Source organism: Flavobacterium glycogeni (genome assembly GCF_048286775.1).
Taxonomy (GTDB): domain Bacteria; phylum Bacteroidota; class Bacteroidia; order Flavobacteriales; family Flavobacteriaceae; genus Flavobacterium.
Window position 1 is genome coordinate 1 of the sequence record NZ_JBLVPV010000020.1, and the last position, 57671, is coordinate 57671.

Genomic DNA, 57671 nt, shown 5'->3' on the forward strand with positions numbered 1-57671 from the left:
ATGTAGATTTTCTTTTGTATTTTTGAATGAATTTAATTCAAAATTCTCAATCAAAAATTCTGGCAGTATTAATTTTAATAATTCTATATACGATTCCAACTTTATTCTGTTTTTTTTACAAATATCTGATTTTATAATTATTTCTCCCCAGGTTTTGTTCTTGATCCCTTGTTTTCTATCTGTTCTTTTTTTGTTTTCAAATCATTTGAACTAAAATTTCCCCATCGCTTCAAAATCTGTCGAAATGGTCGTAATGCCGTTTTTGCTGCTTTTTTAATGGTGTTTCATATCCAAATTAACCTCCTCCTTCACCATTGCTCATTCGCTAATATAATGGCAACGAAACAGCAGATTGTACATTCATTTTTGGGTAAAAAGTGTTTGTTGTAAAAAAAACAATTAGGATAATTTTTACTTTCATGATAGTGTTGATTACAGTTTAGTGGATTAAAAATAGTGTGAAAATTTGCGATGTTATTCTTAAAAAAAAGTACCATCAGAAATAAATCCGATGGTACTTAAAAAAACTAATCAAAATTCATTAGCCTTATAATCAGTTGTATTACAATAGTAATGCTTCTGATTTAATATCCTTTTGCAGCTTGTGCGTCTTTTAAATTTGGATTGTGGTCGATTGCACTTTGAGGATAAGGCATTTTAACAAATCTAGATTCCCATTTGCGTTCCTGTGCTAGGCTATTGGTAATGTCACGGGTGTCTTTCATTACATTACTGGCAATATTCCAACGGCGAATATCCTGAAAACGCTGTCCTTCACCCGCTAATTCAATACGTCTTTCATTATGTATCAATTGACGTAGTTTGTCTTTGGTGTTGTATACAGTCTGATCAATTGCAGGCATTCCTGCACGGTCTCTAATGTCGTTTAATGCATTATAAATAGATGCGTCAGGACCAGAAGCTTCATTTTTAGCTTCAGCATAGGAAAGTAAAATTTCGGCGTAACGTATAATTTGAAAATCCTGTGCGCCATCCCATTCAGCCGATGCATAAGCAGGGTCAATCAATTTTCTGAAGTTGTAACCTGTTTTGCTGTTATTATTACCTCCTTTACCCCATTCGAATACATACCCTGCATTAAAGCGATCCCAAGGGTTTGATGGGAATAAAATGCTGGCGTATAAACGGGTATCTCTGTTTTTAAACTCATCATAATAAGCTGCGTTAGGTGTGCCGTTATTATAATTTGTAGCTCGTTGTGCAGGGGTAGGCGGAGTGAAACTATTTCCGTTTTTATCCCAGTATGCATTTACTAAGTCAACAGTTGGGGTAATGGAACTCCAACCACCCAAATCTGATGGGGGGAGCAAGGTTTGTAATCCATTTCCGTATTCATAAGAAGAATTGTTTATGTTTTGGGAAGCCAAAATAGTTTCTTTATTATTTTCATTTGCAGCCCAAAATTGTTGTTCATAACTGGCTAATCCTTTATAGAATTTATCCTTTTCGGCAGCATTCGCAAAAGTTACAAAATTTGAATAATCATCTTTTGTGTCATTGGCAGCTAGAGTAGTAACCCTGAATAACTGGTATCCCATTCCCATCACATGCTGGGCACTTGCCACAGCTTCGCTCCATTTACCATAGTGTAATTCTACTCTTGTTTTAATTGCCCATGCAGCGCCAGTAGTAATTCTACCCGTTTCATTATTTGTTCCACCGGCATAATTAGCTGGCAACTGATCTGCTACACTTGTTAATTCGGATAAAACAAATGCAATTACATCTGCTTCAGGTGTTGGTACTATAGCTGTTTCTAAAGGGTCAGCATAAGAGTTTTTGATTAGAGGCACAGATCCAAAATATCTTGCTAATTCAAAATAGGTGGTTGCTCTTAAAACTCTGGCTTCAGCAATAAATCTCTTTTTCAAATCTTCGTTCATGGGTGTTTTCCCCACATTATCCAAAAAATAATTAAATTGACGAATGGCGGTATAACGAGATTTATACCCTTGATCTAATGTGGCATCAATGTCTCCTGCACTTATCGAAGTGGCAGTGCCTTCCCAAGGATATTGACAATAGGCATTGTCTGAAGATGCATCATTATAGATATTATAATAACTACCTTCTAAATAGGCGTAGCATCCGGTCAAGGTCAAACGGGCTTCCTTTTCTGATGTCCAGAATGTGGCACTTGATATTTGATCTTGTGGTAACCTGTCAAGTGAATCTTCACTGCATCCACTGAGGGCAGTTATTGCTAAAATAGCGACTATTTTATATGATATATATTTCATGAAATTTTAATTAAAGGGTTATTAAAGAGAAACGTTCAATCCAAAAGAATAAGATTTAAGTTGTGGGTAAGAAGCTCTTGCAGAAGAAGTTTCAGGGTCAAAATCTTTCAATCTCTTATCTGCTCTTATAGTAAATGGGTTATTACTGGAAGCATATATTCGGATTCCTTGAACGTTGATTTTTGAGGTCAAACTCTTAGGAAGATTGTAACCCAATGATATGGTTTTGATTCTGAAATAAGCAGCATCATATAACCAAAAACTGGATTTTTTAAGGTTTTGCGTGTTATCGGCAGAGCTCAATATACGTGGATAGGATGCATTTGGGTTAGGATTCGCGATAGTCCATCGATCCAGTACATTGTCTTTAGCACCGGCGCCATTAAAAAATGCCTGTGAAGCTTCGGCATCAAGATATACCTTTATATCACTAACACCTTGTCCCATTATGGCAAAGTCGAAATCCTTGTAATTGGCTGTGATATTTATACCATAGGTAATATAAGGTACATCTGAGCCTAGAACTACACGGTCGTCTCCATCAATAACATTATCGCCATTCTGGTCTTTATATTTGATGTCTCCGGCTTTTGTAGCAGTTGATTGTAAAGCATGTGCTGCTACATCTGCTGCAGTTCCAAACAAGCCTTCAGCTTCCCACATATAAAAAGAACCAATAGGTTCACCAACACGGTTTATCCAAGGATCATTAATTTGATCGCCTTGATCGCCAAGATCTACCACTTTGTTCCAGATTCTGCTGAAATTTCCACCTACTGAAAAATTAAAATCACCTATGTGATTGTTATGTGTCAATGATAATTCAATTCCTTTGTTTTGCACTTTGGCTAAATTTACTGAGGGACTTAATTTGTCATCTAAACCTGCTTCATCCGGTAATGATGGATTAACCAATAATATTCCATTGGTCATTCTGTCGAAAGCATCTACCTGTACGTTTAATTTATTATTCCATAAACTAACATCCAATCCAACATTAGTCATGTCAATTTTTTCCCATGTAAGATTTGGATTAGCTAATTTCCCTGGAAAAACCCCGTCCTGTTTACCTTCATCCAAAATTGCGCCAACACCAGTCTTTAATCCATCGTAAAAATCGTAATTACCTACATTACCGGTGTTACCTAATTTACCCCAGGAAGCTCGTATTTTTAATTCCGAAATCCAGTCAACGGATTGCATAAAATTTTCCTGAGAGATACGCCATGCTCCTGAAACCGAAGGGAAAGTACCTAAGCGATGTCCTCCTGAAAATTTAGATGAATAGTCAGCTCTTAAACTGGATTCAAACAAATATTTATTGTCATAAGCGTAATTAAAACGACCAAAAAAGGATTGATAGGCATTTTCATTAAATTTTGTCTCATCAGGATTTATTGATGTGTTTAAAGGATCGGTTGAACCGGCATTTGTTGAATTTAAACCATTGGTTACAAATGATTTACGGGTAATATCTATAGATCTGCTTCTGTTATCTTCATGGGAGGTTCCTGCTAAAAGTTTACCATAGTGGTTGCCAATGTTCTTTTCATAGCTGGCAGTTACCTGTGCCAATAAACTACCAGAATTACTCCAGCGTTCATTATGGCTATTTGGGCTGATACCGGTACCACTAATCGGGTTTCCTGTATTGAAATTTAGTATTGGAGCCATCTCATTAATAAAAGAGCTGTTAAAGCCATTGAAATAGTTGTATGACAACAGTCCGTTAATATCAAATCCTTTTATTGGTGAAAAAGTAGCATTTACAGAACCCAGAAATCTATTTGCATTAGAATCATTTCTACCCCCTTCTTCTAGTTTGCGCAGTGGATTGTCTTTGGCTAAAGTCCCGTCAATTCTACCGCCATTCATGCTTCCCCAATTACCATTAGTTTGTTTATTCACCATTAAGGGCACCATTCTATTAAGTGATACAAAGCTTATATTACCTTTTTTATTGTCGAAGGCATCACGGATAAATGAGATATTCGTCCCAACTTTAAACTTATCTGTTACTTTTGATTCTGTATTGGCACGGAAAGAATAGCGTTTAAGGTCTTTACCGGGAAGAAGTGAATTTTGATCAAAGATTGATCCGCTCAAGAAATAACGGGTATCACCTCCACCAGAAATGCTTATTTGATGTTCTGACATTGGGGCAGAATCTCTTAAAACAAGACTGTACCAATCGGTGTCAGGAAAACGATCCGGATCAGACTGGTCTTTTATTGTTTGTAAATTAGCGGCAGTATAAGGTAATGCTTTGCCAGCATTTGTAGCGGCTTCATTGCGCAATGTGGCATAATCATACGCCCCAAGCCAATTTGGTAATACCGTAGCTGATTGAACCGCATAGTAGGTATTATAATTTACTGTCATTTTTCCTTCTTTTCCTTTTTTAGTGGTAACAAGGATAACGCCATAAGCAGCACGGGAACCATAAATAGAGGAAGCTGATGCGTCTTTCAATATAGAGATACTTTCAACATCGTTTGGATTAATTCTTGCAAAATCATTGGCACTCACAGGTACACCATCCACTACGTATAAAGCTTCTGAAGAACCAAGATTCCCCCTGCCTCTAATGTTAATAGATCCCATGTCATTTCCAACATCTCCAGGTCGTGAAAGGATATTCACACCGGGGACGGTACCTTGCAATGCATTAGTTAAAGAGGTTACGGGACGATTAATCAGTGTTTTGGTGCTAACCGTATTTACTGCGCCAGAAAGATTCACTTTCTTTTGTGTTCCATAAGCGACCACAACCACTTCTTCTAATTTTTGACCGGTCTCTTTTAAGACAATAGTTAGCGGAGAGTTTCCAATAGTGACTTCTTGTGACTCCATACCAATATAGGAAACAACTAATTTCGCACTGTTATTTGGTACTTCGATTGTAAAACTACCGTTGAAATCGGTCTGTGTGCTAACTTTAGTTCCTTTGAGAAGTATGTTAACCCCTGGTATAGGAAGCCCTTTTTCATCCACAACCTTGCCTTTGACTATTTTTTTATCTTGTAATAAATAGGTTTTAGAGGAAATAACCGTTTTAGAGGTTGCTGCTGCCGAAACTTGCAAAGTCAGCGCTAATAATAATCCGGAGGTTAGTTTGACAACTCTCCAAGTTTTAGAGTTAAGCCGATGATTTCTTGGCTCATTTTTAATAAATAATTTCATACTTTTGTGATGGTTTTGGTTAATAATAAATTTTCCTTGCTTGGTCTATTTATCTGTTTTTCCAATCACTGTTTCTTTTTTAAGGAACTAGCCAGCAATGCTTGTAACATCTGCTGGCTTTTTTTATGGATAACAAATAAATATAATATTCAAAAATACAAACGTCTTTTTAAGGAACACACCGGTACCTACCAGTTTTTTTATGACTTGTGTAAAAAATCAATTAAATTTAAATGAATATCGAAAAACAAAATGATAATTGAAGGGTTAAATTGGCTAAAGGAGAAAGCATCATTAAATAAGTTTTATTAAAATTTTAATGGTCAAGAGTTATTGTTTTATATTTAATAGCAGAACTAAAAAGAAGAAACGACGTTGAAGTTGATGTTTATTGTTGCTATTTTAATAATAACAGAAAACTTCTAAAATTGAAAATTGAAGATAAAAGTATCAACATTATGGTATGATAAATCTAAGTACTTATCAGATATAACTTAGTTTGTAAGACCCTACCGGTAATTAGATTGTTGGTTTGTGTATGATTAAACTTATCTGAATTATTATCCTTTTTCGTATTTTGTAAGAATTTCTAGAAAAATATTTATAATGCTTTGTTAAAAGGGAGTGTTTGTTAATTATCGTTACAACAAATGCCTAATAATTAAAGCGCACTTTTTGTCTACCATTGCTCAACCATTATATCAAATTGATTGTCTTATCAAGTAGCAATGCTATTCTAGCTTAGATGATCTTTATCCTGATTTGGCTTTTTTTGATTTCTGATGGACGGAATTAGTATGGATTGTATATTGGGAGTAGATGTTTTGAAGATTTAAACAGATAATGGTATTGAAAGAATAAAATTTACGGCTGTTTTGTTTAATAGGTATAAAAAAAGCTTTCAGAAGTATTGAAAGCTTTTTTAATGTTTTAATTGAGTTTTTCTAGTCTCTGTTGACTAAACTATCTTCTTTCCAAGTTTTCACCGATGCAATTCTACTGTTAGAAAAATCTACTTCGCTCAAATTACTTCCATTCCAGAAAAACCATTTTCCAGTTTTAGTACCATTTTCATAATTGCCAATAGATTGTTTATTTCCATTTGTGTCATATGAAGTCCAAGTTCCTTCCAGTTTGCCATTTTTAAAGAAACCTTCTTGCTGTATCTTACCATCTTCAAAATAGTAAACAGCCTTAACTTGTTGGCCAATAATTTCTAATTTTGGTTTTCCTACTTGTGCAAAAAGAATCCCAGAGAACAATAGCGTCACTAAAATTACATACTTTTTCATATCGTTAGTTTTAATTAATTACATTTTCTTATCAAATTTAGAAAATAATTTACATTAAAAAAACTTTTAGTTAACAATTTAGTAACATTAGACAAAAGCTTAACATTGGAAATACTCAAACATAAAAAAACCAATGCTTTCACATTGGTTCATTTGTTTTAGTTTTATCAAACTTAGTTTAAAAGAACATCCAGTTCTTCTTGTAGTTTTGGTGACGAAGGTCTGGCTGCATCTGCTTTTACAACTTTTCCATTCGGATCTATCAAAATAAATCTAGGGATTCCGGTGATATTAAAGTCTTTAACAAATTGAGAATTCCAATCATTATCCGCAAAAACCTGAACACCGCCTAACTCTTTTTCTTTTATCATGGTTTTCCATTTTTCGAGATCTTTTAATTTGTCAATAGAAATGCTCACAAAAGCAATGTTTTTATCATGGTATTTTTCTTCAACTTTTTTCAAGAAAGGGATTTCGGCACGACAAGGTCCACACCAGGTTGCCCAAACGTCTATATATACGTATTTTCCTTTAAAGTCTTCCAGCTTCGTTTTTCCACCCTTGTAATTAGCATAGTCAAACGAAGGAGAAACGGAATTGTTTAATTTATTGTTCGCTAGACCTTGTTTGTAATATTTAGTCAAACCAGCTAAATTATTCTCAATATCTTTCTTTTGAAGAGCAACAAAATTAGGATCCATTTTGTTGGTTTCTAGTTTTGCCAAATCAGCTTTGTTTTTCTCGGCAATTAATTTATTGAACGTTTCTTCATTAGACGATAGCATTTCATCGTAATTAAATTTGCTTTCCGACATGGTGTTTTGAGCCAAAAAATTGTTCTCTACAGCTCCTTTTCCTGAATATACAATGGACTCGTCAAATTGTTTCGCATCCATTTTTAGCTTTAAATCATATCCGTTTTTAAGATACAAGCTGGTGTATTCAACCCCGTCAAACATTAGATATAAGCCGTCTTTTATGTTTAAGGTGTCTTTAAAAACGCCTTCTTTGTTGACTTGGATTTTTCGAATCACTTTTTTGTTGTCTCTGATATAAATTGAATCTCCGTTTCTGTTGGCTATTTCGGCATTAAAAGAAACGTAATTTGGACCTTGCCCGTAACTGTAAAACGTAGCGGCAAATAGAATGGCAATAAGTACTAATTTTTTCATAAGTGATGAGGTTAGATTGTGTTAGTCAAACTTAATTATTTAATTAATGATTTTTAAAAGATTAACAATAATTTAATTTTCGTTGAAGTTTCTTGGTTTTAGGGTTTAATACAATATTTGTTTTTACTTTTGCAGTCTAAAATTTGGATCATGTATAGAAGTCATAATTGTGGTGAGTTGAATGCCTCACATATTAATACAGAAGTTACACTTGCGGGATGGGTTCAAAAATCACGTGATAAGGGATTTATGAACTGGGTTGATTTACGCGACCGTTATGGAATTACGCAATTGATTTTTGACGAAGGTCGTTCAGAAAAATCAGTTTTTGAACTGGCAAAAACACTTGGTCGTGAATTTGTAATTCAGGTAAAAGGAACTGTTATTGAGCGTGAAGCCAAAAATAAAAACATTGCAACTGGTGAGATAGAAATTTTAGTTACTCAACTTACTATTCTTAACGCTTCGCTTACGCCTCCTTTCACTATTGAAGATGAAACGGACGGTGGAGAAGACATCAGAATGAAATACCGTTATCTTGACATTAGAAGAAATCCGGTAAAAAACAGTTTGATGTTTCGTCATAAAGTGGCAATGGAAGTGCGTAAATACCTTTCGGATTTAGATTTTTGTGAAGTGGAAACGCCTTATTTAATAAAATCTACTCCAGAAGGTGCCAGAGATTTTGTTGTTCCTTCTCGAATGAATGAAGGGCAATTTTATGCGTTACCACAATCGCCACAAACTTTCAAGCAATTATTGATGGTAGGTGGAATGGATAAATACTTCCAAATCGTGAAATGTTTCCGTGATGAAGATTTACGTGCAGACAGACAACCGGAATTTACACAAATCGATTGTGAAATGGCTTTCGTGGAACAAGAAGATATTTTGAATGTTTTTGAAGGATTGACAAGACATTTGTTGAAAGAAATAAAAGGCATCGAAGTAGATAAATTTCCAAGAATTACCTACGAATATGCTATGAAAACCTACGGAAATGACAAACCGGACATTCGTTTCGGAATGGAGTTTGGCGAGTTGAACCAATTTGCACAACACAAAGATTTCCCAGTTTTCAATGCTGCGGAATTAGTTGTTGGAATTGCCGTTCCGGGAGTTGGAAACTATACTCGTAAGGAAATTGATGGGTTAATTGACTGGGTTAAGCGTCCTCAAGTGGGTGCATCAGGAATGGTGTATGTAAAATGCAATGAAGACGGGACTTATAAATCATCAGTAGATAAATTCTACGATCAAGATGATTTAAGTGCTTGGGCAAAAACTACAGGTGCTCAGCCAGGCGATATGATTTTTGTGCTTTCTGGTCCAGCTGACAAAACGCGTACGCAGTTAAGTGCGTTGCGTATGGAATTAGCAACACGATTAGGGTTGAGAAATCCAGCTGAATTTGCGCCGCTTTGGGTGGTTGATTTTCCTTTGTTGGAATTCGATGAGGAAAGTGGTCGTTACCATGCCATGCATCACCCTTTTACATCTCCTAAACCAGAAGACATGCACTTATTGGAAACGAATCCAGGAAAAGTTCGTGCTAATGCGTATGATATGGTTTTGAATGGAAATGAAATTGGTGGTGGATCGATTCGTATTCACGATAAAGCGACTCAGCAATTAATGTTTAAATATTTAGGTTTCACCGAAGAAGAAGCTAAGGCGCAGTTCGGATTCTTGATGGATGCATTCCAGTTTGGAGCGCCACCACATGGAGGATTGGCTTTTGGATTGGATCGATTAGTAGCAATTCTTGGTGGTCAGGAAACGATTCGTGACTTCATTGCTTTTCCAAAAAATAATTCAGGGAGAGATGTTATGATTGATGCGCCGTCTACAATTGATGAGTCGCAATTGAAAGAGTTGCATATAAAATTAGTTTGATTGTAATTTACGGTGCAAATTAGTTAGAAAACGTTGAATATCAATATTTTTACAAAATAAAAAGAGAAGAATGTCTTTCGTATTATATTAAATATTACATTTGCCTCATTATAAATTATTATTACTATTACAATGCGTACAGGTACAGTTAAATTTTTCAATGAATCTAAAGGTTACGGATTCATTACAGACGAAGAAACAGGAAAAGACATTTTTGTTCATGCATCAGGAATCAACGCGGAAGAATTACGCGAAGGTGACAGAGTTAGCTATGAAGAAGAAGAAGGAAGAAAAGGAAAAGTTGCTGCGAAAGTAGCAGTGATCTAAGCATAAAAAAATTAATTTTTTTTGCCTACGAATGTTTAAAAACGTTCCGATTTATTTCGGAACGTTTTTTTTTATTCAAAATTTTTGTCACTTTCGAAATAAATGAACCTTGCTTTTTAAGATTGTTGAATTTTATAAACGTTAAACACATCTTAAGATAAAAATCTTTCCTTATTTATAATTAATAAAAATTGTAAATTTACAACGTTGTAGTTGCGATGTATTTTTGAATTTTTATTGTTATTTAATAATTTGAAAGTTATCTTTGTGGCTTATTTTTATTCAAAAAAAACGATACTATGCAATCCGATCAATTAAATTATATCCCAATTTTAATGCAGTTTATCCTAGCTGTAGGATTTGTTGTGGGAACTATATTAGTTTCAGGAAAATTAGGCCCTAAAAGATCATCTGAAATCAAAGATAAGAACTTCGAATGTGGTATTGAATCTGTTGGAAATGCGAGAATTCCATTTTCAGTTAAATATTTTCTTGTTGCCATCTTGTTTGTCTTGTTTGACGTTGAGGTAATTTTCTTGTATCCATGGGCAATCAATTTCAAAGAATTAGGAATGGAAGGAATGGTTAAAATGGTGATTTTTATGATGTTGCTTTTGGTTGGTTTCTTTTATATTATCAAAAAGAAAGCTTTAGAGTGGGAATAAGCCTCCTAACCCCCGAAGGGGGAATTAGAAGGTTTTGGAATTGAAAATATAAAATTGATTTTAAATTTAAGTTATGAACTCATAACTCATAACTCATAACTTTTATAAAAATGAGTAATTCAAGTATAAATATGGTTACCCCTCCAGAAGGTGTTGTTGGTGAAGGTTTCTTCGCTACAAAACTGAATGATGTTGTGGGATTGGCTCGTGCAAATTCATTGTGGCCTTTGCCTTTTGCAACTTCATGTTGTGGGATTGAATTTATGGCAACGATGGCTTCGCATTATGATTTAGCGCGTTTTGGTTCTGAGCGCGTGAGTTTTTCTCCACGTCAAGCGGATATGTTAATGGTAATGGGAACAATTTCAAAAAAAATGGCACCAATCTTACGTCAGGTATACGAACAGATGTCAGAGCCTCGTTGGGTAATCGCTGTTGGTGCTTGTGCTTGTTCGGGCGGGGTTTTTGACACCTATTCTGTTTTACAAGGTATTGACAAAGTAATTCCGGTTGACGTTTATGTTCCGGGTTGTCCACCAAGACCAGAACAAATTGTTGATGGGGTTATGAAATTGCAAGAATTGGTTAAAACGGAATCGGTAAGACGAAGAAGTTCTCCAGAATATCAAGAATTATTAGCTTCTTATAATATCAAATAAATAATGGCGCTAGAAACGATACAAATCCAAGAAAAATTAGTCGAAACATTTGATTCGGCTGTTTTTGAATTCAAGCAGGAAAAAGATATATTTTCATTTGAAGTAGCTGCTGATAAAATTACGGCAGTGATTCTTTTTTTGAAAAATGACCCAACATTGCGTTTTCATTTTTTGACTGATTTATGTGGGATTCACTATCCTGACAATGATGTTGATCATCAATTTGCTGTTGTTTATCATCTGCACAATTGGTACGAAAACAAAAGGATTAAAATCAAGGCATTTATCAACGGTGAAAACCCAGAAATAAAAACGATATCAAACATTTTCTTAAGTTCTAACTGGATGGAAAGAGAAACGTTTGATTTTTATGGAATAAACTTCATTGGTCATCCACAATTGAAACGTATTTTAAATATGGATGAAATGATTTCTTTTCCAATGCGAAAAGAATTTCCAATGGAAGATAGCGGAAGAACGGACAAAGATGACCGTTTCTTTGGAAGAACAACCGACAATTATTAAAAACACACACACTATTATAATTTTTCACATTAAATAAATGTCAGAACTATTATTACCACCAGAGCATCGCTATGCTAAAAGAATTGCAGCCCAACTAAACGAAGATGGAAGTGAGCTTTCAATTCTAAATTTAGGACCTACTCACCCAGCTACACACGGTATTTTTCAAAATATCTTGTTGATGGATGGAGAAAGAATTCTGGAAGCGGAACCAACCATTGGTTACATTCACAGAGCTTTCGAAAAAATCGCTGAAAACCGTCCTTTTTACCAAATCACACCTCTTACTGATAGAATGAACTACTGTTCGTCGCCTATAAACAATATGGGTTGGTGGATGACATTAGAAAAATTGTTGGATATTGAAGTTCCTAAAAGAGCGCAATATTTAAGAGTTATTGTAATGGAATTGGCAAGAATCACGGATCACATTATCTGTAATTCAATCCTTGGTGTGGATACCGGAGCGTATACCGGATTTTTATATGTGTTCCAATTTAGAGAAAAAGTCTATGAAATCTACGAAGAAATTTGTGGAGCGCGTTTGACTACTAATATGGGAAGAATTGGTGGTTTCGAAAGAGATTGGTCACCAGAAGCTTTTAGAAAATTAGATGTTTTTTTAGCAGATTTTCCAGCTGCTTGGAAAGAATTTGAAAATTTATTCGAAAGAAATAGAATTTTTATTGACAGAACTGTAAATGTTGGAGCCATAACAGCTGAACAAGCGATGGCTTACGGATTTACAGGTCCAAATTTACGTGCTGCAGGTGTTGATTATGATGTTCGTGTAGCGCAACCGTATTCTTCTTACGAAGATTTTGATTTTATTATTCCGGTTGGAAAATCGGGTGATACGTACGATCGTTTTTGCGTTCGTAATGCAGAAGTTTGGGAGAGTTTGAGTATTATTCGTCAGGCTTTAGCAAAAATGCCGGAAGGAAATGACTTCCATGCTGATGTTCCGGATTATTACCTTCCACCAAAAGAAGATGTTTACACGAGTATGGAATCGTTGATTTACCATTTCAAAATTGTTATGGGAGAAGTTCCTGTTCCAGTTGCCGAAATATACCATCCTGTTGAAGGTGGAAATGGAGAGCTAGGTTTTTATTTGGTTACTGACGGAAGTCGAACTCCTTATAGATTGCATTTTCGCAGACCTTGTTTTATTTACTACCAAGCGTATCCAGAAATGATTAAAGGTTCATTACTATCGGATGCAATTGTTATTTTGTCAAGTTTAAATGTTATTGCCGGAGAGTTAGACGCTTAATAAAATTATAAATGATGAATTATAAATTAGGAATGAAAGTCAAAAAACATTTCAAATTTAGAATTCAAAATTTGAAATAATAAAAAATGGAACGTACGTATCACAAACAAGAAATAAATATGACCGAAGCATTGATGTCCCGCATCAATGAATTGATTAGTCATTATCCTGAAGACAAAAGAAAATCGGCATTATTGCCTGTTTTGCATGAAGTTCAAGATGCTCACGAGAATTGGTTGAGTATTGAATTAATGAATAAAGTAGCCGAAATCCTTTTGATTAAACCAATTGAAGTTTACGAAGTAGTATCGTTTTATACGATGTACAACCAAAGGCCTATTGGAAAATACATGTTCGAATTTTGTCAAACTTCTCCTTGTTGTTTGAATGGAGTGGAGGATTTAATGGATTATACCTGTGAAAAATTAGGTGTAAAAGTGGGTGAGCCTACTCCAGACGGTCTCTTCGAAGTTAGAGGCGTTGAATGTTTAGGTGCTTGTGGTTACGCTCCAATGATGCAATTAGGCGATTTTTACAAAGAACATTTGACGGCAGCAAAAATCGACCAGTTAATTGAAGATTGCAAAAACGATACAATAATATTACACGATAAATAATATGTCACAAAAAATATTATTAGACAAAATAAATATCCCAGGAATTAAAACCTACGAAGTATACCGTCAAAACGGGGGTTATGCTTCAGTAGAAAAAGCCATAAAAACATTAACGCCAGACGAAGTGGTCGAAGAAGTAAAAACTTCAGGATTACGTGGTCGTGGTGGAGCGGGTTTCCCTGCCGGAATGAAATGGAGTTTTATTGATAAAAAATCAGGAAAACCAAGACATTTAGTTTGTAATGCGGATGAATCAGAACCAGGAACTTTCAAGGATCGTTATTTGATGGAATTTATTCCTCATTTATTGATCGAAGGAATGATTACTTCCAGTTATGCTTTGGGTGCAAACCTTTCGTACATCTACATTCGTGGAGAATACATGTGGGTTTATAAAATATTGGAAAGAGCCATTAACGAAGCAAAAGCTGCCGGATTTTTGGGTAAAAATATATTAGGTTCAGGGTATGATTTAGAACTTTACGTTCATTGTGGTGCCGGAGCTTACATTTGTGGTGAAGAAACTGCATTGATTGAATCATTGGAAGGAAAAAGAGGAAATCCTCGTATCAAACCACCATTTCCTGCTATTTCAGGACTTTGGGCAAATCCAACGGTTGTAAATAACGTAGAAACTATTGCCGCTGTGCCGTGGATTGTGAACAATTCGGGTGCGGAATATGCCAAAATCGGTATTGGACGTTCTACTGGAACCAAATTAATTTCGGCTTCGGGGCATATCAAAAACCCGGGTGTTTATGAAATCGAATTGGGTCTGAGTGTTTACGAATTCATGAATTCTGATGAATATTTAGGAGGAATGAGTTCTGACAGACCTTTGAAAGCATTTGTACCGGGAGGAAGTTCTGTTCCCGTTTTACCAGCCCATTTAATTTATAAAACGGCAAACGGTGAAGATCGTTTGATGTCATACGAATCGTTAAGTGACGGTGGATTTGCAACGGGTTCTATGTTGGGATCCGGTGGATTTATTGTTTACAATGATACGTCTTGTATCGTTCGTAATACTTGGAACTTCTCTCGTTTTTACCACCATGAAAGCTGTGGACAATGTTCACCATGTCGTGAAGGAACAGGCTGGATGGAAAAAGTATTACACCGAATAGAAAATGGTCACGGTCGTGAAGAAGATATCGATTTGCTGTTGAGTATTCAGAGTAAAATTGAAGGAAATACAATTTGTCCATTAGGTGACGCAGCAGCTTGGCCAGTGGCAGCAGCCATTCGTCATTTTAGAGAGGAGTTTGAATACCATATTCGTTTCCCGGAAAAAATAAAAAATAGAGATCATTTTGTTGCGGAACCTTTTGAAAAAGTAAAGCATTTAGTTTCTAAAGTAATCGTATAAAGTCAAGAATTTCAGAAAATGAAAGTAACCATAGACGGTCAAAGCATAGAAGTAGAACCAGGAACAACAATCCTGCAGGCAGCACGTATGATAGGTGGAGAAGTAGTTCCGCCAGCGATGTGCTATTATTCTAAACTAAAAGGAAGCGGTGGAAAATGCCGTTGTTGTTTAGTGGAAGTTGCAAAAGGAAGTGAAGCTGATCCAAGACCAATGCCTAAATTAATGGCATCTTGTGTAACAGGTTGTATGGACGGAATGGAAGTGAACAGTAAATCTTCACCAAGAGTAACCGAAGCCAGAAAATCAGTAACAGAATTTTTATTGATCAATCACCCTTTAGATTGTCCGGTTTGTGATCAAGCAGGAGAATGTGATTTGCAAAATTTAAGCTTTGAGCACGGGAAATCAGAAACTCGCTTTATAGAAGAAAAAAGAACATTTGAGCCAGAAAACATTGGTCCAAATATTCAATTACACATGAACCGTTGTATTCTTTGTTACCGTTGTGTAATGGTTGCAGATCAATTGACTGACGATCGTGTTCACGGAGTAATGGATAGAGGAGATCATTCTAATATATCGACTTGTATCTCAAAAGCGGTTGATAATGAGTTCTCCGGAAATATGATTGATGTTTGTCCGGTAGGCGCATTGACTGATAAAACTTTTAGATTTAAATCAAGAGTTTGGTTCAGCAAGCCTTATAATGCACACAGAAATTGCCCTACTTGTTCCGGAAAAACTACCGTTTGGATGTTTGGTGACGAAATCCAACGCGTTACCGGAAGAAAAGATGAGTACCATGAAGTAGATGAATTTATTTGTAATGGATGTCGTTTTGACCACAAAGACATTGCAGATTGGACTATTGAAGGACCGAGAGCATTCGAAAAAGATTCGGTTATCAACCAAAACAAATACAACAGAAAATTACAAAAAGTGGAAATCGCTACCGAAGATCATATCCTTTTAGGTAGAGAAGAAGACCGTAAGAAAATAAGCATGGTCGAAATTCCATTGACTGAAGAAGACATTATTAATCAAAAAAGCTTGGGTAATAATGGATAGTACTATTATCATAGAAAAAAGTGTCATTATTGTTGCGGTTTTTGCTTTGACAATGTTAATGGCAATGTATTCCACGTGGGCTGAACGAAAAGTTGCCGCTTGGCTTCAAGATCGTGTTGGACCAAACAGAGCAGGTCCTTTTGGATTGTTTCAACCGCTTGCCGATGGTTTAAAATTATTCTCGAAAGAAGAATTTGAGCCAAACACTCCAAACAGATTTTTGTTTTTTGTAGGTCCGGCAATTGCTATGAGTACCGCTTTGATGACGAGCGCCGTAATTCCTTGGGGAGACAGGCTGCATTTGTTTGGAAGAGATATTCTATTGCAGGCAACTGATTTAAACATTGGATTGTTATACTTTATTGGAGTTGTTTCAGTGGGTGTTTACGGAATCATGATTGGTGGTTGGGCATCGAATAATAAGTTCTCTTTGATGGGCGCCGTTCGTGCTGCTTCGCAAATGGTATCTTATGAAGTTGCCATGGGACTTTCGCTGATTGCTTTGTTGATGATGACCGGAACGTTGAGTTTAAGAGAGATCTCGGCACAACAAGCAGGAATGAATTGGAATGTGTTTTACCAACCGTTATCTTTTATTATATTCTTAATTTGTGCTTTTGCAGAAACCAATAGAACACCTTTTGATTTAGCGGAATGCGAAACGGAATTAATTGGAGGTTATCACACGGAATATTCATCGATGAAAATGGGATTCTATTTATTTGCTGAATATGCTAATATGTTTATTTCTTCTACGATTTTAGCGGTTTTATTCTTTGGAGGTTATAATTATCCTGGAATGAGTTGGGCAGTAGAAAATTGGGGTGTAAATATTGCAAATGTTATAGGATTTGGTGCTTTGTTTATCAAATTGTGTGGATTCATCTTTTTCTATATGTGGGTTCGTTGGACCATTCCAAGATTCAGATACGATCAATTGATGCATTTGGGATGGAGAATTTTGATTCCATTATCCATTATCAATATTATGATTACCGGAATTGTAATTTTGAGAAGCGAAATTGCAACTTATTTAGGATTTTAGAATTTAAGATCAGATAGAGTAAGAAAAAACTTAAGGTGTCGCAAATTGCGACACCTTAAGAAATGGATTTTATAAGAATAGTAAGTTTTAAAGCTAAGTGTTAAAAATATTAGATACTGATTGCTTCACTTTGTGCCATTTTATCAAAAACAAAGATATAGGTGTAACAAAATGTGACACCTTAACAAAAAAGGTTAATGTATGGACAAAATTATTATTCCAGACGAAATAATAACTAATAAAATTTATTTTGTTAGAAATCAAAAAGTTATGTTGGATCGTGATTTGGCTGAGCTTTATGTTGTAACACCTAGAAGGCTAAGGGAGCAGGTTAGTAGAAATATTGACAAATTCCCATCGCATTTCATGTTTCAATTGAATGAAATAGAAGTTGATTTAATGGTATCGCAAAATGCGATACCTTCAAGACAAGTTTTAGGAGGTTCGCTACCTTATGTATTTACTGAACATGGAATATTGCAGTTGTCTAATGTTGTGAAAAGTGAAAGAGCAACTCAAATGAGTATCAAAATAATAGAGATATTTGTAAGTTTGAGAGAATTTCTAACCGATAATTTAAGTGCAAAACTAGACATTGAAGAAATAAAGAAGAAATTGGTAAATCACGATAAAAATATTGAATTGGTTTTTACTTATTTGGATGAGTTGATGGAAAAACAAGACAATAAAATAGAAAGGAATAAAATTGGTTACAAAAATTAGAATTTAAAAAAGAAACATTAATAATACCGAAATGCCCTAGCCCTGATAGTAGCGGCATCCTTTTATTTTTTTTCTTTAAAAAATAAAAGATATAGCGAATAGCAGGATTAAGCTTCAAATAAAAATAAAAAATGTCAATAGAAAGTATATCCTTATCGGGAAGAAAAAAGCAAGTCTCTAACAAGGAGATGACTTTTTGGGAAAGAATGTATCTTGTTGCGATTGTCAAAGGTTTGATAATTACGATTCAGCATTTGTTTAAAAGAAAAGTAACGATTCAATATCCGGAACAAGTACGTGAAAGAAGTTCAGTTTATCGCGGTCAGCACATGTTGAAGCGTGATGAGGAAGGTCGTGAGAATTGTACGGCTTGTGGTTTATGTGCTTTGTCTTGTCCTGCAGAAGCGATTACGATGAAGGCTGAAGAACGCAGAGCAGACGAAAAACATTTGTACAGAGAAGAAAAATATGCGTCGATATATGAAATTAATATGTTGCGTTGTATTTTTTGTGGATTGTGTGAAGAGGCTTGTCCTAAAGACGCCATTTACCTGACAACTTCTAAAGTTTTGGTTCCTTCCAGCTATGAGAGAGAAGATTTTATCTTTGGAAAAGACAAATTGGTCATGCCTCTGGAAATGGCAATGAAAAACGCTCAACTTAAAAACGCTAACTAATGTCTACGATACTTATAATTTTTTGCGTATTGGCTGCTATCACATTAGCAACCGCATTTTTGACAATTTTTAGCAAAAATCCGATTCACAGCGCTATTTATTTAGTGATTTGTTTCTTTTCGATTGCGGGTCATTATCTATTATTGAATTCTCAATTTTTGGCGATAGTCCACATTATTGTGTATTCTGGAGCGATTATGATTTTGTTTTTATTCACCATCATGTTGATGAATTTAAATGAGGAAAGAGAAGTGCACCGACCTAGAATCACTCGATTAGGAGCTATTGTTTCTTTTTGCTTGATCTGTTTGGTTTTGCTTGCCATTTTCATCAATTCAAAACCTATTGTTGGAGAATATGTAACTACCGGCGAGGATTATCAATCTATAAAAGTATTGGGTAAAATACTGCTGAATGAATATATGGTTCCGTTTGAATTTGCCTCTATATTACTTTTGGTTGCTATGATTGGAACTGTGTTATTGTCTAAAAAAGAAAAATTGCAAAAATAAGATGAACAATATTTTAAACCACATTGGTATTGAAAATTATATATTCCTAAGCGTAATACTTTTTTGTATTGGAGTTTTCGGAGTGTTGTACAGACGAAATGCCATTATCGTATTTATGTCAATTGAAATTATGCTGAATGCAGTAAACTTATTGTTTGTAGCATTTTCAACCTATCATCAAGATGCGCAAGGACAAGTTTTTGTGTTCTTCTCGATGGCTGTTGCTGCGGCAGAAGTTGCGGTAGGATTGGCAATTCTAGTTTCTATTTTTAGAAATTTAGGTTCAATTACTATCGATAATTTAAAAAACTTAAAAGGATAAATGGAAATGAATACCAATATAGCTTTAGTTTTAGTTCTTGCTCCTTTTTTAGGATTTTTAATCAATGTTTTCTTTGGTAAAAGTCTGGGAAAATCACTTTCAGGAATATTAGGAACCTTGTCAGTTGTGGTTTCTTTTATTGCAACTGTTTATTTCTTCAGTGGAATAGCTGCACAACCGGAAGGCATTCGAATTGCTCTTTTTGACTGGATTCAAATCAGTAATTTCAAAGTTGATTTTGGATTTCAATTAGACCAATTGTCCGTTTTATGGTTGCTTTTTGTAACCGGAATTGGATCATTGATTCATTTGTATTCGATCAGTTACATGCACGATGATGAAAATATGCACAAGTTTTTTGCATATTTAAATCTGTTTATATTTTTCATGATTACCTTAGTAATAGGAAGTAACTTATTAGTGATGTTCATAGGTTGGGAAGGCGTTGGTCTTTGTTCGTATCTGTTAATTGGATTTTGGCATAAAAACCAAGAATTTAATGATGCAGCTAAGAAAGCATTCATCATGAACAGAATCGGTGATTTAGGATTATTGATTGGGATTTTTATCCTCGGATCTTTATTTTCAACGGTTGATTTTACAACATTAAAAACAGCTATAACTACTGCGCCAGACTACAATGACTTTTGGGTTGCGGTTGCTGCTTTAGCACTGTTTATTGGAGCTTGTGGTAAATCGGCTCAAATTCCATTGTATACTTGGTTACCGGATGCAATGGCTGGGCCAACTCCTGTTTCGGCCTTGATTCACGCTGCAACGATGGTTACCGCTGGTATATTTATGATTACAAGATTAAATTTCTTGTTTGATTTGGTTCCAAGCGTTCAATCTATAATCGCAATTGTTGGAGCTGTTACTGCTTTGGTAGCTGCTACGATAGGATTGGTTCAAAATGATATCAAGAAAGTATTGGCTTACTCTACCGTTTCTCAATTGGGATTGATGTTCTTGGCTTTGGGATTGGGTGCTTATGAAGTAGCCGTTTTCCACGTAATCACACATGCTTTCTTCAAGGCTTGTTTGTTCTTGGGTTCGGGTTCTGTAATTCATGCTTTGCACGGAGAACAAGACATGCGCAATATGGGTGGTTTGAAAAAAGCGATGCCAATTACGTTTATAACAATGCTTATTGCTTCTTTAGCAATTTCTGGAGTTCCATTATTCTCTGGGTTTTTCTCGAAAGACGAAATTCTATTAGTGGCTTTCCATCATAATATTCCGTTATGGGTTGTGGCTTCGATTGCCTCTATAATGACTGCTTTTTATATGTTCCGTTTGATGTTCTTAACGTTCTTCCAAGAATTTAGAGGAACAGCAGAACAAAAACACCATTTGCACGAAAGTCCTTCTTTGATTACCATTCCTTTGATTGTTTTAGCAATTTTGGCTACTATCGGTGGTTTGATCAGTTTGCCAGGAAACAGTTGGTTGAATGGATATTTGACTCCTATTTTACCAAAATTAGCAAACGCTGAACACCATTTAGGAACTACTGAATATATCTTGATGGCTATTGCCGTTGTGGGCGGATTAGTAGGAATTGGTATTGCTTACGTCAAATACATCAAACAAAATGAAGTTCCGACTGAAGATGCTGAAATCACAGGATTTTCAAAAGTGCTTTACAATAAATATTATGTTGATGAATTTTATGACGCTATTTTTGTTAAACCAATTAATTTCTTGTCTCGTTTTTTCAGAGATACTATAGAAACAGGTCTATCAGCTTTAGTTTTTGGATTCGGAAAAGTTACCAACGAAATAAGTTACCAAGGAAAGAAAATACAAAATGGGAGCATTGGTCTTTATCTTTTTGCTTTCGTATTAGGGCTTTGTGCCATTGTTTCTTATTTATTTTTAGCTCAATAATCATATATCATGAATGTATCTCTAATATTAATTATACTTTTGGTTGGTGCGTTTGCAACTTATCTTGCAGGCGATAAATTGGCCTCAAAAGTGGCTTTGTTCTTTGGGTTAGCTGCTGCAGGCGCTTCTATTGTATTATTAAATCACTATAATTTAGGTGAAAACATCAGTTTCATCAACCAGTGGATCACGCAACCTAATATTTCTTTTGCTCTAAAAGCGGATGGATTGTCGATGGCGATGCTTTTGTTGACCACAGTTTTGACTCCAATAATTATTTTTTCTTCTTTTGGAAATCAATATAAAAATTCAAAATCATTTTATGCGTTAATCTTGTTTATGTCGTTTGCCATGGCAGGAACATTCTTGGCATCAGATGGTTTGTTGTATTACATTTTTTGGGAATTATCTTTGATTCCAATTTACTTCATCGCTTTAATTTGGGGTAACGGAGACGCAGAAGAACGCAAAAAAGCAGTAGTTAAATTCTTTATCTACACATTGGCAGGTTCATTGTTTATGTTGGTGGCTTTTGTTTATATGTACCAACAAGCTGGAAGTCTTTTATTAGAAGATTTATACAAATTGAATTTATCAGCAACCGAACAATTGTGGATATTCCTGGCATTCTTCTTGGCGTATGCGATTAAGATTCCATTAATTCCGTTCCACACTTGGCAAGCAAATGTGTACCAAAAAGCCCCAACTGTTGGTACCATGCTTTTATCCGGTATTATGCTAAAAATGGGATTGTATAGCGTTATTCGTTGGCAATTACCATTGGCATCATTGGCCGCCAAAGAATACATGTGTATTTTCATAGGGCTTGGAATTGCAGGTGTGATTTATGGATCTATCGTTGCATTGAAACAAAAAGATTTAAAGAAATTATTAGCGTATTCTTCTTTGGCCCACGTTGGTTTAATTGCAGCAGGAACGTACACTTTGACATTAGACGGATTGCGTGGAGCAGTTTTGCAAATGATTGCACACGGATTTGTGGTTGTTGGATTGTTTTATGTCGCTGAAATTATTTTCAGAAGATACGAAACCAGAGCCATTGCTGAAATGGGTGGTATTCGTACGCAATCACCAAAATTCACTTCGATGTTTTTGATTTTGGTTTTAGCATCTGTTGCTTTGCCTACTACTTTTAACTTCATTGGAGAATTCACCGTTTTATACAGTCTTTCACAAATTAATATTTGGTTTGCCATTCTAGGAGGAACAACTATAATTTTAGGAGCGTATTATATGTTGAAAATGTTTCAACATGCGATGTTGGGAGAAACTAATTCTAAAGTTTTTGCTGATGTAACGATTAATGAAGGAATAACTTTGGTACTAATAATTGGTGTTTTATTCTTTTTTGGGATGTATCCAAAGCCAATTACCGATTTGATTACCCCAAGTCTGGAAGAAATTTTAACTCAAATAAACCGAATTAACTAAGTCAAATAAAAAAATGAATACATTAATAGCTATAATAGGATTAGGTGTTTTATGCCTTTTATTTGAAATATTTAATTTAAGGAAAGCCATTGTTCCAATAACAATTATTGGATTATTGGGAGTGCTGGGTTTAACCATATCTGAATTTAATTCAACGGAAAGCTACTACAACAACATGATTGTTGTGAGTAAATTTTCAAGTACTTTTTCGTCATTGTTCATTGTGCTTACCATTTTCTTGGTGGCTTTAGGACATAATTTTTACGAAAATCACCAATCTAAAATCTCGGATTATATTGCCATAAAAATATTTTTATTGGCAGGAGCAGTGGCAATGGTTTCTTTTGGAAACTTAGCGATGTTCTTTTTAGGAATCGAAGTATTGTCAATTTCCCTTTATATTCTTGCGGCAAGTGATCGTATGAATTTAAAAAGTAACGAAGCAGGAATGAAGTATTTCTTAATGGGATCTTTTGCTTCTGGAATCATTCTGTTTGGGATCTGTTTAATTTACGGTGCCATGGGAAGTTTTGACGTTACTGAAATCAGTGAATTATCGCAATCAGCGGAATTGCCAATTTGGTTTCCAATAGGAATTGTATTGGTAACAATTGGAATGTTGTTTAAAGTGGCGGCAGTTCCATTTCATTTCTGGGCGCCAGATGTTTACGAAGGTTCGCCAGCGTTGACAACAGCATTGATGAGTACTTTAGCGAAAGTAGTTGCCATGGCGACTTTGTACAAATTATTATCCGTTATGAATGCAGATATTTCTGAGTCTTTCAAAATTATTGTGGTCGTGATTTCTATGGCTTCGATGACGGTTGGTAATATTATGGCATTGAGACAAACAAATGTAAAACGTATGTTGGCTTTTTCAGGGGTTTCTCACGCCGGTTTTATGTTGATGACTTTGTTGAGTCTATCTACTTCAGCAGGAAGTTTGTTGTATTATGCCTCAGCGTATTCTTTATCTGGAATCGCTGCTTTTAGTGTGATTTTATACGTTTGTAAAAATAGAGACAACGAAGATATCGTGAATTTTCACGGATTGGGAAAAACGAATCCATTGTTAGCGGCCATCCTTACGGCAGCTTTACTTTCTATGGCTGGTATTCCAATTTTTGCCGGATTCTTTGCTAAGTTGGTTTTGTTCAATCAAACGATTCAAGCGGGTTATTTGGCTTTAGTAATCGCAGCAGTGGTGAACTCTATTATTAGCGTTGGATACTACTTTAAATTGATTTTGGCGATGTATACCAAAGAACCAAACGAAGAACGAAAAGGAACGCCGGTTATTATTTATGCAGTTGCCGTTATTGCGATTGTGTTAAATATCGCATTAGGGTTGTTCCCTTCTTTAGTTTTAGATTTATTGGCATAAACCAAAAATTTAAAAATATACAAAAACCATCAAGAGCAATTTTGATGGTTTTTTTTATTTGAAGCAAATTGTAAAATATCAGGTCAACAATATTATATTTACTTTTAGGTAGTGAGTTGTATTAGTGTTAAAAAATGGAGCAAAGGTGGGAGGGCTTGAGGTCCGTATATGAAGCTAAAAAGAAATTGACTAAATCATAAAAAGCTACAGATCTAAAATCAATTAAAAATGATTAATAAAAATAAAGAACCAGAAAATATTCGTTGGGGAATTGTGGGATGTGGAAATGTTACAGAGATAAAAAGTGGTCCTGCCTATCAGAAAACAGAAGGGTTTCAGCTCGCAGCAGTAATGAGAAGAGATGGTGACAAAGCTGCCGATTATGCCAGAAGACATGGAATTACTAAATATTATACGGATGCAGATGCGCTAATCAACGATCCCGAAATTGATGCAGTTTATATTGCGACTCCTCCTGATACCCATAAATACTACGGACTTAAAGTAGCATCGGCAGGAAAACCCTGTTGTATCGAAAAACCGTTAGCGCCAAATTATCAAGATAGCCTGGCGATTCATGAAGCATTTGCAGCAAAAAACATTCCTTTGTTTGTTGCTTATTACAGGCGTTCACTCCCTCGTTTCAAACAGATAAAAACATGGCTTGATGCCAATGAAATTGGTGAAGTCCGACATATAAGGTGGCATTTGAGTAAACCTGCAACACCTCAGGATTTGTCAGGAAACTATAACTGGAGAACTGATGCTGAAATAGCTACTGGTGGTTATTTTGATGATTTAGCCAGTCATGGGTTGGATTTGTTCATCTATCTTTTAGGAGATATAAAAGAGGTTTCCGGCATTAGTCTTAATCAGCAGGGACTGTATTCCGCCAAAGATGCGGCTACTGCCTCTTGGCTTCATGAGTCGGGAATTACGGGTACAGGCAGCTGGAATTTTGGATGCTATGAGCGGGAAGATACGGTAGAAATTTTTGGAAGTAAAGGTAAAATAGCATTCTCTGTATTTAATGATGAACCGATAGCACTTTCGAACGAACAAGGAAAAACGGAACTTTTTATTGCGCATCCGGAAAACATTCAACTGTATCATGTACAGCAAATTCGGGAACATCTTTTGGGAAACAGCAAGCATCCTTCCAATGGTTTGACAGGCGCTCATACCAGTTGGGTTATGGACAAGATTATCGGAAATATTTAGGATGAAATGAAAAACTGTTTGATTTTTATGATAAATTTCCAAAAGGAAGAATTTCCAATAAAAACCTAAAGCCAAAACAGCTCAAAACTGAATTGATGATTTTTACATCATAGAACCAGCTCCGTAATGAAGTGTATTTGTAATAAGATATAAGATTGAACGGAGAGTTTATTCGATTTATATAGTACTCTTTTTAAAGAAATACCAATCTGTCAATTCCTAATAAAAGCATAATATGGGATTAGTTTCAAACTACTTTTATTACATTTGTATATACAAATGATTTAATTATTTACAAAAGTAATAAAGATGGAAAATAAATTAAAAGTGCAAATTTGGTCGGATATCATGTGTCCGTTTTGTTATATAGGAAAAAGAAGAATAGAAGGCGCTTTGGAGCTTTTTGAACATAAAAACGCAGTCGAAATTGAATGGAAAAGTTTTCAGTTAGACGCCGGCTTTATTGCTTCTCCTGAAGACAATTTGGTAGACCATTTAGCTGAAAAATATAGAAAAGATAGGGATTGGGCACAAGACATGCTTGACAATATGACCCAAAATGCTAAAAATTCAGGATTGGATTTTCATTTTGAAAAAGCGGTTATGGCCAATTCATTGAATGCACATCGTTTGTTGCATTTGGCTAAAAAGCACAATCTGGCCAATGATTTAGAGGAATTGTTGTTCAAAGCCTATTTAACCGATGGCAAGAACGTTAATGATTTGAACACATTGAAAGCGTTGGGACTGGAAGTAGGACTAAATGCGGAAGTTATTGATGAAGTATTGCATTCTGATGCCTATGCAAATGAAGTGCAGCAGGACATTAAAGAAGCGCAAGCTATCGGTGTTCAAGGTGTTCCCTTTTTTGTTTTCGATAGTAAATATGCAGTTTCGGGGGCACAACATGTTGAAACGTTTGTGAAAACACTCGAAAAAGTATGGGAAGAAGGCAAATTTGAAATAAAGCCAACTGTATTGAATACTACTGATGGAGACAGCTGCGGAATTGATGGATGTGACTAAAAAGGAAATAGCTTCAAACAAAATTCCCGCTGATACGAATACCAGCGGGAATTTTTAAACCAACCATTTATAACTAACTATCTTCTGTCTATTCTGATGGCTACACTACCTGTTGCTTTAGTGTCTTCTTTTTTGGCTTTTGTGCCGTTGTTTTTATAATAGTATTGATCCTGATCGTTTGAATTTTGGTTGTTTCCATGGTCATCATCACAATCATCGTTATCATTGTTATTTTGGTTACCACCATAATTATAGTCGAAGTTACCATCGTTATTTTCATAAGCTCGACGCCCTTTTACAGTTCCAATCATATCAACAATTTGACCACGACGGTTGTAGATAATTTGCAATCCACCTACTTGTTCCAAAGCATAACGGTTGTACGTCATGTAAACTGAACCCACTCGTTTGATTCTATCATTTGAGTCATAGTTGATAAACACATTTCCAATACGTCTTACTCTGCCCATGTAGTCGTGTTCCACTTTTACACCATAATTCCCATTTCGAACATTTCCAGGTGCACCATACGTTTTATTCACACCATTTTTTTTGCCTGATTTATAATACATACCGTCGGTTGAACCGGTTGAAGGGCGTGTATTAAAATCAAATTGTCCGTCAGGAAATATGAAGAACTCAATTCCTCTTTCTGTAAACACAATTGGGTCGGCATTTCTAAAATCTACTGGAGATCTTCTTTCAACAGAAAAATCGATTTTTTCTGCGGCATTCACTACACTACCTCCAAATACGAAGATACTAGCTACTAAAAGGGTAATTTTTTTCATGATAAATATATTTTGAATTTTGCCTACTCTTGAGCTTTTCGGCTTTCGCTTTTTTTACTTATTTGATTAGGTATATTCAAGTAGCATGCCAAAGATTTGAATCACGGTTTTGTATTTTTAGATTATGAATTGATTTTTAATATATAATTTATTTAAAATCAGCATGTTGGTGTTTGAAAAAAAATAAAAATAATTTTATTCAGAAGCTAACATTAAGATTTTTTTAATACAATTTCTGTTTGGCTCGATGCTTTTTTTGTGCTTTTGACGAAGAAATAATTCCAAGAAAAGAGAAAGAACCTAATTTTTAAAAATCTTTTTATATAAAACTACTTATCAACATTGCTTTAAAATTAACTTTGGTTACGAACTCGCATCAGTTGATATTGAGTAATTTTGTAACATGTATGCTTTAGTCGATTGTAATAATTTCTATACTTCCTGCGAACGCGTTTTTCAACCGCAGTTCGTTGGGAAACCGGTTGCAATATTGTCAAATAATGACGGTTGTGTGATTTCCAGAAGCAATGAAGCAAAGGATGTTGGGGTTCCTATGGGTGCGCCGATATTCAAGATTAGGGAATTGGTAAAAGAGAAAAAAGTGCAACTATTTTCTTCGAATTATCCGCTTTATGGTGATTTGAGCAATCGGGTGATGGCAATTTTAAGTCAGTTTACACCTAATGTGGAAATTTATAGTATAGACGAAGCCTTCCTGAATTTTGATGGTTTGACTATTTCCGATTACCACGATTATGGAATCCAAATGAAAACCCGTGTACAAAAATGGGTAGGAATTCCCGTTTGTATTGGTTTTGCATCAACGAAAGCATTATCAAAAGTAGCCAATAAAATCGCCAAGAAGTTTCAAGACAGAACGCAAGGTGTTTATGTTATTGATACCGAAGAAAAGCGCATCAAAGCCTTGAAATGGACAAAGATTGAAGACGTTTGGGGTATTGGCTATCGGATGAATAAAAAAATGAAAGCCAAAAACATTGTGACTGCTTTAGACTTTATTGCACCACAACACGAAGCTTGGATCAAGAAAGAAATGGGCGTGACTGGTTTGCGTTTGAAATACGAACTGGAAGGGAAATCAGTTTTGGATTTAGAACCCATTGTTGACCAAAAGAAAAGCATTGCGATTACTAGAAGCTTCCCAAAACAAATTTCTGATTTTGATTTGCTGCGTGAACGTGTTGCCACTTTTGCAGCGGTTTGCGCAGAGAAATTGCGAAAACAAAACTCCTGCTGTCATACCATTATTGTAATGTTAGTAGTTGATAAACATACGGTGCAAACTTCCAAATATTATTTTAACATGGCGATTACATTGCCTTATGCGTCAAATTCTACGTTGACGATTTCGAATACGGCAATTGATATACTGAAAAAATTATATGAAGGGAATGAGAGCATAAAATTCAAAAAAGCGGGTGTCATTGTTACCGAATTGATTGATCAGGACAAGAAACAATTGCAGTTGTTTGATGAAGAGAATCCCAAACATTTAGCGTTAATGAAAGCGATGGATAAACTGAACAACAAAATTGGAGACAAAAAAGTAAAGTTGGCCACCCAAAATTTAAGTTTGACCTGGAATATGAACCAGAATCATTTGTCACCCAGATACACCACTAATTTTAAAGATATTCTTGAAATAAAATGTCAATAAACAAAGAGCAAAAATTGAATTTTTTTCTGCCTGATTTTGAAAGTGAATTACGAATTCCTTTCATAAACGAAGGTGTTTCGGCTGGATTTCCATCGCCGGCGGCTGATTTCATGGAAACTAATATTGATTTGAACAAGGAACTTAGCGAAAATCCGTTGGCGACTTTTTACATCAAAGTCAAAGGGAATTCCATGATTGATGCCGGAATCAATGACAAAGATGTTCTTGTTGTGGATAGAAGTTTGGAACCGCAAAACAATAAAATTGCGATTTGTTTTATTGATGGAGAGTTTACTGTAAAACGCATGCAACTGGAGAAAGACTGTTTGTATCTGATGCCTGAAAATCCCAATTACTCTCCAATAAAAGTCACCGAAGAAAACCAATTAATCATTTGGGGAATTGTGACCTATGTGATTAAGAAAGTGTAAAAGCTACCTGTTGCCATTATTAAAATGGAATTTTTAGCCATAAAAAAAACCTGTTCAAACTAATGAACAGGTTTTATCTTTTATAATAAATTCAGATTTTAAACGGTGTGTTTTGGATTAAATCCGTCTTCGCTTAATTCGGTGTGCACGTAATCAGCAACCATTTCAGCTTCATAATCAACTTTTTCTCCTTTAGAAAGTCTATTGATGGTTTTTTCCATAATTTGGTAAATTACCGGAACTACCACTAAAGTTAAGAATAATGAGGAAATTAATCCTCCAATAATTACCCAAGCCAAACCGTTTTTCCATTCGGCTCCAGCTCCAGATGCTAGTGCAATTGGGAACATACCAAATACCATCGCGATAGTAGTCATCAAAATTGGACGTAACCTTGCATGATTCGCTTGGATTAATGCTGTTCTAACCGTTTCACCAGCTTTACGCCTTTGGTTGGTATAATCTACAAGCATAATCGCATTTTTACAAACTAGACCAATAAGCATGATGATACCTAAAATAGTAAATATATTCAGTGTATTATTGGTTAAAGCCAAAGCCAACATTGCTCCAATAAATGAAAGCGGAATCGCAAACAATACCACAAATGGATGTACAAAACTATCGTATAGCGAAACCATTACCAGGTAAACCAAGATAATCGCAGCTAATAACGCAATTCCTAATGTACCAAAACCTTCACTTTGATTTTCCTGATCACCACCCCAAATGTAATTTACACCTAGCGGTTTTTTCAATTTTTCAATTTTTTCTTGCCATTGTGTTACAATTGTTCCTGAAGCTACACCCACATTCTGACCTTTTACAGTTACCGATGCCGATTTGTCTCTTCGTTCTAATTCACTTGGTCCGGAACCTTCGGTTACGGTTGCAAATTGATTCAGTTTTATTTGTTGACCAGTATCGTTTATAAAAATTAAATTACTAACATCAGCGATACTTTTTCTGTCGAATGCATTGTATTTAATATTGATGTCGTATTCGTATTCACCAGCTCTAAATCTACCATCAGTATTTCCGCTAAAAGCAGTTTGCATTGTAATACCAACTGTTTGCAAACTCAATCCCAAAGCTGCCATTTTATCTCTATCAACTTTTACGTTCACTTCTGGATTTCCATCTTCTACTGATAATTCGATTTCTGTTGCTCCTGGAATGGTACGTAATTCTTTTTCTGCTGCTTTTGCAAATTGCATTGCGCTTTCTACATTTGGCCCCGTTACAATTAATCCTAAAGTGGCATCTTCTGCAGTTCCTAAAATACCAACTGGAACCGTTTTAACTTTTGCTCCAACTAATATTTTTTCTAATTTACGTTTTGTTTTTGCAGCATATACATTTGCAGGTTCATCACGTTTGTCTAATCCAACCATTTTAACGTTTATCTCAGACTTGTAAGCAGTTGCTTGCGAAGCACCAAGACCTTCACTAGTTTGACCAATCGTTGTAATTTGACTAAAAACATACTCTTCTTTTTTCAAAAATGCCTCTGCTTTTTGCGTCATGAAATTGGTTTGTTCTAAAGAAGCATCTTTTGGCATTTCTATTTGAACTAAAAACTCACCACTATCAGACGCTGCAAAGAATTCTCCACCAATAAATCCACCACCAAATAAACTAATCATGGAACCAAAAAAGATTACTAAAACTATAGCTAGTGTTTTAAAATAATGATCCAAACACCATTCTAATAATCTTGAAACCCAATTTGTAAAGCGTGTTAAATAGCTTTCAAATCCAAGGATAATTTTTCCAAAAAGGTTTTTGCCTTCAATGTGTTCTAATTTTCCATAGCGTGAAGACAACCACGGAATTATTGTAAATGAAGCTACTAAAGACAACAATGTTGAAATAATTACCGTTACACAGAATTGCGTAATAATGTTAGAAACCAATCCGGTACTCATTGCAATTGGTAAAAATACTACTACAATTACTAAAGTAATCGACACAACAGTTCCACCAATTTCCGCCGTTCCGTCATAGGCTGCACGAACCTTGTTTTTACCCATTTCCATGTGTCTGTAAATATTCTCTAGAACCACAATGGCGTCATCCACAAGAATACCTACAACAAGAGATAGACCTAATAAACTCATTAAGTTTAAGGTATAACCCATTAAATAAATTCCGATGAAAGTAGCAATTAATGATGCAGGAATAGAAACCATTACAATCAACGAGTTTCTAATACTGTGTAAGAAAAACAACATTACAAGAGCAACTAAAAGGACCGCAATAAGTAAATCGTGCACAACAGCATCAGCAGCTTCCAATGTAAAAATGGTACTGTCTTTAGCGATTTCTAATTTTAAACCATTCGCTTTATAATCGGTTTCCAGTTTAGCAATTGTTTTAACTAACTCTTCACTTACGGCAACCGCATTGGCATCCGATTGTTTTATGATTTGTAAAATAATCGCGCTTTTTTGATTGACACGCGCTACTTTTTCAGTGATTTTTTGAGTATCCTGAACATCAGCAATATCGCGTAAACGAACTTGAATTCCGTTTTTAGATGATACAACCAAGTTTCTTAATTCGTCAACATTTTTATATTTTCCGGCTAAACGAATTAATATTTTCTGCTCACGAGTTTGAATATTTCCTGTTGGAAAATCCAAATTAGAAGATAAAATATTTTGTTGCACTTGCGGAACAGAAAGTCCGTAGCCTTGCATTTTTACCGCATCAAGATTGACTTGAATTTCTCTTTCTTGTCCACCAATAATATTTACTTGTGCTACACCTTCTACTCGAGAAATAACTGGCGCTAATTTTTTATCAATTAAGTCGTAAAAAGCAGCTTCATCCATTTTTCCGTTGGCACCAATAGTCATAATTGGTAAATCGCTTAAGGAAAATTTAGTCAACGAAGGCGTTTCAACATCATCTGGTAAATCACTAAGAATAGCATTTATTTTACGTTGAGCATCGTTCATGGAGATATTAACATCAGCCGAAGAGGTCAATGTAATGGACACTGTTGACAAACTTTCGTAGGACTTCGAGTCTATTTTTTTAATATTTTCTAAGGATGCAATCGCATCTTCAATTTTTTTAGTAACCGTGTTTTCTACCTCACTTGGAGACGCTCCAGGATAAATAGTGGCAACAGTAATTACATTGGTTTCGAATTTTGGAATCAATTCGTAGCCCAATTGGCTGTAACTGAACAGTCCTCCTAATGTTAGAATCGTGAATAATACGATAACTAATGAGGGACGTTTTATGGATATTTCTGCTAATTTCATATATTTATTTTTTATGTCTTAAAGTCATAAAGTTTTCTGCTTTCGACCTTTTACTTTTAGACTTACGACTATTTTATAATATCCACTTTAGATCCGTCTTGAAGGTTGATTTGACCAGTAACAATTACAGTCTCACCATCAGAAAGTCCGTTTAAAATTTCTACTTTATCACCAAGAATTCTTCCTGCTGTAACCATTTTCAGTTTAGCAGTTCCATTTTCGATCACAAATATTTCGTTGCTGCTCACACTCCCTACAAAGGCATTTCTAGGAACAATCATCAACGATTGTTTTTGCTGACTTGAAGCAAATTCAGCGGTTCCATACATTCCGGCTTTCAAATCATTTGAAGCGTTATTAGCAATCTCTATTTCTACCGGAAAGTTCAAACTTGCGTCTGCTTTTGGCGCGATGAAGGTGATTTTTCCAGAGAATGTAGCGTCAGGATATACACTTGCTTTTACGGTAATCGTATTGCCTAATTTTAAACCTGCAACTTGATTTTCGTTAACATTTACTTTCAATTTCAGTTTTGAAACATTTACAATGTCAAACATTTGTGTTGCAGCACCAAGAACTGATCCTGGTTCAATGTATTTTTTGTTTACAATTCCGTTAATTGTCGCTTTGATATTGGTATCGCCAATATTAACTTTTGCTTGTTGTAATCTTGATTTTGAAGTTACTAAGTTCAATTTGGCTTGGTCTAATTGTTGTTTAGTCACACCACCAGTTTTAAAAGCATTTTCAAAACGACTGTAATCCGTTAATGCATTTTGATATGAAGCTTGTGCAGTTTGTAAATCAGCCGAAATTTGTTCGCTTCTTACAATCGCTAAAGTTTGTCCTATTCTAACTCTGTCACCTTCCTCAACTAAAACACGAACTACTCTTCCTGGTTTCTCAGCAGAAAAACTTAATTCTTGTAGTGGTGCAAAATTTCCATTGGCAGAAAAATCAAGAGAAACTTCTTCGATTTTTACCGTTGCAACTTTTACGGAAACACTGGCGTTTTTCTCTGCTACAATTGCTGTTTTTGCTTCGTTTTCTTTTTTGTTATTCATTAAAGTATATGCGATAACGCCTAAAGCTGCTACGATTGCTACTATGATTAGTATGTTTTTTTTCATTTTTCTTAGTTATTTATAAGTGTTTTTAATTCGCCTTTTGATTTGATTAATTGTATTTCTGCCAATTTGTAGTCTAGTATTGCAGATGTATAGTTGTTTTGAGCCTCAGTCAATGAGTTTTCAGCATCTAATAGATCCGTTAAAGACGCCAGTCCTTGTACATAATTGTTTCTGGTGTTGTCTAAAACTTCTTTAGCTAATTGCGCATTCTCTTTTTGATTGTTGATAGTGGTTAAGCTATTGTCAATTTGAGTTTTTGCATTGGCAAAAGCCAAGTCAAGGGATAATTTAGTGTCGTTTATGTCTTCTTTTATAGCTCTTAAATCAATATCGGCTTGTCTTACTTTGGCACGAGTACCAAATCCAGTGAAAATAGGCACTTTTAAATTCAAACCAATGGAAGAGAAATCAGACCAATAAACGCCGTCAGCCGGTTTTCCGCCAATAGGCATTTTAGGACCCTGACCAATATAATTGTACCCTGCGCTCAATGATAATGTTGGGTAGTACCCTGCTTCGACGGCCTTTTTTTGATAATTTAAAAGCTGTTCTTGTTTTTTCAAAAGCAAATATTCCGTTCTGTTTGCCGTATTTGGAACTTCAGACAACGATTGTGGACTTACTTCAAAAGCCGTTTGTGGAATCTCGATTTGAGTTTCGATTGGCATTCCCATATAAAATTTCAATGCGTTTTCCTGAATTTGTACCGCATTCAAAACTTGTTGACGCTGCGTATTGATGTTTGAAATCTTTACTAAAATTCGATCCAAATCAATTTTTTTGGCTAAACCATTATCAAATTGACCTTTAATGATATTTTTTACTTTGGTGGTATTTTTATACGTACTGTCAATAACAGTTAATTTTTGTCTTTGAACATAGACCTGATAATAATTATTGGCCACGCGCTCAATTACCTGTTCTTCTGTTAATTGTTCATTAATTTGGTAAAATTCTCTGGTGGATTTTGCCGCTTTCAAACCCGTAAAAACGGTTTGATCAAACAAAGCTTGTGTCAAAGAAATACCAGCAGTTGAAACCCATTTTTGACCAAAATTAGCCTGAATAGTACTTCCCGGTTGACCAAAATTAGCACCATCAATAACGGTTGTTTGTAAAACGGGATTGTATGTCAAACCTCCGTTTGCTGAAATTTGAGGTAAGGCTTGTGAGCGTACTTCCTGAATTTGGTATGCACTGTTCTCTACTTTCAGTTTTGCTTTTTTGGCATCGGCTTTATTTTCTAAAGCGTAGTTGATGGCTTCTTTCAGAGTGAGCGATTTGACTTCTTGTGCATTGACACCAAGTGTAAATGTTAGGATTAGTAGTATGATTGTTTTTTTCATTATTTATATAATTGGATTAAGTAAGTTTTTTTCTAATTCGACAATTCCTTTTTCTGTAGCCATTGCTCGTGTGTGGTATTCTAGTGCTTCCATTTCTAACGCAAAAGCTTCTCTTTCTGAACGGGTGTTTTCGTTAATGCTAAAAATTAAAGAGTAATAAAGTTTAACATAGACTTCAATATTTATTTCTTTTCGATACAGACCCTGAGCAATTCCTTTTTCAATATTTTGTTTAAAACAACTTTCACATTCTTCAGTTTGAAATTTTAAAGCGCTATTATAAACACCTGGATAGTGCTTTTTCAATTGATAGATTGGTGAAGTTTCTGAAGATTTGAACATATCGCCAAATAGTCGTCTAATGACAAAATTTTCTTCAATTGCGTTGTAATTGCGGGCAATAATTTGGTCTATAATTTCGTGAACCTCTTTTTGAATTATCTGTACACTTTCTTCAATTAGCAATTCTTTATTGGCAAAATATTTATAAATTGTTTTTTTTGAAATGCACATTTCACAAGCAATATCATCCATAGTAATACTTTTGAAACCCAGTTTCAAAAACATCTCTTTTGCTTTTGATGTAATTTTATTTTTCATTTTGTTTATTCTTAACCAGTTATGATTTATTTTAAACTGTTAAAATTCAAGTGCAAAAGTAAAAAGGAAACTTTGAATACAAAAATAGTTTCCAAAGTATTTACATAAATTTAACATTTGCATAAACGGGTCTTTTTTAAACCGTGAATTCTAAATTTGCCATAAGCTTAATGTCTTGTCCTAAAGCTAAACCGCCAGTTTGATTAAATGAATTAAAGTTCAAACCAAAATCCTTACGATTGATTTGACCCGTTATTTCAAAAGCAGCTTTTCTGTCTCCATCATAAGTATTGATTCCAATGAATTCAGCATCTAGCTCCACCACTTTTGTAATGTTTTTGATGGTTAGGTTTCCTTTCAGAAAATTAATGTTTTTATTGACTTTTTCGAATGAAGTCGACTTGAAACTAATAATTGGAAACTCCTTAATGTCAAATAAGTCATTTAATCTCAAGTGAGTATCTATTTGTTCCAGTTTTGTATCTTTATTATTGACATCCAATGAGAATTCGATTGAAGCATCTTCTATTTGATTGTCCTCAATATCAATATGTCCGTTGAATTTATTTTTGGAACCTGCCAGATAAGCAATTATTGAGTGTCTCATTTTTATCAGAACATCTGATTGGCTCGAGTCAACTGTCCACTTTGTTTTCATAATTCGTTGCGTTGTATTTAGAATTTATTTCAAAATCGGAATAAATTCAAAATGTTAAATTTTCGTTTGCAAATGTAAGAAGGAAACTTTGAATACTAAAATAGTTTCCAATGTATTTTTGTTTATTTAACATTTGATAGGAAAAGGGAGTTTGTAATGCAAATTGAATACTGTAAATTAGCCAAAAAATTATTTTATGCATTCCATTTATCAGTATCAAGAGTTCCTTTCCGATTATTTGCAATCACAATATGAAACCAAAGAACCGAGAAATCTATACGAACCCATACATTATATATTGGATCTTGGAGGTAAAAGAATGCGTCCGGTACTTACATTAATGAGTGCCGAGGTTTTTGATGCCGATTATAAAAAAGCGTTGCCGGCGGCTTTGGCTGTTGAAATTTTTCATAATTTCTCGTTGGTGCATGATGATATTATGGATGATGCGCCTTTGCGAAGAGGTAAGGAAACGGTTCACGAGAAATGGAATTTAAACACCGGAATCTTATCTGGTGATGCCATGCTGATTTTAGCGTACCAATATTTCGAGCAATATGAACCCATTATTTTTCGGGATTTAGCTAAATTATTCAGTAAAACCGCGCTTGAAGTTTGTGAAGGTCAGCAATGGGACGTCGATTTTGAAGTACGAAGCGATGTTACCATTCCCGAATACCTGAAAATGATTCAGTATAAAACAGCCGTTTTGGTTGCAGCAGCCATGAAAATGGGAGCGATTATCGCTGAAACTTCAGAAGAAAACGCAAATCTGATTTATGATTTTGGATTAAATTTAGGTTTGGCTTTTCAATTACAGGATGATTTCCTGGATGCTTTTGGTGATCCTGAAACCTTTGGAAAACAAGTTGGCGGCGATATTATAGAAAACAAAAAAACGTATTTATATCTAAAAGCAGTTGCTTTTTCAAAAGAAGAAGAAGCACAGGAATTGAAGAGATTATTCTCCATTCAGCCAAAAGACAATACTGAAAAAATCAAAACGGTAAAAGAACTTTTTAACAGTTCCGGTGCTTCAAAAGCAACTCAAGATGCGATACAAGATTTTACGTTTAAGGCTTTTCAAACGTTGGATAAAATGAATATTGGCTCCGATAAAAAAGCATTGCTAAAAACTTTTGGGGAGAATTTAATGGGAAGAAAAGTTTAAAAAAACTCAATATCAAAAATCAATGGCAATGTCAATGTCAAAAATCAATAGTAATATTGAAAAATTGACTTTAAGGTTGGTTGTCTAGGATTGATATTGATTTTTGACATTGACATTGAAATTTTAATAATTATGTTTATAGTTCCAAAAAATACCGATTTACTACTCTCCGAGGCGGAAGGCGAAAACTTATATTTGAAATTAATCGAACAAATGAATAAGGATTTCAATCTCGCTAACGAAGCAATTGATTTTCCTTTGAGTATTTCTCCTAATGAATTGAAGTTGCAATTGCATGAAAAAATCTACCGACTCATTCAATATAAATTTGCCGAATACCTCAATTTACTATACATAATTGATGTTTCTGAAGAAGAAATAAAAAAGCTAGACGGTTCTGATTTAGTAATTCTGGCCGAACAAGTCGCTTTTCTGATTCTAAAAAGAGAATGGCAAAAAGTCTGGTTCAGGAATAAGTATCGTTAAGTTAGAAGTTAAGGGTTAGGTAGTTTAGGAGTTTTTCGAACGTCTAACGTCTAGCTTTTTACCTTTTAACTTCAAAAATAAACTCTGATAAATGGCATAAAGGCACTGCCGTAAATGTTGTTTTTGTCAGACATAACATTGTAACGGGCACCTATTGTAGCATTTCCGGATCGGTAACCTGCTCCAAGAAATAATCCCGTATTCCAGTAATCTTGTGAATTGCTATTGGATCCATCCAAATTTACATTAACTCTTAATTGTTCCAGTTCAGCTGAAAGTTGGATTTCATGTATTGGATTAAAAAGACCTATAACACTGCCACCATACAAATGGGATGCGTAATAATCTCTTTGCTTTAAATATTTATATTGTAAGCCAACACCCAAAGCTACATATTCATTGAAATTATAAATAGCACTTGGCGCCAATGAAATATCCGTATAGCCAGAGCCAAAGCCTAAACCGATTCCGCCTCCAAATTGCATATTCCTCCAAAACTGATTTTGGGTTTTAGGAGAGGATGAATTTTGTTGTGCAAACAGACAACTTGAAAAAAATAAGGTGACAATCACCAATAATGATTTGGAATCCTCTAAAAAGCTATTCTTTGTCATAAGTTTTTGGTTTTTTAACATTTTTCAATGTAAAAGTATCTTAAAATAAATTATAAATTTATTCTATTATTGTACTTTTGCCAAACTATTTTAACAAAAAAGTATATTCACTAAATATTATGGATAGGTTTTCATTTTTAAACGCAGCACACACCGAATTTTTCGCACAATTATACGATCAATATTTAGAGAATCCAGATAGCGTTGAGCCAAGTTGGAGGAGTTTTTTTCAAGGTTTCGATTTTGGGATGACGACTTACAATGAGGAGAACAAGGTCGAACAAATCGCTAATTTTGCAGCTAATAACGCTGATATTAATTTGGTGTCAGACAAGCTTCAAAAGGAATTTAATGTATTGAAATTAATAGATGGATACCGTTCTCGAGGTCATTTGTTTACCAAAACAAATCCGGTTCGTGAAAGAAGAACTTCATCACCTACACTTGAAATTTCGAATTTCGGACTTTCAGCAGCAGATTTAAATACCGTTTTTGATGCAGCAAAGGTTATTAATAAACAACCGTGTACGCTTCAGGAAATTATAACGCACCTTGATGCCATTTATTGTCAACATATTGGGGTGGAGTACATGTACATTCGTAATCCGGAAGTGGTAGAATGGATTCAGCAAAAATTGGGGATTAATGACAATCAACCTAAATTTTCGCTGGACGAAAAGAAAACGATTCTGAATAAATTAAACCAAGCCGTTTCTTTTGAAAACTTTTTGCATACTAAATATGTAGGTCAAAAACGTTTTTCTCTTGAAGGTGGAGAATCTATAATTCCAGCTTTGGATGCTTTAATTGAAAAAGCAGCCGAAAAAGGAGTGGAAAAATTTGTAATGGGAATGGCACACCGTGGTCGTTTGAATGTTTTGGCAAATATCTTTGGCAAATCAACCCAAGACATTTTTGGAGAATTTGATGGTAAAGATTACGATCAGGAATATTTTGACGGGGATGTAAAATACCATTTAGGACTTACCGCTGACAAAGTTACCAGCACCGGGAAAAAAATCAATATCAATTTGGCTCCAAATCCTTCGCATCTAGAAACTGTAGGTGCAGTTATCGAAGGAATTACAAGAGCAAAACAAGATAAATATTTCCCTAACGATTTCTCTAAAGTATTGCCAATCGCCGTTCACGGTGATGCTGCAATTGCAGGTCAGGGAATTCTTTATGAGATTGTACAAATGGCACAACTTGACGGTTATAAAACCGGAGGGACTATCCATATTGTAATCAATAATCAAGTAGGATTTACCACTAATTATCTTGACGCACGTTCCTCTACGTATTGTACGGATGTTGCCAAAGTAACACTTTCGCCAGTATTACACGTAAATGCGGATGATGCTGAAGCAGTAGTTCATGCGATATCATTTGCATTGGATTTCAGAATGCAATTTGGCCGTGATGTATTTATCGATTTATTAGGATATAGAAAATACGGACATAACGAAGGTGATGAGCCTCGTTTTACCCAGCCTGTATTGTATAAAATCATTGCAAAGCACAAAAATCCAAGAGACATCTACATGGAGAAGTTGCTTGCAGAAGGAGTAATCGACAGCACTTTTGTAAAAGGATTAGAACAAGAATACAAATCAAACTTGGAAGTAAACTTAGAAGAATCGCGTAAAAAAGATTTGACTATTATTACTCCATTTATGAAAAATGAATGGAAAGGTTTTGAGCAAGTTTCTGATGTTGAAATGCTTAAAAAAGTAGATACTACTTTTCCTGTAGCAGGACTTACTGAGGTTGCAAACGTAATTTGTAACCTGCCAACAGATAAAAAGTTTATCAGTAAAATACAAAAACTGATCAACGACAGAAAAACAATGTTTTTCGAAACTAATAAGCTGGATTGGGCCATGGCCGAACATTTAGCGTATGGATCACTTCTAAAAGAAGGATACGATATTCGTATTTCTGGACAAGATGTAGAGCGTGGGACATTCTCTCACCGTCATGCCGTTGTAAAAGTGGAAGATTCAGAAGAAGAAGTGACCTTGTTAAGTAATTTAGAAGGAGCAACCGGGAAATTCAATATTTTCAATTCTCTTTTATCTGAATATGGTGTTTTAGGATTTGATTATGGATATGCTTTGACAAATCCAAATACATTAACCATTTGGGAAGCACAATTTGGAGATTTCAGTAATGGAGCCCAAATTATGATTGACCAATACATCTCTTGTGGAGAAGACAAATGGAACAACCAGAACGGAATTGTTTTACTATTGCCTCACGGATATGAAGGACAAGGAGCAGAGCATTCTTCGGCAAGAATGGAGCGTTATTTACAACTTTGCGCCAGACATAATATGTATGTTGCAGATTGTACAACACCTGCCAACTTCTTTCACTTGTTGAGAAGACAAATGAAAACAACGTTCCGTAAACCGCTTATTGTGTTTACACCAAAGAGTTTGTTGCGTGATCCAAGATGTGTTTCTACTGTTGAAGAATTTGCAACAGGTAGTTTTCAAGAAACATTCGATGATGAAACAGTGAATAAAGCCGAGGTGAAGACACTAGTTTTCTGTACCGGAAAATTCTATTATGACATCACTGCCGAAAGAGAAAATAACGGTCGTAAAGATGTTGCGGTTGTCAGAATCGAACAATTATTCCCATTGCCGGTAGAACAATTAAAAGCGATTATAGCTAAATATCCAAACGCTGATGATTATGTTTGGGCACAAGAAGAACCAAAAAACATGGGAGCGTACAGTTACATGTTGATGAACTTCGATTTAGTAAAATGGAGATTGGCTTCGCTAAAAGCATACGCGGCTCCGGCTTCAGGAAGTTATACAAGAGCAAAACGTCGTCAGGCCGATGCGATAAAAATGGTTTTTGATAAAGATTTATTTAGATAGTCATTGCGAGGAACGAAGCAATCTCACTAAAATAAGTATTTTTAGGAGCCAGGAACCTGCTTTACGTTTCAATCTTTTTATTTTTAAAGAAAAAATAAAAAGGATTTTCACTGCAATCAGGGCTAAACAGTGCACATAATAAACATAAGTTGTTCTAGAACAATTTAAAACTTAAAATTCATAATTTAAAATAATAAGAGATGATTTTAGAAATGAAAGTCCCATCACCAGGGGAATCTATAAAGGAAGTTGAAATTGCAACTTGGTTGGTAAAAGACGGAGATTATGTAGAGAAAGACCAAGCAATTGCTGAGGTTGATTCTGATAAAGCAACATTAGAATTGCCAGCAGAAGCCAGCGGAATCATTACTTTAAAAGCAGAAGAAGGCGATGCAGTAGCAGTAGGAGCGGTAGTTTGTTTAATCGATACCAGCGCAGCAAAACCAGCGGGTGATGCGCCAGTTGCCAATCCCGAAACTTCGGGACCAAAAACAGTTGAAGCTCCAAAAGCAGAAGCCTCAAAAGCGGCTCCGGTAGCAGCTGCTCCAGCAGCGACTTACGCTTCAGGAACACCTTCTCCAGCTGCAAGAAAAATATTAGACGAAAAAAATATAGCGCCAGCTTCAATAACGGGAACTGGAAAGGACGGAAGAATCACTAAAGATGATGCAGTAAATGCAGTGCCTTCAATGGGAACTCCTACAGGTGGATCTCGTGCAACAGAGCGTACTAAATTATCTATGTTGCGTAGAAAAGTGGCTGAAAGATTAGTTGCCGCTAAAAACGAAACAGCAATGTTGACTACTTTCAACGAGGTAAACATGACGCCAATCAACTTGATTCGTAATGAATACAAAGATGCATTCAAAGCAAAACATGGTGGAATTGGTTTAGGATACATGTCTTTCTTTACTAAAGCAGTAACCAGAGCATTAAAATTATTCCCGGATGTGAACTCAATGATGGATGGTGATCATAAGATCGCTTTCGATTTTTGCGATATTTCAATTGCAGTTTCAGGACCAAAAGGATTAATGGTTCCTGTAGTTCGTAATGCTGAAAATTTGACTTTCCGTGGTGTAGAAGCTGATATTAAAAGATTGGCTCTTAAAGCACGTGACGGACAAATCACAGTAGATGATATGACTGGTGGAACGTTCACGATTACTAACGGTGGTGTTTTTGGAAGTATGTTGAGTACGCCAATTATCAATCCTCCTCAATCAGGAATCCTTGGAATGCACAACATTATCGAGCGTCCAATTGCCGTAAACGGAAAAGTGGAAATTCACCCAATGATGTATGTGGCACTTTCTTATGACCACAGAATTATTGATGGTCGTGAGTCTGTTGGATTCTTAGTGGCTGTAAAAGAAGCGTTAGAAAACCCAATGGAATTATTGATGGACAACAATCCTAAAAAAGCTTTAGAACTATAATTTAAGGTTTTTAGAATATAAAAAAATCCTGTTTATTTTTTAAATAGGATTTTTTATTTGAGCAAATACAAACAATGATTGTAATAATCCACAATCGCTTTTCCTTTCATCAAAACATCGGCGCCAATGATTCCATGAACGGGTTTTGATTTGTGTTGTAGTAAAGCCTCATTGACGTGCGATAAGTCGAAAATAACAATATCAAAAGCGATGTCTTTCCAAGAACCCAGTTGCAGTTGGTTTTTTGTGGCAATTTGCGTAAACATTCCGGTGGCGCCTGCTCCTGAAGCTTTTGTTTTGGATTTTTTTGCTTCCAACAAAAACAAATCGACACTTTCAAATCCGATACAAGTATTTGAAGCACCTGTGTCGAGAATGAAACTGCCCATTACACCGTTTATTTTTGCTTTTATCAAAAGATGTTGTGTTTTGGTAATCTTAAATTTTACTTTCTTGTAGTTCTCTTTTTTAAGAATATCGTGGAGGTTCTTCATTTATGCTGAATTTATTTTCTGTTTCACAAAGATACATGGAGTTAGTGAAGGAATTGTACGAATCTTTTTAAAACCATTTTTTCGACAACTTTTATTCTTGTAATTTTGTACCCTTAAACTTTACACTTGGAAGCAAATACAATCATCACCGATACGCATACTCATTTATATTCAGAGGAATTTGATCAAGATAGAAACGAAATGATCCAGCGCGCCATTGATGCTGGTGTTTCACGTTTTTTTATTCCCGCAATCGACTCTACTTGCACGGAATCGATGTACGAATTGGAGAAAAATTACCCGAATAATGTTTTCTTGATGATGGGTTTGCATCCAACGTATGTAAAAGACAATTATCTCGAAGAATTGCAACATGTGGAAAACGAATTGGCTAAAAGAAAATTCTATGCCATTGGAGAAATCGGAATTGATTTGTATTGGGATAAAACCCATTTGCCTCAGCAACAAATTGCTTTCAAAAGACAAATTCAATTGGCCAAACAATACAAATTACCCATTGTGATTCATTGTCGGGAAGCTTTCGATGAAATCTTTGAAATCCTGGAAGAAGAAAAATCGACTGATTTATTCGGAATTTTTCATTGTTTTACAGGTACTTATGAGCAGGCATTACAGGCTATTTCGTATAATATGAAGCTTGGAATAGGCGGAGTGGTAACTTTCAAAAATGGAAAAATCGATCAATTTTTGAATCAAATCGATTTGAAACATATTGTTTTAGAAACAGATTCCCCGTATTTAGCACCGATTCCTTTTCGGGGTAAACGTAACGAAAGCAGTTATATCGTTACCGTAGTAGATAAGTTAGCGCAAATTTATAGCCTTTCGGCAAAAGATATTGCGGCAACAACAACTGAGAATTCTAAAGCTATTTTTGGGATTTAAAGCAGAATTCATCTTAATTTGATATTTTTTTTGTTCATTTGCCAACACAAAAATTGAGAACCAAAATGCAGAAATTTGACGCTATTCGGCCTTTTTATGATTCCGAAATAAACGAAGCACTTAAAAATGTGATTAATCATCCGATGATGAAGGCATTGATGAATTTTACTTTTCCGGATGTCGCTGATGAAGTTTGGAAAGAGCAACTTCGTAAAACGCATTCCATTCGTGATTTTCAATGTAATTTTATTTACCAATCCGTTCAAAGAGTGTTGGAAAAAAGCTCCGAAGGGTTGACTACTTCGGGTTTTGAAAACTTAAAGCCTAATACTTCTTATTTGTTTATCTCGAACCATCGCGATATTCTTTTAGATACCACTTTATTGAACACTGCTTTATTTGAGCATGGATTAGTGATGACCGCATCAGCTATAGGGGATAACTTAGTCAAAAAAGCGTTTTTGAATACCTTGGCTAAATTAAACCGAAACTTTTTAGTGCAACGTGGCTTAACGCCAAGGGAAATGTTACAGAGTTCGAAACTATTGTCGGAATACATTGGTAATTTATTGCTTCATGAAAACCGTTCCGTATGGATTGCACAACGCGAAGGAAGAACGAAAGATGGGAATGACGAGACAAATCCTGGCGTTTTGAAAATGTTAGGAATGGCTTCTGATGAGAAGAATTTGATGGATTACTTCAAAAAAATCAAAATCGTACCCGTTTCTATTTCTTATGAATACGATCCGACGGATGCTTTGAAAATGCCGCAATTGATGGCTGAAGCCAATAATGAAATCTATATTAAAGAAAAGAATGAAGATTTCATGACCATTCTTAGTGGTGCTTTGGGACAAAAGAAAAGAATTCACATTCATGTTGGGAAAGTGCTGGATACTGAAATTGATGCAATCATTGCTGAAAATGACAGTTCGAACAAGCAGATAGTAGCTTTGGCACAAGTAATTGATGATGCAATATTGAGCAACTATAAGTTATGGCCAACGAATTTTATTGCGTATGATATTGTTAATAAAACTAATATCTATTCTCATTTGTATACAGAAAACGAAAAATCACTATTTGAACGCAGACTGGAAATGCGAATTGACCATGATAATCCGGTAGCTTTAGATGGTTTTCTGGCGATGTATGCCAATCCGGTTGTGAATAAATTAAAATATCATGATGTTGTATAAAGCCAAAATACTTTTAATCTATACCGGTGGAACCATCGGTATGAGGAAAGATTTTGAAACGGGTGCGCTCAAGGCTTTCAATTTTAGCAAATTATTGCAGCGAATCCCCGAATTGAAACAATTGGATTGTGAAATAGAAACTATTTCTTTCGAAAATCCAATTGATTCCTCGAATATGAATCCTGAAAAATGGGCTAAAATTGCGACGATTATTGCCGATAACTACGCTTCTTTTGATGGATTTGTGGTGCTTCATGGATCGGATACCATGTCTTATTCGGCATCGGCATTGAGTTTTATGCTCGAAAATTTGTCAAAACCAGTCATTTTTACGGGTTCCCAATTGCCCATTGGGGATTTACGCACGGATGCCAAAGAGAATCTGATTACCGCTATTCAAATTGCGTCTTTACGAAACAATGATGAACCTGTTATCAGTGAAGTGTGTCTTTATTTTGAATACAAATTATATCGAGGCAACAGAACCACAAAGATAAATGCCGAACATTTCAAAGCATTTACCTCGCCTAATTATCCTGAATTAGTTGAATCTGGTGTGCATTTAAAGTTGAATCCTGAATTGTTCTTGGCTAAAAATGAAAATAAAGAATTCAAGGTTCATAAAAACTTGGATAACAACGTAGCGATTATAAAAATGTTTCCTGGTATCAGCGAAGCGGTTTTGTCGGCAATTTTAGATATTCCAAGTCTTAAAGGAATTGTTTTAGAAACCTATGGAGCTGGAAATGCGCCTACCGAAGATTGGTTTTTAAACTTATTGAAAAAATCGATTGCCAGAGGTTTGCATATTGTCAATGTAACCCAATGTTCCGGTGGAAGTGTCAGTATGGGACAATATGAAACGAGTACCGGCATGAAAGAAATTGGTGTGATTTCCGGAAAAGACATCACCACTGAAGCGGCAATAGCTAAATTAATGTATTTATTAGGCCAAAAAACTGCTTCCAAGGACTTTAAAGCTATTTTTGAAACGGCTTTGCGAGGAGAAATAGCATAATAGTTAGATTTTACTTTTCTAACTCGTTTTTTTTATTGTTATTTGCAACCTCAAATAAAATAGAGAGGTGTCCGAGTGGTTGAAGGAGCTAGCCTGGAAAGCTAGTATGTGGGCAACTGCATCGTGGGTTCGAATCCCATCCTCTCTGCTTAAATCCCGTAATCCCATATAAACAAAGGGGTTGCGGGGTTTTTATTAAAATTGCGTGTCAAATTTGTGTCAAATATTTATAGTTTAAAAAACGGTGAGTTTTTTAAGCCATATAAAAAAATGCCAAATTCTAAAAACTTCACTACACGTAATAAAAGCATCGCTTTTCTGGACTACAAGCCTGCGGAACTCCGAATGAACAAAGATTGGATGATTGTGTACTACGCAAAAAATCCCGTAAACGGAAAACTAGAATGCCAACGCTTGCGTGTGCCTTCCATTAGCAGTAAGAGTGAACGTATCAAACACGCTAAAAAAATTACAGTCGAAATAAATACTCGACTTGCTGAGGGATGGTCGCCTTTTCTTGAAGAGACAGGAAAAAATTACAAAACATTTAAAGAGGTTGTTGATGGGTTTTTGAAGCAGCTTAAGAAGCAATTAAAAGACGGCGTAGTAAGGGAGGATACCCTTAGAACCTATAATTCTAATTTGAATTTGTTTCAGCAGTTTTTTATAGAGAAAAGAATTAAGATAACCTTTGCAATAGAGATCAACAAAAAGCTTTGCGTGCAATACTTGGACTGGGTTTACATTGATCGGAATAATTCGCCTAGAACCCGAAACAATCATCTTATATTTTTGAAATTATTTTGCTCGTTTCTCGTCAGCAGAGGGATTTTAAACGAAAATCCTACGGCTGGTATCTTAGCGATGAAATTACCGCCTAAAACCCGCCAAATTTTCCCTAAAAAAATAAAAAATAAAATAAACGAAAAATTACTGACTTACGACAATGGTTTTTTTGCGTTGTGCATGACAACTTACTTTTGTTTGATTAGAAATACGGAACTGGGTAAACTTCATGTTTGGATGGTAAATTTGAACGAAAGTTCTATTTTTTTACCGAAAGAAATTTCAAAAAACAAGAAAGACGAATTCATTACAATTCCCGCCCAATTTTTGCCAGTATTAAAAAAACACATAGGGAATTCTAGTCCTGATGATTATTTGTTTTCAAGCGATAATTTTAATGTGGGAGCAGTTCAAATGCCCGTGCGAAAAATCGCAACCGCTTGGGAAAAATTGAGAGACGAATTAAACCTTGAAAGTAAGTATCAATTTTATTCCCTAAAAGATACAGGAATAACCGATTTATTAAACAGCGGAATTCCAGCGATAAAAGTGAGAGATCAGGCGAGGCATTACGACATAAAAATCACGGAACTGTACACGCCGCGAAACAAAGGTTGTGATGTGACAATACAAGATGCAAACGTGTCTTTTTAATCCTTAATAAACCGCCTTCGCTTACACCGTTGAGCATAACGCTAGTTACGGACTAAACAAGCCGAAACTTTCAGATTAAAAACCGTATCACTGATACAAAATCAACTATAAATTCAAGACGTTACCGTAATTAGCGTTATGCATTGTTAGCAGTAGCCTTTTTTTAGTAATTTTAAAAACTAAATAAAAATATAATGGGAAGACAAATTATAAAACAACCAAACGGTAAATACTGTGTTTTAAGCAGTATAGTGGATAATGTTACGCATTACAATATGTCTATTGATGATATTGTTGAAGAATGGGTAAAGGAATTTAAAAATGATATTACAGAAAAGGTAAATGGCATTGTGTTAAAAATTGAAAATGGAGAAAAACCATATCATCAATTTACATATTCATACGATGAAATGCTAGAATTGATTAGAGAAAATCACGGCAAAAAAGAAAGAAACAAAATAAAATCTTTAATTGAAAATTCCAATTCAGACGATGCTTAGTAAGGTTACTGATAACAGTTTGCTTTAAATCCTAAATAACTGGAAACACTGGAAACAAAAACAAAAAATACCGTTTTTACTGGCTTTAAACTACTTTTATTGTTTTCAAATAAAAAAGTAGGGCGTTTTTTTTGGAAACAAAGAGTTTTTTTAACGCACTTTTTGGAAACAATAGCGATGTAAGGGGTAAAAAAAAATTGTGGGTACAAAAAAACCTGATTTTAGCGAAAAACAGCTGTAAGCCCAGTAAAACGAAAATATTTTACAGAGTGCCGTATGAAGCTAAAAAAAACTGTATTTTTTGTATTTCTGTATTTTTAGCGTTTAAAACGCTTGTTTGTAGTGTTTTGAAAACAATACAACCGCCAAAAACACCCAAATACACTATAATACAGTTTTGTATTTCCTGTATTTTGACAAAAAAGAGGGGGTGGGAGGGGAAAAAATATTTTTGCAAAAATTTGTTTTTTAATTGCAAATGTCGTTTTTTTGTGAAGCTGTGGGTTGCTACGCATAAAAACTACTATATAAAGAGAATTGCCACCCAGTGGCTTCCTGACAATCGCCCAGAACATACAAAACAAAAAAAATCGTGCCACGAACCCGCAACACGATTTTTCACAAACCAACTCAAATTAAATTAACTACTGCCGTGCCTTTCCCTGCACTTTATACAGCCAGCCGATAAATTTAGGTAAGCCAAAACCAATACCCAAAGCGTAAAACATCGTGATTTCGACCCCCGCGTACTCTACCGAGAAACGCAAAGCCAAGAAAATTGCCAATATTGAAAAAACAAGTTCCACCAGATTATCCTGCGTGAAAAACCATAATGAAAAACGATACGGCGTACTGGTCGAAGTCTTTCGTCTTTTGCTTATTTTTCCTTTGTAATAAAAAGCCAGCCCGATCAATGCGAAAAGCAGACCCGCCATGTAGGTAGGCACATCCTTCGTGCCAAAAAATAAGTTTAAAAATTGTTTCATATTGTATTAGTTTTTTATTGATTATATACTCTTATAAATTTTACTTTTTCATCACTGACATTCACCAAACATTTGTACGGTGTTACTATTGTTGCTTAAAAGTGACACATTCCCAGCAGCATCAACCGCTTGCACCTGATAATAATAAGTTCCACTGCACGCTCCGTAATCAATATAGGAAGTTTCAGTACCTGTTGACCCCACGTAACCACCATTTCTATATATATAATACTCTGTAATTCCTACGTTGTCTGTAGCACCATTCCAAAATATCTCAACATAACTTATATTCTCTGATGCACTAACGTAATTAGGTGGCGTAGGTGGTGTGGTGTCTGCTGTAGAACAATTTTCAATAGCTTGAACCAAGCCATCGTTTCTTAAATCTAAACCTATCTTTTTATACACACCGCCATCTAAGACTTTAAATGAGTATTCATTAAAGTGACTATACTCAGAGATATGATCCCATAGAAGTGTACAACCTACATCATTATAAATACTTTGTCCAATAGTTAAACCTGATATTGTATATTTTGTCATTGGGTTAGTCCATGATGCAGAACAAATAGTAGCCCATGTTAAATTTTCATCTTTAACAATTTGTAATGATACCCCAGTAATACCGCTTACCCACGCACTCTTTGGCACTAATTGATTGGAAGCGTAGCTATTCATAGCACTTGCATCTAAGTTATATTTCGCCAATGCCTCTGATTTGGTCATACATTGATTAGATGTTACGTGGGATTGACCTGCTTTCAGTGCAAAACCTAATGATTGAGCAGCCGTAAAACTTACCATTTGATTGGATGCCTGACCAAATGAGATAGCTGTGAATAATATTAAAACATACTTTTTCATGTTATTTCTTTTTTCTAATATTTGCCTTTCTCTTTTCAAGGTCTTTAATCTTTTTTGTGATGGATTGTAATCTCTTTTCAAGGTCTTGTATTTTAGCAACCATTACTTCAACATAATTCACAGACAACATTCCATCTTCGCCTTTTTGCACTTGGTCAGGAAATTCTTTTTTTACTTCTTGGGCGATGTAGCCAATGTGTGTTTTAGTGTCTCGTTTACCTTTCCATTTGAAATAAGCCACGTCTCCGTCTCTTTTTAGGATAGTTTTTAATCTTCTGTCTGATGAATTGAAAAATCCTGTAGCTGTTAATGTCCCTGAAGCCGATGTATTTCCAGTAGCATGGTTCATATTAAGTATATTGTCTTTGACAGCTCCATTTCCTGCGTCATTTAAAGACCAAAACCTAGTAACTCCATTTTCCGATGATAAAATCATCGTCTTTGAATTAGCTGCTGCTGACGAATGAGTAAGTCTTAAGTCTGCTCTATTTGCCCCATATACTGATGAGATTGCATAACCTCCCTCTATTTGCAAGTTACCTGACAAAATCCCTCCCGTTAATGGTAAATAATTAGCAGGATTGAAATTACCATCGTGCCATATTTTTCTCCAATTATAAAATGCGCCTGAGAGTCTACGTCTTAAATACCACTCATCTGCATTTATGGGATTTACCATATCAAATCCATGAGACGAATCATTTGGTAAAACCGCACGAATACCTGTCCAATAGTTGTAACTTGTAGGCATTCCTGTACTAGAACTATATGAACCATAGAAACCATTAACACCTGACCATGTGTCAATAGAATTTGAAGATGCTAGAGGAACATATGGAGTAGAAGTATAAGCATTAGAGCCTAGACCTAAAAATGACTGTAAGCCTCCAATAGTTGTAGGTCTCCACTCTCCTGAATATTTACCCATTATTGCAGTAGGCGCTATTGCTAAAGAAGTTCCGTTATACCCTTCCCCATTCCAAATTGTAGCACTTGATGCATTCCCACTTATATTAATCCCCCAAGTTCCACCATTATTACTAATAATATTGTTTCCTAATATCGTTGGAACATTCTCTGTAAAATTTAAAATCCCTGAAGCTCTATTGACACTAAATACAGTACCTAAGTAGTTTCCGTTATCTGCGTATCTAAATAGGTTAAAGTTACTTCCAGTATTACTCCCAGATTCAGTATCACTTGTTGTACCTAAGTCGAAACGAATGACATTATTTGTTTTAAAATATATCTCTTTAGGCGAATTAGTAATACCATTTAACTCTAATCTATTAAAAGAAACCGCATTACTAGTACTTAATCTTTGATTTTCTAGTGGTTGATATATTCCACTGTGATTACCCCAACCAAAAGCAGTTTGACCGTTTGAAATCCTCGAATCATTCCCTTCAGCAACCGTTCCTGCTGATGCTCCAAAGTTTTTGTTGAAGGCGGTGTTTTTTGAAAATGCTGGTTCCGCACCAACTTCACTATAAGTGTAGGTAGGTTTTGTTGATAGTTTCGCCCAACTCCACACATCACTTGCTGGTCTTGCATCACTAAGTCTTGAATCGCTAGTAAGTACATAAGAACCTACGGGTTGCTTTCCATTCAATTGCGCTTGCATAGGGCTTGTGGCATCATTGTTGGCTTGTTGTGCATCTGTTTGGTATCTTTTGTTTGTGGAATCGGGTATGTTTGCAGTTGTTAAACTAACAACTCCTGTTTGGTTGTTTACAGATACAACAGCGTTATTATTGTCTACTTTATCCCAGATTGTTCCGTCTGAAATGATCCAATCCCCTCCTTTAAACGCCAATCCATATTGTGTGCCTGCGGTGCTTACCTTGTAGTATTGTCCTTTATTCGAACCAGTAGCGGTAGCCAATGCAGGGGTTCCAGTAGAAGCGTTGTAGGTTCCTTTGTAGTTTACCGAGCCAAGCAAGACATCATTAATTTGCGCTAAAGGAACTTTGCCTGTCCAGTCCAGTCCAGCATAACCGTCGGCAATTCCTTTATTAGCCACGTTCTCAGTCGTGAATCCTAATGCATTTTGTTTGGCGTTCCACGCTTCTTTTTCGGTAGCCGTTACAAATTGATTATTTGCATCTTGAGAGATGATACTTGGCGGGTGATTGGCTGGATGGGTGTAGTTTTCCAATGTAGCCAATCTAGAAATTTCGGCATCGGAAAGTAAACTTTTGCCTGTTACTTTATCGACTTTAGAATCTAATTCCGTTTGTAATTCGGAAAGCTTTATTTTTTCTGATGGAGAAAGAAGACCCGCATTAGTTGTAGTCGCCAATGGCAAAATGGCATCATTCCCAGTACTGGAAAATACCGTACCGTCTGTAGGTGTCGCTAAGTAGTCTAAATTGGTTTTGATTTCTGAAACTGGCAAATGCTTCACCAGTTTGGAAAGCCCCTGCCATACCAAAAGACTGTCATTTTTAACGCCTCTTTCGGCTTTGGACAATTTCATGGTTTTTTCTATGACGTGTGTGTTTTGAGCGAACATAGCAGTTTGCGCCAAAACAATAAAAAGCAACAGTAATTTTTTCATGTGGTTTTAATTTAAAATGTGTCACGGCTTAGGACGTCGTAACTGGATAAAGAGGAGGTATCCCCGCCTAGATAAATCGCTTTAATAAAAATCCCTTCGACGACACCAAACACTAAATCGTTTATTTCTAATTCAAGGCGTCTTTGATTTCCGTTTCGTTTAAAAATCAATAATTCTCCCTCTACATACGGAGTGTGACCTCCTCTAGCTAAAAAAAAAAACTTCTTTGACAATTCAATCAAAAAATCATCAAAAGTAGCCCCTACAATTTGAGGCATGCATAAACCTGTGTTTATCGTTCTGTAATCCAAAAGAAACCCATCATCGTCAGAGGAAGAACTTGATACAATTTTAAATCGGTACGGGTCTTCGTTTTCCCTAACGACACTTTGAGCAGGATTAAAAGAAGCGATAACGAAATTGGTCTGCACGTTTTGCAGAACAACGCTCCCGCTGTCTTGTTTTACGAATTTCAGTATTTTTGCGATTGCCATTTTTTATCGGTATTGGATAGGCGTGTGAATACGGACAAAGATTATTAATCCAACCACAACGCCTATAAAAATTAATTCTTTTGCGTATTTCATACCGGTTATTTTTTGGCTACTTTCTTTTTGATTGCTGTATTTTTCTTGGCTACGGGTTTCTTCTTTGCAACTGGTTTTTTAACCGCTTTCTTTTTGGCTACTGGTTTTTTTGTGGCTGTAACTGCTGTTTTTACAATTTTACCGCCTGTAGCGTATTTGTACCCTTTTTTAAGCGTACCGTTTACTTTTAAGCCTGTGGCTTTTAATACTTTGCTGCACACGGTTTTTAATCCTTTTACCGATGGTTTTTTTAGTCCTTGGTTTTTCATAGCTTTGAGTTCGTTTTTATAATGTTGATTTTCTTTTAAAATTTCCGCCTTTATTTTTTCTAGGTTCGTATCGCTGATTTGACCCTTTTTGTTTTTTTCGATACAAATTCTTATATATTGACGGTTATAACCTATTAACCTTTCGATTTCTTTAATCTTTTTCATCTTAATTTACTGTAAATGATAATTTTTTCTTTGTTGTTGGTTCTGCCACTTCTTCAGTTTTATCTTGGACAAGCTTTTTACTAAAAATGTTGAACTTCAACCCGTCCAGCGGTTTGTTTTGGTAACGGTTTTTGTCCGCATAGATGTAATTATCCCGATAATCTGGAAGCTTTTCCGTAAACAGGATAATGTCACCGTCAAATTGAGAAGTAGAACCGCCTCGCATTTTACCGTCAGTCGTAAGTTGGAAAATGATAATGAATAATTTCCCGTTGTATTTTTTACGCAAATCGGTGTCTAAATCAAACTTGCTGTCCATCTTTTTTAACTTGGCAAAACTGTCTATGAAAATCACTTCATTTTCTCGTATAATCTGGTCCAATTGTGTAAGGTTTTCGATTTCGGGAGCGGAAACATTTTGCAAAGCGGTTTCGTTTAAATACTCCAAAGCTTTGTTCTCGTACAAAACACTTTCGGGATGCTCTTCCAACGAGGCGTGTCCGCATTTGTATTTTTGAGCAAAAGCATTCATCAACTGAAATAAATTTCGTGTTTTCATAGAGCCCTGACCGCCCGCAAGTGTAATCACAACACTTTCTTTTTCCTTTTGCTCGATTTCTCCTAAAAATTCCGCAATGTCCCTGTCTTGAATTTTATAGAATTCATGGTTTTGCTTTTTGTTGGCTAAACGATAGGCTAAGGAATTTTTATTTTGGGAAATTTTGGGCGACACGGCAGTTTTTTCCTTTGCAATGGTTTCTTTCTCAACTCTCGGAGCGTTCAACCCTTTTTTTGCCGCCCCAAATAAAGCGTATTGACTGCCTGTATTCTTTGGCTTATTATGCAGATCAAAAAAAGTTTCACAAGCTACCGCAATAGACAACATTTTCCCGCCAAACTTTTTTCTAAATTCATCAGAAACACTTTCCGGCACGGGTTTAGTTTCATAAACCTTTCTTCTAAAATCATCGGAAGACGTTGAATTTTTCGCCAAATCTTCAAAGGTTTTTAAAGTAATCGGGGTTTTAATTTTTGCAATTGGTTTTTTTACCGGTGCTTTGGTCTTTTCTTGGACTTTAGCAACTGCCTTAATCACCTTGTTTACAACGGTTTTTGTTTTAGCAACCGTGTTTTTTACCTTTTTTTTGGTCTTTTTTTGGGAATTAGAAACAGTTTTAACCACTTTTCCGCTTACGTATTTATGTCCTTTCGTCAACCGTCCGCAATCGTCTAAAGCTTCTTTTTCTAGTCCTGTATGCTGTTTTCCATTCAACCCGTAAGGCTCTACCAGATTTTTAATTTCAATCAAAAAAGTATCATCCGCAAAGGCGTGAAGCACTTTTTTGATGCGTTTTGATATAACGGTATGTTTTTCTTTTTCAGCTTTCATCAGTAAGTTTTCTAAATCTTTCCTGTGAACTACAATACCGTTCAGGCTGTTAAATTCTTGCGCTAAATTCATTTTATTGCTTCAATTTATATTCAATTCCTAAAACACTGATAACGGCTTCTGTTTTGATGTTTGCGGGAAGAAAACTCCCGTTGTTTATAATGGCAATCGCATTTATTAAAGTAGTTTGCAAGTCCAGCGAAACAGGAACGTTTCGTATTATCGTGCGGGAATTGGCGGGAATGCTCAACGAACTCATGTTAATGTCTGATTGCCCTAGAAAAACATTGTTTTTGTCGTAAAACAATAATCTTTTCAAGACAATTACCACACCATCTGCTTTAAAGTGTTGCGGGGTCGGATTGATAAAATTCAAATCCAAATTAAACGAAACGGACGGCTTTCCGCTGTTCCAATTTCCGTTCAGGTTCTTGAAGCCTATGGGTATAATTTTAACCAAACCAAATTGCGCCGTCAGTTTTTTTGCTTTGTCTTTCAATAAAAAATACCCTAATGCCGCTATTGTGCCTATTACGGCTATTTTTTTCAAACTCATGGTGTTGGTTTTTTAAATAAAAATTCTGCTAATTCTATAAGCCAAAAACAATACACTAAAAAAACCTATCCAAGCCAAAATTTTCACCCAGAAAGGGATATATTTTACTGGAACTTTTACAAATTCCTTATCCTTGCTGGTGTCGGTATCGGCTTTATTTGTAGCGGTGTTTTCGGTTCTGGTTTCGGCTAATTTTAGTCTTACAATAATTTGCTTTAATAGATCATCATAATAAACTTTAGCTTCATTATAGCCAGATTTTTTACTGGTATTCAATTGCTTCAGAACTTGATCTAAAGTCGCCTGTGTGATGCTGTCACATTCGGGCTTTGCGGATTTTACTTTTGCAACCTGAATAATCAAGCTGTCCAGTATTGCCTTGTTTACCTGTGTAACTTTTACGCTGTCGGTTCTATGCTCGATAATGCGCTCTATGGTGTGTGTGCTCTCGATTGGTTTTGAAGCACAACCCTGTAAAGCCAAAGTGACAAGGAAGGCAATGGATATGAAAAATAACACTTTCATAAACGTTTGAAATGGGTTTTCGTGTGGTGTATTTGCGTACATAATTAGGTTAGTTTTGATTTTATAAAAATTTTCAAGCTGTCAAAAATGACAGAAATCAGTTCCTCTACTTTAGACTGGAATAATGTGCTTTTTGACCCGCACCAAGCGCAAACCATATAGGTAAACATCTTATCAAAATGTAAGAACTGGTCGAAAATGGCATAGACTGAAAAAGCAACAAAAAAGCTTACTAATGCTTCGGAGGCAAACCATTTAAAAGTTGGTTTTTTGCCTTTTTGGATGGCAGTAGGAACTTTTGTGAACACGCCCGCCAGCACGATAAAAAAGAATAAAAAATAGTCTTTAAAATATTTGAGGTTATGTAGTAGTGTGCTTTCCATTAGTTAAAAAATAAATTATTGTAATTCCTGCCAGTGTTAAAGAAACTCCTGCTAACACGCCTAACTCTGAGTAATTGGGCTTTTTTTTTTTCGTAAACAAATCTTCCCAATCTGTTGAGCCAGCCGTTAAGATTGGCACCGCCTATTCCTCTGTAAAAAATTTCTCGTGACTTTTTCAATTCATGGTGCAAAAGTTCTGGATTTACCTTATTAATAATCTTTACCGTATCTCTTGTAATATTGCTGTCAACCTTTATTTTCGCTCCAAATTTATTGGCTAAAATACTCTCTACAAATAGTCGCCTTCCTGAATTAAAAAAATGATCTACAATAATATTTGCTACTGATTGATTTTCTATTTCATCCGCATTTACAGAATCCCAATAGTTTCTTTTAGCAATTAATACAGCCGTTTCCAGTTTCAAATTTTTCATGTCGGCTACTGTCGGCGGTCTTTTTATGTAGGTTTCGTAGACAGGTGCTGATATTCCGTATTTTGTGCCTACCATTTGCCCTAAAGAATTCGTATTTCCTTTTTTGTCACTAGCCTTATTTTGATAACCTCCTTCGGCTCTCAATAGTTCAGGCAGGAATAAGTTAAAATTTGCCATTACAGTATCACTTTTTTAGGTTCTGATTTTGGCAATAACAATACTAATGCTAGTATTGCCACGCCTCCAATCATTAATGTTGTCTCTGTCGTTTGTGTCATCTTAATAGGTTTTAACTTCGTTGCTTTTCACATAGTAAA

The 57671-nt window shown here is 35.4% G+C and carries 53 protein-coding genes and 1 tRNA gene (1 of these 54 running past the window's edge); 31 read left to right on the plus strand and 23 right to left on the minus strand.

What is annotated here, in order from left to right; genetic code table 11:
- Positions 1-584: 584 nt before the first annotated feature.
- The 4 genes from ACNQGX_RS14035 to ACNQGX_RS14050 form a co-directional block, all read right to left on the minus strand.
- A complete protein-coding gene (locus tag ACNQGX_RS14035; protein WP_417977254.1) occupies positions 585-2261 on the minus strand; it encodes a RagB/SusD family nutrient uptake outer membrane protein in 1677 nt (558 codons plus the stop codon).
- Between the two features lie 21 nt (positions 2262-2282).
- Entirely contained in the window at positions 2283-5444 is a 3162-nt protein-coding gene (locus tag ACNQGX_RS14040; RefSeq protein ID WP_417977256.1) for a SusC/RagA family TonB-linked outer membrane protein, read from the minus strand.
- Positions 5445-6388: 944 nt separating this feature from the next.
- Complete coding sequence (locus tag ACNQGX_RS14045; protein WP_417977258.1) at positions 6389-6736, minus strand: toxin-antitoxin system YwqK family antitoxin; 348 nt, start codon at positions 6734-6736, stop codon at positions 6389-6391.
- A gap of 173 nt (positions 6737-6909) precedes the next feature.
- A complete protein-coding gene (locus ACNQGX_RS14050) occupies positions 6910-7908 on the minus strand; it encodes a TlpA family protein disulfide reductase (RefSeq protein ID WP_417977260.1) in 999 nt (332 codons plus the stop codon).
- Between the two features lie 150 nt (positions 7909-8058).
- Here ACNQGX_RS14050 and aspS point away from each other — a divergent pair, with 150 nt between their 5' ends.
- The 19 genes from aspS (at position 8059) to ACNQGX_RS14145 (ending at position 26562) form a co-directional block, all read left to right on the plus strand.
- Positions 8059-9804, plus strand: coding sequence for an aspartate--tRNA ligase (gene aspS, locus ACNQGX_RS14055; protein WP_417977261.1), 1746 nt, complete (start codon positions 8059-8061; stop codon positions 9802-9804).
- A gap of 132 nt (positions 9805-9936) precedes the next feature.
- Positions 9937-10131, plus strand: a complete 195-nt coding sequence (locus ACNQGX_RS14060) for a cold-shock protein (RefSeq protein ID WP_007137066.1) — start codon at positions 9937-9939, stop codon at positions 10129-10131.
- 299 nt (positions 10132-10430) lie between these two features.
- Complete coding sequence (locus tag ACNQGX_RS14065) at positions 10431-10796, plus strand: NADH-quinone oxidoreductase subunit A (RefSeq protein WP_091172430.1); 366 nt, start codon at positions 10431-10433, stop codon at positions 10794-10796.
- A 110-nt stretch (positions 10797-10906) separates the two neighbouring features.
- Positions 10907-11455: an NADH-quinone oxidoreductase subunit B gene (locus tag ACNQGX_RS14070; RefSeq protein WP_417977263.1), complete on the plus strand. Its 549-nt coding sequence runs from the start codon at positions 10907-10909 to the stop codon at positions 11453-11455.
- A gap of 3 nt (positions 11456-11458) precedes the next feature.
- Entirely contained in the window at positions 11459-11980 is a 522-nt protein-coding gene (locus ACNQGX_RS14075) for an NADH-quinone oxidoreductase subunit C (protein ID WP_039110431.1), read from the plus strand.
- A gap of 37 nt (positions 11981-12017) precedes the next feature.
- Positions 12018-13256 (plus strand): NADH-quinone oxidoreductase subunit D, encoded by a 1239-nt coding sequence (locus ACNQGX_RS14080; protein ID WP_417977265.1) that lies wholly within the window; start codon positions 12018-12020, stop codon positions 13254-13256.
- An 86-nt stretch (positions 13257-13342) separates the two neighbouring features.
- A complete protein-coding gene (locus ACNQGX_RS14085; protein ID WP_196852689.1) occupies positions 13343-13873 on the plus strand; it encodes a complex I 24 kDa subunit family protein in 531 nt (176 codons plus the stop codon).
- A 1-nt stretch (position 13874) separates the two neighbouring features.
- Complete coding sequence (nuoF, locus tag ACNQGX_RS14090; RefSeq protein WP_417977267.1) at positions 13875-15242, plus strand: NADH-quinone oxidoreductase subunit NuoF; 1368 nt, start codon at positions 13875-13877, stop codon at positions 15240-15242.
- Positions 15243-15260: 18 nt separating this feature from the next.
- The gene (locus tag ACNQGX_RS14095; RefSeq protein ID WP_417977268.1) at positions 15261-16310 is read left to right on the plus strand and encodes an NADH-quinone oxidoreductase subunit G; all 1050 of its coding nucleotides are present in this window, start codon (positions 15261-15263) and stop codon (positions 16308-16310) included.
- Positions 16303-17355 (plus strand): NADH-quinone oxidoreductase subunit NuoH, encoded by a 1053-nt coding sequence (nuoH, locus tag ACNQGX_RS14100; protein ID WP_131915651.1) that lies wholly within the window; start codon positions 16303-16305, stop codon positions 17353-17355. Before ACNQGX_RS14095 ends, nuoH begins: the two co-directional genes overlap by 8 nt.
- A 201-nt stretch (positions 17356-17556) precedes the next feature.
- Positions 17557-18078, plus strand: a complete 522-nt coding sequence (locus ACNQGX_RS14105; protein WP_417977270.1) for an ORF6N domain-containing protein — start codon at positions 17557-17559, stop codon at positions 18076-18078.
- Positions 18079-18209: 131 nt separating this feature from the next.
- A complete protein-coding gene (locus ACNQGX_RS14110; protein WP_417977272.1) occupies positions 18210-18755 on the plus strand; it encodes a NuoI/complex I 23 kDa subunit family protein in 546 nt (181 codons plus the stop codon).
- Positions 18755-19267, plus strand: coding sequence for an NADH-quinone oxidoreductase subunit J family protein (locus ACNQGX_RS14115; RefSeq protein WP_417977274.1), 513 nt, complete (start codon positions 18755-18757; stop codon positions 19265-19267). The genes ACNQGX_RS14110 and ACNQGX_RS14115 overlap by 1 nt, the downstream gene beginning before the upstream one ends.
- 1 nt (position 19268) lies before the next feature.
- Positions 19269-19589 (plus strand): NADH-quinone oxidoreductase subunit NuoK, encoded by a 321-nt coding sequence (nuoK, locus tag ACNQGX_RS14120; protein ID WP_066079401.1) that lies wholly within the window; start codon positions 19269-19271, stop codon positions 19587-19589.
- Between the two features lie 6 nt (positions 19590-19595).
- Positions 19596-21479 (plus strand): NADH-quinone oxidoreductase subunit L, encoded by a 1884-nt coding sequence (gene nuoL, locus ACNQGX_RS14125; protein ID WP_417977276.1) that lies wholly within the window; start codon positions 19596-19598, stop codon positions 21477-21479.
- Between the two features lie 9 nt (positions 21480-21488).
- On the plus strand, positions 21489-22931 hold the full coding sequence (locus ACNQGX_RS14130; RefSeq protein ID WP_417977278.1) for a complex I subunit 4 family protein: 1443 nt from the start codon (positions 21489-21491) through the stop codon (positions 22929-22931).
- A 13-nt stretch (positions 22932-22944) separates the two neighbouring features.
- On the plus strand, positions 22945-24315 hold the full coding sequence (locus ACNQGX_RS14135) for an NADH-quinone oxidoreductase subunit N (RefSeq protein ID WP_417977280.1): 1371 nt from the start codon (positions 22945-22947) through the stop codon (positions 24313-24315).
- Between the two features lie 228 nt (positions 24316-24543).
- Positions 24544-25536 carry a Gfo/Idh/MocA family protein gene (locus ACNQGX_RS14140; protein WP_417977282.1) on the plus strand — a complete coding sequence of 331 codons (993 nt, stop codon included), beginning with the start codon at positions 24544-24546 and terminating at the stop codon, positions 25534-25536.
- 309 nt (positions 25537-25845) lie between these two features.
- Positions 25846-26562 carry a DsbA family oxidoreductase gene (locus ACNQGX_RS14145; protein ID WP_417977284.1) on the plus strand — a complete coding sequence of 239 codons (717 nt, stop codon included), beginning with the start codon at positions 25846-25848 and terminating at the stop codon, positions 26560-26562.
- 77 nt (positions 26563-26639) lie between these two features.
- On the opposite strand, the gene ACNQGX_RS14150 is transcribed toward ACNQGX_RS14145, so the two are convergent.
- Positions 26640-27353: a hypothetical protein gene (locus ACNQGX_RS14150; protein WP_417977286.1), complete on the minus strand. Its 714-nt coding sequence runs from the start codon at positions 27351-27353 to the stop codon at positions 26640-26642.
- Positions 27354-27756: 403 nt separating this feature from the next.
- Here ACNQGX_RS14150 and ACNQGX_RS14155 point away from each other — a divergent pair, with 403 nt between their 5' ends.
- Positions 27757-29031 (plus strand): Y-family DNA polymerase, encoded by a 1275-nt coding sequence (locus ACNQGX_RS14155; RefSeq protein WP_417977288.1) that lies wholly within the window; start codon positions 27757-27759, stop codon positions 29029-29031.
- Positions 29022-29462 (plus strand): LexA family protein, encoded by a 441-nt coding sequence (locus ACNQGX_RS14160; protein ID WP_131915641.1) that lies wholly within the window; start codon positions 29022-29024, stop codon positions 29460-29462. The genes ACNQGX_RS14155 and ACNQGX_RS14160 overlap by 10 nt, the downstream gene beginning before the upstream one ends.
- Positions 29463-29560: 98 nt before the next feature.
- Here ACNQGX_RS14160 and ACNQGX_RS14165 read toward each other — a convergent pair whose 3' ends face one another.
- The 5 genes from ACNQGX_RS14165 to ACNQGX_RS14185 form a co-directional block, all read right to left on the minus strand.
- The gene (locus tag ACNQGX_RS14165) at positions 29561-32737 is read right to left on the minus strand and encodes an efflux RND transporter permease subunit (protein ID WP_417977290.1); all 3177 of its coding nucleotides are present in this window, start codon (positions 32735-32737) and stop codon (positions 29561-29563) included.
- 68 nt (positions 32738-32805) lie between these two features.
- Positions 32806-33867 (minus strand): efflux RND transporter periplasmic adaptor subunit, encoded by a 1062-nt coding sequence (locus ACNQGX_RS14170; RefSeq protein ID WP_417977292.1) that lies wholly within the window; start codon positions 33865-33867, stop codon positions 32806-32808.
- Positions 33868-33872: 5 nt separating this feature from the next.
- Positions 33873-35213, minus strand: coding sequence for a TolC family protein (locus ACNQGX_RS14175; protein ID WP_417977294.1), 1341 nt, complete (start codon positions 35211-35213; stop codon positions 33873-33875).
- Positions 35214-35216: 3 nt separating this feature from the next.
- A complete protein-coding gene (locus ACNQGX_RS14180; protein ID WP_417977296.1) occupies positions 35217-35813 on the minus strand; it encodes a TetR/AcrR family transcriptional regulator in 597 nt (198 codons plus the stop codon).
- Positions 35814-35949: 136 nt separating this feature from the next.
- Positions 35950-36471 carry a YceI family protein gene (locus ACNQGX_RS14185; protein WP_417977298.1) on the minus strand — a complete coding sequence of 174 codons (522 nt, stop codon included), beginning with the start codon at positions 36469-36471 and terminating at the stop codon, positions 35950-35952.
- A gap of 196 nt (positions 36472-36667) precedes the next feature.
- Here ACNQGX_RS14185 and ACNQGX_RS14190 point away from each other — a divergent pair, with 196 nt between their 5' ends.
- Together ACNQGX_RS14190 and ACNQGX_RS14195 are read left to right on the plus strand one after the other, a co-directional pair.
- Positions 36668-37642: a polyprenyl synthetase family protein gene (locus ACNQGX_RS14190; RefSeq protein WP_417977300.1), complete on the plus strand. Its 975-nt coding sequence runs from the start codon at positions 36668-36670 to the stop codon at positions 37640-37642.
- Positions 37643-37774: 132 nt separating this feature from the next.
- Positions 37775-38128, plus strand: coding sequence for a hypothetical protein (locus ACNQGX_RS14195; RefSeq protein ID WP_131915628.1), 354 nt, complete (start codon positions 37775-37777; stop codon positions 38126-38128).
- A 71-nt stretch (positions 38129-38199) separates the two neighbouring features.
- Here ACNQGX_RS14195 and ACNQGX_RS14200 read toward each other — a convergent pair whose 3' ends face one another.
- The gene (locus ACNQGX_RS14200; protein ID WP_417977302.1) at positions 38200-38742 is read right to left on the minus strand and encodes a hypothetical protein; all 543 of its coding nucleotides are present in this window, start codon (positions 38740-38742) and stop codon (positions 38200-38202) included.
- A gap of 119 nt (positions 38743-38861) precedes the next feature.
- On the opposite strand from ACNQGX_RS14200, the gene ACNQGX_RS14205 reads away from it, so the two are divergent.
- The gene (locus tag ACNQGX_RS14205; protein ID WP_417977304.1) at positions 38862-41636 is read left to right on the plus strand and encodes a 2-oxoglutarate dehydrogenase E1 component; all 2775 of its coding nucleotides are present in this window, start codon (positions 38862-38864) and stop codon (positions 41634-41636) included.
- A gap of 200 nt (positions 41637-41836) precedes the next feature.
- On the plus strand, positions 41837-43075 hold the full coding sequence (gene odhB, locus ACNQGX_RS14210) for a 2-oxoglutarate dehydrogenase complex dihydrolipoyllysine-residue succinyltransferase (RefSeq protein WP_417977306.1): 1239 nt from the start codon (positions 41837-41839) through the stop codon (positions 43073-43075).
- Between the two features lie 53 nt (positions 43076-43128).
- On the opposite strand, the gene ACNQGX_RS14215 is transcribed toward odhB, so the two are convergent.
- Positions 43129-43569, minus strand: coding sequence for a retropepsin-like aspartic protease (locus ACNQGX_RS14215; protein ID WP_417977308.1), 441 nt, complete (start codon positions 43567-43569; stop codon positions 43129-43131).
- Positions 43570-43695: 126 nt separating this feature from the next.
- Between ACNQGX_RS14215 and ACNQGX_RS14220 the strand changes: the two genes are divergently transcribed.
- From ACNQGX_RS14220 to ACNQGX_RS14245, 6 genes are all read left to right on the plus strand, one after another.
- Positions 43696-44475, plus strand: a complete 780-nt coding sequence (locus tag ACNQGX_RS14220) for a TatD family hydrolase (RefSeq protein ID WP_417977310.1) — start codon at positions 43696-43698, stop codon at positions 44473-44475.
- Positions 44476-44540: 65 nt separating this feature from the next.
- Positions 44541-45677 carry a 1-acyl-sn-glycerol-3-phosphate acyltransferase gene (locus tag ACNQGX_RS14225; RefSeq protein ID WP_417977312.1) on the plus strand — a complete coding sequence of 379 codons (1137 nt, stop codon included), beginning with the start codon at positions 44541-44543 and terminating at the stop codon, positions 45675-45677.
- A complete protein-coding gene (locus ACNQGX_RS14230; protein WP_417977386.1) occupies positions 45667-46695 on the plus strand; it encodes an asparaginase in 1029 nt (342 codons plus the stop codon). The genes ACNQGX_RS14225 and ACNQGX_RS14230 overlap by 11 nt, the downstream gene beginning before the upstream one ends.
- A gap of 61 nt (positions 46696-46756) precedes the next feature.
- Positions 46757-46843 (plus strand) — tRNA-Ser (locus ACNQGX_RS14235).
- 122 nt (positions 46844-46965) lie between these two features.
- Entirely contained in the window at positions 46966-48135 is a 1170-nt protein-coding gene (locus ACNQGX_RS14240; protein ID WP_417977314.1) for a tyrosine-type recombinase/integrase, read from the plus strand.
- A 194-nt stretch (positions 48136-48329) separates the two neighbouring features.
- Positions 48330-48635 carry a hypothetical protein gene (locus ACNQGX_RS14245; protein ID WP_417977315.1) on the plus strand — a complete coding sequence of 102 codons (306 nt, stop codon included), beginning with the start codon at positions 48330-48332 and terminating at the stop codon, positions 48633-48635.
- Between the two features lie 644 nt (positions 48636-49279).
- On the opposite strand, the gene ACNQGX_RS14250 is transcribed toward ACNQGX_RS14245, so the two are convergent.
- From ACNQGX_RS14250 to ACNQGX_RS14300, 11 genes are all read right to left on the minus strand, one after another.
- Positions 49280-49621, minus strand: coding sequence for a hypothetical protein (locus tag ACNQGX_RS14250; protein ID WP_417977317.1), 342 nt, complete (start codon positions 49619-49621; stop codon positions 49280-49282).
- A gap of 51 nt (positions 49622-49672) precedes the next feature.
- Positions 49673-50566 (minus strand): hypothetical protein, encoded by an 894-nt coding sequence (locus tag ACNQGX_RS14255; protein ID WP_417977319.1) that lies wholly within the window; start codon positions 50564-50566, stop codon positions 49673-49675.
- On the minus strand, positions 50487-53045 hold the full coding sequence (locus tag ACNQGX_RS14260) for a tail fiber domain-containing protein (protein ID WP_417977321.1): 2559 nt from the start codon (positions 53043-53045) through the stop codon (positions 50487-50489). The genes ACNQGX_RS14255 and ACNQGX_RS14260 overlap by 80 nt, the downstream gene beginning before the upstream one ends.
- A gap of 11 nt (positions 53046-53056) precedes the next feature.
- Positions 53057-53539 carry a hypothetical protein gene (locus ACNQGX_RS14265; RefSeq protein WP_417977323.1) on the minus strand — a complete coding sequence of 161 codons (483 nt, stop codon included), beginning with the start codon at positions 53537-53539 and terminating at the stop codon, positions 53057-53059.
- Between the two features lie 98 nt (positions 53540-53637).
- On the minus strand, positions 53638-54066 hold the full coding sequence (locus ACNQGX_RS14270; RefSeq protein WP_417977325.1) for a hypothetical protein: 429 nt from the start codon (positions 54064-54066) through the stop codon (positions 53638-53640).
- A 1-nt stretch (position 54067) separates the two neighbouring features.
- Entirely contained in the window at positions 54068-55528 is a 1461-nt protein-coding gene (locus ACNQGX_RS14275; RefSeq protein WP_417977327.1) for a hypothetical protein, read from the minus strand.
- A 1-nt stretch (position 55529) separates the two neighbouring features.
- Entirely contained in the window at positions 55530-56012 is a 483-nt protein-coding gene (locus tag ACNQGX_RS14280; protein WP_417977329.1) for a hypothetical protein, read from the minus strand.
- A gap of 12 nt (positions 56013-56024) precedes the next feature.
- Complete coding sequence (locus ACNQGX_RS14285; protein WP_417977331.1) at positions 56025-56579, minus strand: hypothetical protein; 555 nt, start codon at positions 56577-56579, stop codon at positions 56025-56027.
- A gap of 2 nt (positions 56580-56581) precedes the next feature.
- Positions 56582-56920: a hypothetical protein gene (locus ACNQGX_RS14290; RefSeq protein WP_417977332.1), complete on the minus strand. Its 339-nt coding sequence runs from the start codon at positions 56918-56920 to the stop codon at positions 56582-56584.
- Entirely contained in the window at positions 56920-57531 is a 612-nt protein-coding gene (locus ACNQGX_RS14295) for a glycosyl hydrolase 108 family protein (RefSeq protein WP_417977334.1), read from the minus strand. The genes ACNQGX_RS14290 and ACNQGX_RS14295 overlap by 1 nt, the downstream gene beginning before the upstream one ends.
- A 102-nt stretch (positions 57532-57633) precedes the next feature.
- Positions 57634-57671, minus strand: partial view of a peptidoglycan-binding domain-containing protein gene (locus tag ACNQGX_RS14300; protein WP_417977336.1) — the 3' portion only. Its footprint extends 592 nt past the window's final position; the window shows 38 of its 630 coding nt (coding positions 593-630); the start codon falls outside the window, past its right edge; it ends in the stop codon at positions 57634-57636.

What these genes read in the sequence shown, in the direction of transcription:
- ACNQGX_RS14035 (WP_417977254.1), bottom strand. Translation starts at nt 2,261, where the DNA reads ATGAAATATATATCATATAAAATAGTCGCTATTTTAGCAATAACTGCC.
- ACNQGX_RS14040 (WP_417977256.1), bottom strand. Translation starts at nt 5,444, where the DNA reads ATGAAATTATTTATTAAAAATGAGCCAAGAAATCATCGGCTTAACTCT.
- ACNQGX_RS14045 (WP_417977258.1), bottom strand. Translation starts at nt 6,736, where the DNA reads ATGAAAAAGTATGTAATTTTAGTGACGCTATTGTTCTCTGGGATTCTT.
- ACNQGX_RS14050 (WP_417977260.1), bottom strand. Translation starts at nt 7,908, where the DNA reads ATGAAAAAATTAGTACTTATTGCCATTCTATTTGCCGCTACGTTTTAC.
- aspS (WP_417977261.1), top strand. Translation starts at nt 8,059, where the DNA reads ATGTATAGAAGTCATAATTGTGGTGAGTTGAATGCCTCACATATTAAT.
- ACNQGX_RS14060 (WP_007137066.1), top strand. Translation starts at nt 9,937, where the DNA reads ATGCGTACAGGTACAGTTAAATTTTTCAATGAATCTAAAGGTTACGGA.
- ACNQGX_RS14065 (WP_091172430.1), top strand. Translation starts at nt 10,431, where the DNA reads ATGCAATCCGATCAATTAAATTATATCCCAATTTTAATGCAGTTTATC.
- ACNQGX_RS14070 (WP_417977263.1), top strand. Translation starts at nt 10,907, where the DNA reads ATGAGTAATTCAAGTATAAATATGGTTACCCCTCCAGAAGGTGTTGTT.
- ACNQGX_RS14075 (WP_039110431.1), top strand. Translation starts at nt 11,459, where the DNA reads ATGGCGCTAGAAACGATACAAATCCAAGAAAAATTAGTCGAAACATTT.
- ACNQGX_RS14080 (WP_417977265.1), top strand. Translation starts at nt 12,018, where the DNA reads ATGTCAGAACTATTATTACCACCAGAGCATCGCTATGCTAAAAGAATT.
- ACNQGX_RS14085 (WP_196852689.1), top strand. Translation starts at nt 13,343, where the DNA reads ATGGAACGTACGTATCACAAACAAGAAATAAATATGACCGAAGCATTG.
- nuoF (WP_417977267.1), top strand. Translation starts at nt 13,875, where the DNA reads ATGTCACAAAAAATATTATTAGACAAAATAAATATCCCAGGAATTAAA.
- ACNQGX_RS14095 (WP_417977268.1), top strand. Translation starts at nt 15,261, where the DNA reads ATGAAAGTAACCATAGACGGTCAAAGCATAGAAGTAGAACCAGGAACA.
- nuoH (WP_131915651.1), top strand. Translation starts at nt 16,303, where the DNA reads ATGGATAGTACTATTATCATAGAAAAAAGTGTCATTATTGTTGCGGTT.
- ACNQGX_RS14105 (WP_417977270.1), top strand. Translation starts at nt 17,557, where the DNA reads ATGGACAAAATTATTATTCCAGACGAAATAATAACTAATAAAATTTAT.
- ACNQGX_RS14110 (WP_417977272.1), top strand. Translation starts at nt 18,210, where the DNA reads ATGTCAATAGAAAGTATATCCTTATCGGGAAGAAAAAAGCAAGTCTCT.
- ACNQGX_RS14115 (WP_417977274.1), top strand. Translation starts at nt 18,755, where the DNA reads ATGTCTACGATACTTATAATTTTTTGCGTATTGGCTGCTATCACATTA.
- nuoK (WP_066079401.1), top strand. Translation starts at nt 19,269, where the DNA reads ATGAACAATATTTTAAACCACATTGGTATTGAAAATTATATATTCCTA.
- nuoL (WP_417977276.1), top strand. Translation starts at nt 19,596, where the DNA reads ATGAATACCAATATAGCTTTAGTTTTAGTTCTTGCTCCTTTTTTAGGA.
- ACNQGX_RS14130 (WP_417977278.1), top strand. Translation starts at nt 21,489, where the DNA reads ATGAATGTATCTCTAATATTAATTATACTTTTGGTTGGTGCGTTTGCA.
- ACNQGX_RS14135 (WP_417977280.1), top strand. Translation starts at nt 22,945, where the DNA reads ATGAATACATTAATAGCTATAATAGGATTAGGTGTTTTATGCCTTTTA.
- ACNQGX_RS14140 (WP_417977282.1), top strand. Translation starts at nt 24,544, where the DNA reads ATGATTAATAAAAATAAAGAACCAGAAAATATTCGTTGGGGAATTGTG.
- ACNQGX_RS14145 (WP_417977284.1), top strand. Translation starts at nt 25,846, where the DNA reads ATGGAAAATAAATTAAAAGTGCAAATTTGGTCGGATATCATGTGTCCG.
- ACNQGX_RS14150 (WP_417977286.1), bottom strand. Translation starts at nt 27,353, where the DNA reads ATGAAAAAAATTACCCTTTTAGTAGCTAGTATCTTCGTATTTGGAGGT.
- ACNQGX_RS14155 (WP_417977288.1), top strand. Translation starts at nt 27,757, where the DNA reads ATGTATGCTTTAGTCGATTGTAATAATTTCTATACTTCCTGCGAACGC.
- ACNQGX_RS14160 (WP_131915641.1), top strand. Translation starts at nt 29,022, where the DNA reads ATGTCAATAAACAAAGAGCAAAAATTGAATTTTTTTCTGCCTGATTTT.
- ACNQGX_RS14165 (WP_417977290.1), bottom strand. Translation starts at nt 32,737, where the DNA reads ATGAAATTAGCAGAAATATCCATAAAACGTCCCTCATTAGTTATCGTA.
- ACNQGX_RS14170 (WP_417977292.1), bottom strand. Translation starts at nt 33,867, where the DNA reads ATGAAAAAAAACATACTAATCATAGTAGCAATCGTAGCAGCTTTAGGC.
- ACNQGX_RS14175 (WP_417977294.1), bottom strand. Translation starts at nt 35,213, where the DNA reads ATGAAAAAAACAATCATACTACTAATCCTAACATTTACACTTGGTGTC.
- ACNQGX_RS14180 (WP_417977296.1), bottom strand. Translation starts at nt 35,813, where the DNA reads ATGAAAAATAAAATTACATCAAAAGCAAAAGAGATGTTTTTGAAACTG.
- ACNQGX_RS14185 (WP_417977298.1), bottom strand. Translation starts at nt 36,471, where the DNA reads ATGAAAACAAAGTGGACAGTTGACTCGAGCCAATCAGATGTTCTGATA.
- ACNQGX_RS14190 (WP_417977300.1), top strand. Translation starts at nt 36,668, where the DNA reads ATGCATTCCATTTATCAGTATCAAGAGTTCCTTTCCGATTATTTGCAA.
- ACNQGX_RS14195 (WP_131915628.1), top strand. Translation starts at nt 37,775, where the DNA reads ATGTTTATAGTTCCAAAAAATACCGATTTACTACTCTCCGAGGCGGAA.
- ACNQGX_RS14200 (WP_417977302.1), bottom strand. Translation starts at nt 38,742, where the DNA reads ATGACAAAGAATAGCTTTTTAGAGGATTCCAAATCATTATTGGTGATT.
- ACNQGX_RS14205 (WP_417977304.1), top strand. Translation starts at nt 38,862, where the DNA reads ATGGATAGGTTTTCATTTTTAAACGCAGCACACACCGAATTTTTCGCA.
- odhB (WP_417977306.1), top strand. Translation starts at nt 41,837, where the DNA reads ATGATTTTAGAAATGAAAGTCCCATCACCAGGGGAATCTATAAAGGAA.
- ACNQGX_RS14215 (WP_417977308.1), bottom strand. Translation starts at nt 43,569, where the DNA reads ATGAAGAACCTCCACGATATTCTTAAAAAAGAGAACTACAAGAAAGTA.
- ACNQGX_RS14225 (WP_417977312.1), top strand. Translation starts at nt 44,541, where the DNA reads ATGCAGAAATTTGACGCTATTCGGCCTTTTTATGATTCCGAAATAAAC.
- ACNQGX_RS14230 (WP_417977386.1), top strand. Translation starts at nt 45,667, where the DNA reads ATGTTGTATAAAGCCAAAATACTTTTAATCTATACCGGTGGAACCATC.
- ACNQGX_RS14240 (WP_417977314.1), top strand. Translation starts at nt 46,966, where the DNA reads ATGCCAAATTCTAAAAACTTCACTACACGTAATAAAAGCATCGCTTTT.
- ACNQGX_RS14245 (WP_417977315.1), top strand. Translation starts at nt 48,330, where the DNA reads ATGGGAAGACAAATTATAAAACAACCAAACGGTAAATACTGTGTTTTA.
- ACNQGX_RS14250 (WP_417977317.1), bottom strand. Translation starts at nt 49,621, where the DNA reads ATGAAACAATTTTTAAACTTATTTTTTGGCACGAAGGATGTGCCTACC.
- ACNQGX_RS14260 (WP_417977321.1), bottom strand. Translation starts at nt 53,045, where the DNA reads ATGAAAAAATTACTGTTGCTTTTTATTGTTTTGGCGCAAACTGCTATG.
- ACNQGX_RS14265 (WP_417977323.1), bottom strand. Translation starts at nt 53,539, where the DNA reads ATGGCAATCGCAAAAATACTGAAATTCGTAAAACAAGACAGCGGGAGC.
- ACNQGX_RS14270 (WP_417977325.1), bottom strand. Translation starts at nt 54,066, where the DNA reads ATGAAAAAGATTAAAGAAATCGAAAGGTTAATAGGTTATAACCGTCAA.
- ACNQGX_RS14275 (WP_417977327.1), bottom strand. Translation starts at nt 55,528, where the DNA reads ATGAATTTAGCGCAAGAATTTAACAGCCTGAACGGTATTGTAGTTCAC.
- ACNQGX_RS14280 (WP_417977329.1), bottom strand. Translation starts at nt 56,012, where the DNA reads ATGAGTTTGAAAAAAATAGCCGTAATAGGCACAATAGCGGCATTAGGG.
- ACNQGX_RS14285 (WP_417977331.1), bottom strand. Translation starts at nt 56,579, where the DNA reads ATGTACGCAAATACACCACACGAAAACCCATTTCAAACGTTTATGAAA.
- ACNQGX_RS14290 (WP_417977332.1), bottom strand. Translation starts at nt 56,920, where the DNA reads ATGGAAAGCACACTACTACATAACCTCAAATATTTTAAAGACTATTTT.
- ACNQGX_RS14295 (WP_417977334.1), bottom strand. Translation starts at nt 57,531, where the DNA reads ATGGCAAATTTTAACTTATTCCTGCCTGAACTATTGAGAGCCGAAGGA.